Origin of the sequence: Zunongwangia sp. HRR-M8 (assembly GCF_027594405.1) — a bacterium.
Lineage (GTDB): Bacteria > Bacteroidota > Bacteroidia > Flavobacteriales > Flavobacteriaceae > Zunongwangia.
This window is the reverse complement of record NZ_CP115161.1, coordinates 1,384,111-1,441,781: the sequence shown is the minus strand read 5'-3', so window position 1 is coordinate 1,441,781 and position 57,671 is coordinate 1,384,111. Positions and strand designations below refer to the sequence as shown.

Sequence of the window (57,671 nt, the reverse complement as noted above, 5' to 3'; positions counted from 1 at the left end):
CTAAGAGCGCAATTTTCTTTTCATTTTTTTCGGTTTCGTAAGCCGTTTGTATTTTTGCTATTTTTTCTCGGTAACGATTGGCCGCAATACTATCTTTTACGGCGTTGTATTGCTGAGAAAACTCTAGAGATTCTTTATAATTTCCAGCTTCTTTATAAGCGTTCATCATATTTAGAAGCAAACGTTCTTTTTCTTGAAGAGAAGCACTTGGCAAAGCTTTTTTGTACGCAGTAATCCCTTCGTCTATTTGCCCTAATTGCACCAGGGCGTATCCATAATTATTATAGGAAATTACAGAATTTTGCATTTGTAGTTCTTCTCTAATTTCTAAACTTTCTTTAGCATTAGATCGAGCCAGATCCCAGCTTTTTTGCTCTATATAATAGTTGCTTAAATTATTTAAAACCACTGCCTGAATATCCTTTCGATTCAGTTTCTTAGCTAATTTTAAACTTTTTTGATAGGTGGATAAAGCTTCAGTATTATTAGTTTCTACATAAAGGCCGGCTAAATTGATATACACTTTTAGAGCGAAAATATTTTCTGAAGTAATTTGATTTAGCGCTTTTTTAAAGTAAACTTCCGCCTTTTCAAAGTTTTTAAGCTTAGAATGAACCACGCCTATCCCGGTGTATATTTCCTGTAAATTTTGTTGATTACGGTTATTAGTAAATTTTTCAGCATTAATATAATTCTTCAGCGCAAGATCAAATTTCGATCTTACTAATTCAGATTTTGCTAAACCAATATAGGCGGCTGCTAATAGTGCGCTATCTTTAGTTGAATTTATTTCTAATTCGTAGAATTTAGCTGCTTTTTCAAACTGACCAATACGTAATAAGCTATCGGCCTGGTTAATTTTTTTTGATTGCGCCTGAAGTTGAGAAAGGCAAAAAAATAAACTTATAATTGATAGTAAAAAAGATGAATTTAACGAATTCTGAAATTTTAAAATCATTGATTGAATTATGAATGATTACAAAATTATCATTTTTAATTGCAGTAATCATTCTTTTAATAAAATACTCAACATAAATTTTTATCCTTATATTTAGTTTAAATCGAATTTTATGGATTATACTAAAAAAATGTTGCGCGATGATGCTTTAAACGGCAAAACTATCGTAGTTACCGGTGGAGGCAGCGGGCTTGGCAAATCGATGACTAAATACTTCTTAGAGCTAGGCGCTAAGGTTGCTATTTCATCTAGAAATTTAGAGAAATTGCAAACCACCGCCCAAGAGCTGGAAAAAGAAACAGGAGGCATTTGTTTACCGGTGCAATGCGATGTAAGAAATTATGAAGAAGTTGAGCATATGCTAAACCTGGTGCTTGATGAATTTGGCGATGTGGATGTATTACTAAACAATGCTGCAGGTAATTTTATTTCTCCTACAGAGCGGCTTTCTGCCAATGCGTTTGATACCATAATCGATATTGTATTAAAAGGAAGTAAAAATTGTACACTGGCTTTTGGAAAACATTGGATCGATAAAAAAACTGAAAACAAAACCATCCTTAACATTGTAACCACTTATGCCTGGACAGGTTCGGCTTACGTAGTCCCTAGCGCCACAGCAAAAGCTGGTGTTTTGGCAATGACACGCTCTTTGGCCGTGGAATGGGCAAAATACGGAATTCGATGTAACGCAATAGCTCCCGGACCATTTCCTACGAAAGGTGCCTGGGATAGACTTTTACCAGGTGATTTAAAAGACAAATTCGATCTTGCGAAAAAAGTGCCACTAAAACGTGTAGGTGATCACCAGGAACTAGCAAATCTTGCTGCCTATTTAGTTTCAGATTTTGCTGCTTATGTAAATGGAGAAGTTATCACCATCGATGGTGGTGAATGGTTAAAAGGTGCGGGACAATTTAACCTTCTAGAAGCCATACCAGAGGAAATGTGGGATCAACTTGAAATGATGATTAAAAATAAAAAAAGAGGATAAGGAATTAGCAATTGTTAAAACTATTAATAAACCTGTTAACAAAATGATTTTATAAACCTATAATTAATTGTATTTTTACCTTCAAAAATCGATACACATTAATGGGTAAAATCATCGCTATTGCCAATCAAAAAGGTGGAGTAGGTAAAACAACAACTTCGGTTAATCTTGCTGCTTCTCTTGGTGTTTTAGAAAAAAAGGTATTATTAATAGATGCCGACCCTCAGGCAAATGCTACTTCGGGATTAGGTATAGACGTTGAAGAGGTTGAACTTGGTACGTACCAGCTATTGGAGCATTCTATTGCTGCTGAAAAAGCGATTATGGAAACCAGTTCTCCAAACCTCGATTTAATCCCCGCTCATATAGATCTGGTAGCAATTGAAATTGAGTTGGTAGATCAAGAGAGCAGAGAATCAATGCTTAAAAAGGTAATTACTCCGCTCAAAGAAAAATATGACTATATATTAATAGACTGCGCTCCTTCTCTTGGTCTTTTAACTTTAAATGCATTAACAGCATCAGATTCAGTTATCATTCCTATACAATGCGAATATTTTGCTTTAGAAGGCTTAGGTAAATTATTAAACACCATAAAAAGTGTTCAGAAAATTCACAATAATAAACTGGATATAGAAGGTTTATTATTAACAATGTATGATAGCCGTCTTAGATTATCCAATCAGGTGGTAGAAGAAGTACAAAAACATTTCAATGAAATGGTTTTTGAAACAATCATCCAACGAAATGTACGTTTAAGTGAAGCGCCTAGTTACGGTGAAAGCATAATAAATTACGATGCATCTAGTAAAGGGGCTACAAATTACTTAAGTTTGGCGCACGAAATTATCAAGAAAAATAGTTAGAGGATGGCGAAGGCTACAAAAAAACAAGCACTTGGTAGAGGTCTTTCTGCATTATTGAAAGATCCTCAAAATGATATACAATCAGCTGAAGATAAGAATGCCGATAAACTGGTAGGTAATATAGTAGAGTTGGAATTGTCTTCGATTGAAGTAAATCCATTTCAGCCACGAACCAGTTTTAACGAAGATGCCTTACGTGAACTGGGAAGTTCTATAAAAGAGCTTGGTGTAATCCAGCCAATTACGGTAAGAGAACTAGAATTTGATAAATACCAATTAGTTTCTGGTGAGCGTCGTTATCGCGCTTCAAAATTAATAGGGCTAGAAACTATCCCGGCTTACATTAGGATTGCAAACGACCAAGAAAGTCTAGAAATGGCTTTGGTGGAAAATATCCAAAGACAGGATTTAGATCCAATTGAAATTGCACTGTCTTATCAACGCCTAATCGATGAAATTAGTTTAACCCAAGAACAGCTAAGTGATCGTGTAGGTAAAAACCGATCGACCGTAGCCAATTACTTAAGATTATTAAAATTAGATCCTATAATCCAAACGGGGATGCGTGATGGTTTTTTAGGTATGGGGCATGGTCGTGCTTTAATTAATTTAGATGATCACCAAAAGCAACTGGATATTTACGAAAAAATTATTCAGAAGTCTTTATCTGTAAGAGATACTGAAAAATTGGTGAAAGAAGCCAAAAATGGCCCTCAAAGTAAAACTACGGCTAAAACCGCGGTACCGGTAGTCTATAAACGAAGTATCAAAGAATTTACAGAATATTTGGGCACAAAGGTAGATGTAAAAGTACAGAAAAACGGAAAAGGTAAACTTACTATTCCTTTCTCTTCGGAAGAAGAATTTAACCGAATTAAAAAACTAATTCAGAGTGAAGAGTAAGCAGCTATTTTTCATAATTTTCCTGCTATTGTTCACAGTTCAACTTAGTGCTCAGCAGGATTCACTTTCCGTAGAAAATTCCAGGACTATACAACCTATTTCAGAATCTAAAAATTTTGAAAAAGAAAAGGATTACAAACCATACAATGCCCTTGCTCCCGCAAAAGCGGCTTTCTATTCAGCAATACTACCAGGTTTAGGTCAAATTTATAATGGTCAAATCTGGAAAGTTCCTATAGCTTACGCTGCAATAGGAATTCCTGTTTATTTATACATAGATAATAACAAACAATATAATCGTTATAGGACAGCTTACAAACAACGATTAGCAGGAAAAGAAGACGAATTCGCTGGAAGAATTTCAGATGAGGGCCTAAGGAATGCACAAGAATTATATCAGAGAAACAAAGAACTCTCGCTTTTATTTGCTGTAGGGCTATATGCTCTTAATATTATTGATGCAAATGTAAGCGCACACTTACAGCAATTTAATGTAAATGAAGACTTAAGTTTTAAACCGAATTATAAACTCGATGAATTCACCGGAAAGTCTAATTATGGTTTTTCTTTGAATTATAAATTTTAAGCATGAAAATAGCACTATTAGGATACGGAAGAATGGGAAAGGCAATAGAAAGTATTGCTTTAGATCGCGGACATGAAATTGTAGTGAAAATCGATGAAGATATAGAAAATTATAGTCTGGCAGAAATGGATATCGATGTGGCTATCGATTTTAGCATTCCAGATGCCGCTTATAACAATATCACCAGTTGCTTTAAAGCAGGTATTCCTGTGGTATCCGGAACAACAGGCTGGTTAGATAACTATGATAAAGCTGTAGAAATTTGTAACGAACATAAATCGGGATTTATCTATGCTAGTAATTTTTCTTTAGGAGTTAATATTTTCTTTGAATTAAATAAGAAATTGGCCTCTTTAATGAAGAATTTAGATGAATATGGTGTCGAAATTGAAGAAATACATCATACTAAAAAATTAGACGCTCCAAGCGGAACCGCAATTAGTCTGGCCAATCACATTATTGAGACCAACGACAGAAAAGAAAATTGGAGTTTAGAGTCTGCTAAAGAATATGAAATTCCAATTCTCGCAAAACGAATTGATGATATCCCTGGAACTCATACCGTAAGTTATACTTCAAAAATTGACGATATTGAAATTATCCATACAGCACATTCACGTGAAGGATTTGCAAAGGGAGCGGTTATCGCAGCTGAATGGATTAAGGATAGAAAAGGTGAATACAGCATGAAAGATGTGCTCTCTACTTTACTATAATAAATAAATTAACAATTAGTCCTATACTATAAACTGGCTTTTATCGTAACAAATTACGTTAGAGCTAGACTAACAGGGAAATATTAAAATATGACATTTACAGAGTGGTTTATTTTCTTTTTGGTTGTACAGGTGATACATTTCGCCGGAACCTGGAAGTTGTATCAAAAAGCAGGAAGACAATCCTGGGAAGCATTAATACCAGTTTATAATGCTGTAATCCTAATGAAAATAATCAACCGTCCTTGGTGGTGGGTGATTTTGCTTTTTATACCTATCGTAAACCTTATTATGTTTCCCGTAATTTGGGTTGAAACGCTAAGAAGCTTCGGAAAAAACAGTGTAAGTGATACCTTTTTAGCCATATTTACACTTGGTTTCTATATTTATTATATTAACTATACACAAGATGTTACTTACATCCACGAAAGAGATTTAAAACCACGTACAACTATAGGAGAATGGGTGAGCTCTATTTTGTTCGCTGTCGTTGCAGCCACTATTGTACATGGCTATTTTATGCAGCCCTTTACTATTCCTACTTCTTCTCTAGAAAAAACGCTATTAGTTGGTGATTATCTTTTTGTAAGCAAATTTCATTACGGAGCAAGAGTTCCGCAAACGCCTATCGCCTTCCCTATGGTTCATGATACTATTCCTGTATTAGGAGTAAAATCGTACGCAACCGAGCCACAAATACCTTATCTAAGATTTCCAGGTTTCGAAGAGGTTAAGAAGAACGATATTGTAGTATTTAACTGGCCTGTAGATACTGTTAATGCTTTTCAGCAATATGGTGATGGTAAATATTATTACAAACCAATTGATAAAAAATCAAACTATGTAAAACGTTGTGTTGCTACCGCAGGTGATTCTTTAGAAATAATTGAAGGAAAAGTATTTATAAACGGAGAGCAACTCGAACTTTCAGAAAGGGCTAAGCCACAATATTCGTATACCGGAACAACAGATGGACATCAACTAACACCGCAGTACATGTACAAAATGTACGATGTAACCGATGGTTTTGGGTTTAATCCAAACACCAACGAATTTGGAATATCTGCTTTATCTGAAGAATCGGCCGAGCGATTAAGAAATAATCCCTATATAAAAACACTCGAAAGACGAGTATATCCTGAAGATCAAAAATCGGCGAGCCTTTTCCCGAACGATAAAAAAAGAAGATATAACCTGGATTATTTTGGCCCAATTTATATTCCAGAAAAAGGAAAAACCGTAGAAATAACCCCAGAGTCGTTACCGTTTTATCGCAGAATTATCGAAGTTTACGAAGGAACCGAAATGGGATTAATAAATACTATTACTCAAAATGGTACTCAAATTCTTTTAAACGGGCAGCCATTCGATTCGTATACTTTTAAGCAAGATTATTACTGGATGATGGGCGACAATCGTCACAATAGTGAAGATAGCCGTAGTTGGGGTTATGTTCCTTATAATCACGTAGTAGGTAAACCAGTATTTATTTGGTTTAGTAAAGACAAATATGCTTCTGGATTTTTAGATGGAATACGCTGGGATCGCATGTTTACAACCGTTAAAGGTAATGGTACCCCTATTTCCTATCTACCCTATTTCTTGATTTTAGTATTAATAATAGTGGCTTTTAATTACTTTAAAAAACGTAGAAACTCAGATTCTTAAAAAATGAGTACTGTTCTAATACATCCGGCCTATTTTGGGCCGGTTTCCCAATATGCCGTAATTTCTCAATACGAGAATATTATCTTTGAAAATGAAGATAATTATCAAAAGCAAACGTATCGTAATCGAATGTACATTTACGATGCCAATGGAAAATTGTTACTAAATATTCCAATAAAACATAGAACGCCTATCGAGAAGAATCAATCAAACGACCATCAGACTTATAAAAAGGTTTTAATTGATAATTCTTTCGAGTGGCAAAAGCAACACTGGCGTGCACTTAAAGCGTCATACCAAACCTCTCCTTTCTTCGAATTTTACGAAGATGAACTACTTCCATTATATGAAAATAGATATGATTATTTAATGGAGTTTAATTATCACTGTCAAAATTTTGCTTTTGATGCTTTAGGGATTGAACCTGAAATTATCAAAACTGAAGAATATTTTAGTAATCCGAAGGAAATGGATAACGGCAGACATCTCATCACAGCTAAGAAAAACTTTAATTTTGAATCGGAACGCTACGCCCAGGTATTTGAACCAAAACATGGTTTTATAAATAACCTCAGTATTCTAGATTTAATTTTCAATCTTGGTCCGCAGAGCTTGGAATTTCTTGAAAATCAGAATTTGCCCGACTTTAATTTTTGAAAGAAAATGTTGTTAATATTGGATAATGATCTGAATATGGCACTTTGATTCTTTCATAAGAGTTAATTTCAAAAACAGTATCCAAAAGATGAAAATCGATTCTTAATGGGAAGTAGTTTAAATTATAAGTACTACTAAACCCACCTCCTTTTTTCACATAAGAATCTTGAAAACGACCATTTCTCACATGAGCATATGTATGTGAAAAAGCAGTGTTATTGAAATCTCCACTAATGATTATAGGATAACGAACATCTTTAAAAGATCGTTCAACTCTTTCTGCCTGTCTTTGTTGACGAACAAATCCACCTGAAATGTTTTTGACTACTTTTTTAGATTCCTGTTTATGCTTCAAATTATTAACATCCTGAATATCTTCTGTTACTTTTAAACTCTGAAAATGAATATTATAAAGTCTTACAGTATCCTTATCAATTACGACATCAGAAAATATAGCATTATTATTTTCTCCTGTAAAATCGTCAACATTAAAATCTATAGATTCTTTAGAAAGTAAAGGAAATTTAGAAAATATAGCCTGACCAAATGAAGAATTATCAGTTCGATATTTTATAAATTGATAAGGATATTTTGCTTCTAAATATTCATTTTTGTAATACTCTTCGATAGTTAATATGTCAGGATTTTTTTCTTCAATTACGGCATTAATTTTTTCGGGAATATTTTCTTCATCTGTCCATTTAGACTTGTTAAACATGCGAACATTATAATTCATTATAGAGTAATCCCCCGTGGGGTTATTCTCTTTATAAGGCCATTGATAAAACTTAGAAGCAAAGCCAAAACCTACTATCATAATTATTAGTGATAGCAGCATTTGCCTTTTCATCCTTATTAACCAATATAAGAAGAAAACTAAATTAGCCATTATTAGAATAGGAACACCCAGCGTTAAAACCGAAATTAAAGGATAACTTTTAGGTGGAATATAGGGTAAAAAATAGGCTATAATGAGCCCAATAGCTAATAAAGAATTTAGAAAAAAAATAAACTTATCAAACCATGATAATTTCTTCATTTAATCATCTTTGCCGGCCTGAAAGAGAAAGTCTTTTTCGGCTTTTGTTAAACTTTCGTATCCGCTTTTACTTATCTTATCCAAAATAGCATCAATTTCCTGCTGCTTTTCAGACTTTGACATATTAGTTTTATTTCTAGAAGAATTTGAAGTTGCTGATTTTTTTTTGCTCACATTCTTATGAACAGTCTTCATCCGAGCTTTCTTCTCTTTCTTTTTAAACAAACTTGCTACTGCATCCATAATGTTCTCCCACCACGCACCAATATCATTTCCTTTATGCAACTGCGTGGTATAAAGATAACCTAATGCAGCTCCACCCAAATGAGCTAAATGTCCGCCAGCATTTCCCATAGGAATTTGTATCACATCCAGAGCGACAAGAAAAGCCGCTAACCACCAGAATTTAATATTTCCTAAAATCATCAATCTAATATACATATTGGGAGCTTGCGTAGCCACGCCAATAAGAACAGCCATTACTCCCGCAGAAGCGCCAACCAAATAAGATTTACCTCCTGCAAAAGCGGGAAACAAATTATAACTCAGCATAAAAACTAACGCTCCAATAAGCACTCCTAAAAAATAATAATTGAGCAATCTTTTAGGACTAAAAAAGTTTAAAAAATACATTCCTGAAAAATACAGGATCAACATATTGGATAACAAATGCCAAATACCACCATGCAGAAAAGAATAAGTTATAATAGTCCAAGGCTTTAGAATAAACTCAGCCGGATCTGATGGCAAAACAAACCAATTATAAAAAGATTGGAAGCCAGGAATATTAAATAATGTGAAGATGGTATTTAATAATCCAAATAATAAAAATGCAATCACATTTGCAGCAATAAGCTTTTCTGTGACCGAAGCTGTATTTATTTTATACCTTATCTTATCAGATGTTTTCATTTAATCCCATCGGTTTTGGTTGAACTGATTTTTCTTCCAGTACCACATTGTGATAAATCCAATGATTGCACCTCCTATATGAGCCCAATAAGCCGTATTAGAAGGACCAAACAAAGTTTGACCAGTAACTGCCGAGTAAACATTTAAAAGAAAATATCCACCAATTAAAAATTTTGCTTTTATGGGAACTGGGATGAACATAATGTATAAAGGCAAATTGGGAAAAATAACTGCAAAAGCTGCCATAACACCAAAAATTGCTCCCGATGCACCAACCATAGGAACCATAAAAGAACTCGCCAAATCGTTTACCAACGCATTGCCCCCGTTATACATCATTCCATAGGCTTTCCCATCAAATTGATTAAGTAAATCGTTAATCTGAGCTACGGTAGCACCATTTTCAATTAGCGCATTGTAGGCCGAATTAAAGTCGAGATAGGCAAATAAAATCTGAAGTCCTGCAGCTCCTAATCCTGCTGAAAAATAAAGGAATAAAAATCGATTTTGACCGATGCTTTGCTCCAAGAAACTCCCAAAGATATAAAGACCAAACATATTGAAAAATATGTGAGATATCCCGCCATGCATAAACATATGCGTTATAATTTGCCAAAAATGAAAATTTTGATTTTCAGGAAACCATAGGGCAAATAACCCGTAAGCTTTTTCACCAATAAGCTGGCTGCCTATAAAAAACAAAATATTAGCAACTAAGATTACTTTTACAGATTCTGAAATTCTTCCCATTTAGGTAAACTTTTTATCCAATTCATCAACAGTTAACGTAACAAACACAGATCTGTTAAAAGGACTAACATCTGGTTCTTTACACGCAAACAATCGATTTACAATATGCTGTTGTTCCGTACTATTCAATAACGTACCCGATTTAACCGCCATACCTTTTGCTAAGGATTTTGCCAGCAAATCGGTTTGTGAAAATCCATTATCGGGCACTTCATTTTCAAAGTCAGACAATAACTGTTCTAATAACATCCCCACTTCGCTTTCACTTATTAAGGTGGGTATGCCTGTAATCTCTACGATTTCGCTGTCAATATTAGAAAAAATAAAACCAGTTTGTTCTAAAGATTCCTTAATTTCTTTAAGCATTTCAATTTCATGCGTATTAAATTGCAATTCTAAAGGAAACAGTAGCTGTTGACTTACAGCAGCAGCGATCGTAATATTTTTTAAAAGTTCTTCGTAAAGTATTCTAGTATGAGCGCGGTTTTGATCGATAACTAAAATTCCGCTTTTTAAAGTAGAAACTATATATTTCTTCTGAAGTTGAAAAGTACCTGCTTCCGGTTCTGAATGATTTTCGTCGAACAGTTTTCCAGTGACTTCTTCGCTTTCAAATTCAACCTGATTAAAATGATTTTGATCAGTTTCTGTACCTGTATCTAATCCTGAATATAAGCTTTCCCAGGATTGTCTAGACTCTCTTTTGAAACTAGTATTTTTTCCTGATCGTATTGAAGCCGTATTAAATTCATTCTCGAAAGGATTGAAATTGCGATCTACTTCAATCTTAGGAACTTCAGCTTGTTTGTTTTTATAATCATAGGGGGTGTCTAAGTTTGCATCGCGATCAAAATCCAACACCGGAGCTACGCTAAACTGTCCCAAACTATGTTTTATAGCACTTCTTAGCATCGCATAAAGCGCATGCTCATCATCAAACTTAATTTCAGTCTTTGTTGGATGTATATTTATATCAATACTTTTAGGATTTACATCCAAATAGAGAAAATAGCTGGGATAGGTTTTTTCTTTCAGTAAACCTTCAAATGCCGCAGAAACTGCATGGTTAAGATATGGGCTCTTTATAAATCGATTATTAACAAAGAAGAACTGTTCACCCCTACTCCGCTTAGCAAATTCCGGTTTACCTACAAAACCTGAAATTTTTACAATTTCAGTATCCTCCTCTACCGGGACCAATTTTTCATTGGTCTTAGCGCCAAATATATTTGTTATTCGCTGCCTGTGATTAGTTGATGGCAACTGAAAAAGTTCCGCTCCATTATGAAAAAGAGAAAATGAAATAGAAGGATGTGCCATTGCAACACGTTGAAATTCGTCAATAATATGGCGTAATTCTACTGCATCAGATTTTAAAAAATTTCTTCGTGCAGGAATATTATAAAAAAGATTCTTTACACATAGCGAAGTCCCCTTAGGTGTCACATAAGGTTCTTGAGAAGTTACTTTACTTCCTTCAATTTTAATGCAAGTTCCAACTTCTTCGTCTTCAGGTTTGGTTTTAAGTTCTACGTGTGCAATTGCTGCAATCGAGGCTAAAGCTTCACCCCTAAATCCTTTAGTATTTAAACTAAAAAGATCTTCAGCAGATTTAATTTTGGAAGTTGCATGTCTCTCAAAACACATACGAGCATCGGTAAGGCTCATTCCACCACCATCATCCACTACCTGAATTAGGGTTTTACCTGCGTCTTTTATTACAACCTGAATATTTTGCGCATGAGCATCTATAGCGTTCTCCAGCAATTCTTTAATAACAGAAGCTGGGCGCTGTACTACCTCTCCCGCTGCTATTTGATTGGCAACGTGATCTGGTAAAAGTTGTATTATATCACTCATTTAACGAGGATTCGAGAAGATAGACAAATCAAAATCTATAATCCATAAAAAAATAAATATGAGAATTAAAGCAACGTAAATTACACGTCGGTTAATTTCACGATTCCCTCGATGTCGGCTAGATTCTCGGTCTCTAGACCATTGTGCGCCAAAATCGATATCATTTGTGATCTCTCTATATTTATTAAATTTCGAATCAAAATCGTAAATATTCCCCACTTTTTTACCTTGATAGTAACGAGGTGTGTAGTTGTAGCGGGTATTTTTTTTCGTTTTTAAAAAATTGACTCTCAAAATTATTGCTTTAAACTGTGGTACATCAAATTTAATCAAAAGCTTTCTAAAATAGAAGAGCTCTTTTGTGAAATATAGAAAAGCAATAATAATGCCGCTTTAAAGCGGCATTTAGATTATAATTTTGCGCTACCTAAGATTATTAAAATCTGGCTTCTTTTCTTAATTGTGCCATTTTTATGGCCGCTATGGCAGCTTCGGTTCCTTTGTTACCATGCTTTCCACCAGAACGATCTAGCGCTTGTTGCATATTATTATCTGTAAGTACACAGAAAATTACCGGCGTATCACTATTCACATTTAACTGGGTAATACCGTTTGAAACGCCTTGGCACACAAAATCGAAATGCTTTGTTTCTCCCTGGATCACGCTACCAATTGCAATAATACCATCCAGCATATCATAAGTTTCCTGCATTTTCTTACAGCCATAAGTTAATTCGAAACTTCCTGGTACATTCCAGCGAACTATTTTCTTTTCTAGTACACCATGTTCTTTTAATGTTTCAAAAGCTCCCTGAAATAAACCTTCAGTTACTTTCTCATTCCATTCTGAAACAACAATCCCAAACCGAAATTCTTTCGCGTTTGGGATTGTAGATTTATCGTATTCCGATAGATTATTTCCTTCGGTTGCCATATATGTATTTACTTCGTTGCCTGAGCCTGACCTTTAAAGACCGGAGCTTGCTCTGCCTCTGTAGACTCTGGATATTCATTTTCCAATTTATTCAGATATTCTAAAGCATCTTCAGCATTTCCTAATTCTAATGCCGTAACAGCTGCTTTCAATAAAAATTTAGGTGTCGTAAAGCTATTAGATCTCATATTAGCAGCTTTCACGTAATAATCCAAAGCTTCTTCTGGCTGATCTAATTGCATAAATGCATCACCAATACCACCAGTTGCAAGTGGAGCAAGAACTTCGTCGTCACTACTAAAATCTTCTAGATGCTCTATAGCTTCCTGATATTTACCTGTATAAAGATAGGCGAAACCAGCATTATAAGAAGCGATATTAGCACTTGGCGTACCACCGTAGTTATCGATAATATCAAGAAAACCGTATTTACCTTCACCACCGTTTAAAGCAAGGTTATAAAGCGAATCACTTTCAGAAGCTCCTGCACTCATAGCTGCCTGCATATAATTTTGTGCCTGCGCCATCTCGTTAGCGGCTTCAGCTTTCTTAGGCTCTTGTATCCATTGCTCGTAACCAAGGTAACCAAGAACAGCTACGATAACAACCCCTAAAACTATATAAATATACTTTTGGTTTTCAGCTACCCATGTTTCTGTACGGCTAGCGCCTTCATCTAAAGTGTTAAAAACTTCTTCGGTAGTAGATTCTCCATCTACATACTCGTTTTCATTTCCTTCTTCTACGTCCTGGATTTTCTCCTTTGGTGATTTATATCCTCTTTTCTTATAAGTTGCCATAAGATATTTTTAATGCGTGGCAAAAATATAATATTTTGTGAAAATTAAAAGGGAATTTATTTGTATTTTTTCAATATTTTCAGCTCTTTCGCTTTGGATACGCAACCCAAAACCCAAAAGCTCAAAAACACTGAACTCCAACACTTTATGCATTTAAAACACCTATCTCTTTTAAATTACAAGAATCTGGAATCTACTTCTTTTGATTTTGACCCTAAAATTAACTGCATGGTGGGACATAACGGTGTGGGCAAAACGAATGTTTTAGATAGTATTTATCATCTTGCTTTTGGGAAAAGTTATTTTAATCCAATTACAAGTCAGAATATTAATCACGATGCCGATTTTTTTGTAGTCGATGGAACTTTTGAAAAAAACAATCAAGACGAACAAATATTGGTGAGCGCAAAACGCGGACAAAAAAAAGTTATAAAAAGAAACCAAAAGCCTTACGAAAAAGTAAGTGAGCATATTGGTTTTATACCGGCAGTGATTATTTCTCCGGCAGATCGCGACCTTATAATAGAAGGTAGTGAAACGCGCAGAAAGTTTATGGATGGTGTGATCTCGCAAAGTGACAATATCTATCTTAACAACTTGATAAATTACAGCAAAGTTGTATCGCAGCGAAATTCACTCTTAAAATATTTTGCAGCTAACCATACTTTTGATCGGGAAACCTTAGAAGTTTATAATCTGCAGCTTAATGATCTGGGCACAAAATTGCATAAAAAACGTTTAGAATTTTTAGATGAATTTGTGCCCATCTTCAATAAAAGATATGCAGACATTACCAATAATCAAGAACCGGTAAGCATTCAGTATAAAAGTCAGCTTTCCGAGAAATCACTTTCTCAACTTCTGGAAGATCAACTTCAAAAAGATATGGTATTGCAATATACCAGCGTAGGAACGCATAAAGATGATCTAAGCTTTGAAATTGCAGGTCATCCTATTAAAAAATTTGGTTCGCAAGGACAGCAAAAATCGTTTTTAGTCGCTCTAAAGTTGGCACAATTCGATTTTATAAAAAAAATAAGCGGGGTTAATCCAATCTTATTACTAGATGATATCTTTGACAAATTAGACGAACAACGTGTAGCTCATATTGTGGCTTTGGTGGCAACCAATCAATTAGGACAAATTTTTATAAGCGATACCCACGCCGATAGAACCGAGAAAGTCGTAAAAGAAAGTAATCAAACCTATAAAATCTTCAAATTGTGAAAAATAGAGGACTCATCTTTTTTGTATTCAGTTTATTTCTTTTAAGTTGTAGTAGGCAAGATCCTAAGGAACAAATACAATATCTAGAAGGCTATTGGGAAATTGACAAAGTGAAAGTTAGTGAAGATTCTACGATCACCTATAAGGTAAATCAAAATGTAGATTACTTAGAAATTGAAGGTAGAACAGGACAACGCACAAAGGTTCGACCTCAAATGGATGGTTCGTTTAAGACCAGTAATTCCGCAGAAAAATTAGAGTTAAAAATTGAAGAAGATAGTCTTAGAATTTATTATAAAACACCTTACGATAGCTGGAAAGAAACAGTGCTAAATGCTTCTAACGATCAATTGGTAATAAAAAACGACCAGGATAAAATCTATCACTATAAAAAATACACCCCAATAAGTATCGAAACCAATGAAAAGAAATAACGAAAATCTAAGTATAGGCGACGTTCTAAAAGATTTTGTAGAAAAAAACAATCTGGAAAAAGGATTGGACAAAGTTCATGTTCGCGATGCATGGAATAAACAAATGGGACCGGCAATCCAGAAATATACCACGGCGATCAAACTCCAAGGCACTACATTATTTGTACAGCTAAGCTCTTCGGTATTGCGAGAAGAATTAAGCTACGGAAAAGAAAAAATCGTAAAAATGCTTAATGAAGAGCTGGGGAAAAAATTAATCGAAAAGTTGGTGCTTCGGTAATAGTACTTTCAAAAAGAAACATAAAAAAAGCTATCCAAATTGGATAGCTTTTTTTATGTATAGTCAAAAAGTTCTTAGAACATTTCTCTTCCTGCAAAATGAAAAGACCCCTCGATAGCAGCGTTCTCGTCGCTATCACTACCGTGAACTGCATTTTCTCCTACAGAAGAAGCATATTTTTTTCTAATAGTTCCTTCAGCAGCATCCTCAGGATTTGTAGCACCAATTAAAGTTCTAAAATCTTCTACTGCATTTTCTTTTTCTAGGATTGCAGCAACTATTGGTCCTCTTGTCATAAATTCTACCAATTCTCCAAAGAACGGACGTTCTTTATGAACCGCGTAAAAAGTCTCTGCATCTGCTTTCGTCATTTGCGTTAACTTCATGGCTACGATTCTAAAACCTGAAGCATTGATCTGATCTAAAATTGCACCAATATGCCCTTTTTCTACAGCATCAGGCTTAAGCATGGTGAAAGTTCTGTTTCCTGCCATTTTCTTTTATTTAAATTTTCAGCAAAAGTAACCAATTCTCCTGCAAATACAAGGTTATTAAAACTTTATATCAACTTTCTAAAATTAGAGTTGAAATTTTGTTGAAAATGAAATTTCAGCATTCAACCATCAACAAACAAATAACTGATTTTCAGTAAAAAATCAATTAATTATAATGTAAGAGTTAGTAATCGACGAAGCAACCATCAATCAATAAATTGAAAATCACAAAAATTCCTCTTTCAAAAATTTTGAAATCGATAAAAAATTGAACTGTTCAAATTATATGAATTGATACTGAAAACAAACGGGTGATTTTCCTTCGATACAATTAATCAATTGAAAATCGCAAAATTTTAAGCATTTTTGTTCTTTCACTTGCAAAAAGCTTCATACTTAAATTGTATAGCAAAAAAGAGTATTGCAATTGGAACAGGAAGAATGAAAATTCTTAAAGAGGATTAAATTGTATATTTACAATTCTTATGATAGAACAAAATATTTTAGAGATTACGGCGGAGTTGTCCAGAGCTAATAATATAGTTATTGTTCCGCACAAAGGACCCGATGGTGATGCTATGGGAAGCACCCTGGCTTTAATGCATTTCTTAAAAGAAAAGGGGCATAATGCTAAAGTTATCGCTCCTAACGAGTATCCAAATTTTTTAAAATGGTTACCGGGCAATGATGAGGTTATAATCTACGAAGAAAATACAGCTGATGCCAACAGCATTATCGAGGACGCTGAAATTATTTTCACGTTGGATTTTAATGACCTTTCCCGTTGTGGTGATATGCAACAAGCATTAGAGGCCAGTAAGGCAACTTTTATAATGATCGATCACCACCAGGAACCAGCAGAATATGCCGATTATACCTATAGTGATCCTAAAATGAGTTCTACCTGCGAGATGGTCTATCATTTTATAGATAAATTGCGCGCTAAAAATAAGATTACTCCACAGATTGCCAGTTGTTTGTACACCGGTATTATGACAGATACAGGATCTTTTAGATTTAGCAGTACCAGTGCAATCACTCATCGCGTAATAGCCGATCTTATTGATAAGGGCGCAAAAAACAGTGATATTCATCAAGATGTATTTGATACAAATTCTGAAAGCCGCCTGCAATTATTAGGTGTCGCACTTAATAATTTAAAAGTTAACCGACAGTACAGAACGGCCTATATCACCATGAGCCAAGAAGAGTTAGATGCCAATAATTTTAGAAAAGGTGATACAGAAGGCTTTGTAAATTACGGTTTATCTTTAGATGGAATTATTTTTGCAGCTATTTTTATAGAAAATAAGCAGGAAGGAATTATTAAAATATCATTCAGATCTAAAGGTGATTTTTCGGTAAATACATTTGCCAGAACTCATTTTAATGGTGGTGGACATAACAACGCGGCCGGCGGCAGAAGCGACGAAAATATGAATGACACCATCGTTAAATTTAATAGTTTGCTTCCAGATTATAAAGAACAACTTCAGGCATGAAAAAATTATTCTTTATTTTTTTAATTATTTCCGCAGTGATTTCCTGTAAATCTCCAGAAGCACGTTATCCTGTGAGTCAGAATTCAGGGAGCTATATAAACGAATCTGTTGCGTACAACAAAAAATTGTTGGCAGAAGAAGAATCTAAAATTAAAAAAATAATCGCTCAAGATAGCACCAAAAACTATATCGCAAGCACCAGCGGATTCTGGTATTTTTATAATGAAAAGGTAATGGATTCCGTTTCCTCTATTCGACCTGAATTTGGGGACGTAGTGAATTTTGATTATTACATAAGTACGCTGGATAACCAGATGATTTATGAAAAAGGAGAAAAACCTACCAAGGAGTACGCAGTAGATCAGGAAAAATTATTTAGTGGCTTAAGAGATGGTATCAAATTAATGAAAGCAGGCGAAACGGTCACCTTTTTATTCCCGTCTTACAAAGCTTTTGGATACTATGGCGATAAAAATAAAATAGGCACCAATATACCTATTAAAACTACTGTAACATTACATTCTATTATAGATCAAGACTCTATAAATTAAAAATCTTAATTACATTTACCTCTAAAATTAAAATTATTAAAATGAAGAAATTTAGCCTTTTATTTTTAAGCGCTATTGTACTGGTTTTTACAGCCTGTAAGGAAGATTACCCAGATTTAGAAGATGGTATGTATGCCAAATTCGACACCTCAATGGGGCCAATTGTAGCCGAATTATATTATGACCAAACTCCAATTACAGTTGCTAGTTTTGTTTCTCTAGCCGAAGGAAATAGCACGATGGTAGATAGTACCTACAAAGATAAAAACTTTTACGACGGACTTATTTTCCATAGAATTATTGATGGTTTTATGATTCAGGGAGGCGATCCTACCGGCACAGGACGTGGCGGCCCGGGTTATCGTTTTCCAGACGAAACTATCGATAGCTTAAGCCACGATTCTAAAGGAATACTTTCTATGGCCAACGCTGGCCCAGGAACTAATGGCAGCCAGTTTTTTATTACGCTTGTACCTACTCCAAATTTAGATGGAAGACATACTGTTTTCGGGAAGGTAGTTAAAGGGCAAGATGTAGTAGATGCAATAGGAAAAGTAGAGACAGATCCAAGAGACCGCCCGGTAAAAGATGTCACTATTAATACTGTTGAAATTATAAGAAAAGGAAAAGCTGCCAGAAAGTTTGATGCACCTGAAGTTTTTAAAGAAGAGCTTGAAAAAATAAAAAAAGCTGAAGAAGAAGAAGCAAGAAAACTTGAAGAAACTAAAAAGGAAAATAAAGCGATGTTCGATAAATATCGCGATGAAGCTAAAACACTAGAAAGTGGCTTAGGAATTTATATTTTGAAAGAAGGGAACGGTCCAAAACCTAAAATAGGACAACAAGTAGGTGTAGATTATGAAGGTTACTTTTTGGATGGTGGTATTTTTGACACTAGCAAAGAAGATATAGCAAAAAAGTTTGATATTTTCAACGAAATGCGAAGTATGCAGGGTGGTTACGCGCCTTTAAGCCTTAAGTATGGCCCAGATTCCCCAATGATTGCAGGATTTAAAGAAGGCATTATGGAAATGAAAGTTGGCGATAAAGCAATATTGTACATTCCTAGTCATCTTGCTTACGGTGAGCGCGGTAAACGACCAATTGAACCTAACACCGATCTAATTTTTGTTGTAGAACTAGTTGAGATTAAAGACTAATAATTCAACTGATAAAACAAAAAATCCTGCCAATTGGCAGGATTTTTTTGTTTTAAAATATTATTTAATAATTTTAAGCTTATCGAAATACTTACCAATGAAAAAGCTACTGATACCGAGTGCTGTATTTTTACTAATATCTTGCAATCTACTTAATGTTCACAATGTAAGTAATGAGTTTCGTTGGAAAAATAGAGCCTTCGATTCACCACAGGAAGTAAGCTTAGATTTTGATCCAGAAATCATTGAATCCTATAATGATGAGTCTTATTTTTTAGCAGAATTATTTCAATCCGATAAAGAAAAGATTAAGATAAACTTGAAAAACGAATTAAAGCGAAAACTGAAGGATCGAAATTTCAAATTAAAACCTCTAAATTCTGAACACCACATATCTATAGATTCGTTAATTTTTAAAGAGTTTGTAAAAAATGAAAATGTATATACCTATAAGGACAATAAGTTTCTTGGTATATATGAAAGTTATGAAGTGAAATTTGAAATTATCGGAAGTGTCAAAACCAAAGACACCATGGCTCAAATCAAATCTAAATATTCTTTTAAAGCACAGCCTAGAGAAGGAATGATTATAAAAAAATATGTTGCTTATGATAATAAAAATACTAATCTAAATAAAGTTTGGGAAAACCTCCTGAACAAATTTGGATATCGTTGCTATGAATTTGTTCAGGAAGAGATCTAAACTATTTATTTCTTCGGAATATTCTTTAAAACTTCTAAGGTAAAATCCCAGAATTTTTGAGTCGAAGAAATACTTGCTCTTTCATCTGGTGAGTGCGCTCCTCTAATGGTTGGTCCAAAAGAGATCATATCCATCTCCGGATAATGATTACCAATAATTCCGCACTCTAATCCTGCATGGCAAGCAGCAATATCGGCTTTCTCACCGTTCTGCTTTTGATATATTTCATCTAAAACTTTAAGAATGGCAGAATCAGAGTTTGGTGCCCAACCTGGATATTCACCAGATTGCTTCACCTTGAATTTTGCTAATTCAAAACTGGCCTGAAGACTATGAGCCAGATCGCTTTTCACAGATTCTACAGAAGATCTTGTAAGACATTTTACTTTCGCTTTCCCATTAGCTACAACAACATTGGCGATATTGTTAGAGGCTTCAACTAAACCTTCAATATCAGGACTCATTCTATAAACACCATTATGTGCGGAAGCTACAGCTTTAATAATTTCCATTTGACCTTCCACCTTCATTACATCACCGCTAACCTCAGCTTCAGAAATACTAATATCCATATTAGGTTCAAGACTGGCATATTCTTTTTTAATTTCTCCAATCCATACTAACATTTGTTGTACAAACACGTTAGTATCTTCTTTATCGACCACTACAAGAGCTTCACTTTCCCGAGGAATTGCATTTCTTAAACCACCACCTTGTAATTTAGAAATTCTTAGTCCAAAATCACGATAAGCAGTATATAACAACCTTGCCATTAATTTATTGGCATTGGCCAAACCTTTTATGATATCCATACCAGAATGACCACCTTGCAATCCTTTAACAACTATTTTATATCCTACAGAGTTTTCTGGATTGTTTTCTTGTTCATATTCACGCAAGGCAGTAATATCTACCCCTCCGGCACATCCTATACCAATTTCATTATCCTCTTCAGTATCCAGGTTCAGTAAAATATCTCCTTTCAGCAACTCTGGTGATAAACCTTTAGCACCTGTCATTCCGGTTTCTTCGTCTATAGTAAAAAGTGCTTCAATAGCTGGATGGGCTATATCTTCACTTTCCAAAATAGCCATGATCGTAGCTACACCCAAACCATTATCAGCTCCTAGGGTTGTACCATCGGCCTTTACCCAATCACCATCAACATGCATTTTGATTCCCTGCGTATCAAAATCAAAATTTGTATCATTATTTTTTTGATGCACCATATCTAAATGAGACTGTAACACCACCATCTTGCGATCTTCAAAACCTTGAGTAGCAGCTTTACGAATCACTACATTTCCGGTTTCATCGACCAGCGTTTCTAAGCCTAAATTTTCGCCGAAATCTTTAATAAATTCTATTACCTTTTCTTCTTTTTTTGAAGCTCTTGGAACTGCATTTAAATCTGCAAAATTACTCCATAGCGCTTTGGGTTGTAAATCCCTTATCTCATCATTCATTGTTCTATTTTTTGATGTATTTTCAAAATTAACGCTATTTAATTGAGAATTAAAGAGAAGAACTATAATTCTATCTTAATTTGAAGGGAAAAATAAATAAGCTATTCTCAAAAGCCATTTTTAGCTATTTTATGCTGAAAAATAGTTATTTCAAAATTCTATAATCTTGACTAAGAATCATAATTCCGCATAGCATATACCGGCAATAGATAATATCCTATTTATGAGATTAAAATTTTACAATTAAAATCCTATTTTTGGGAGTGTGAAAAATAAGCCTCAAATACTACTCGCCATCTTATTGCCTTTTCAGATTATAATAATCAATCTTTTAAAAGGTCACGAACTTTTTGTAGAAAGTTGGTATAGTCGCGTAATTTATCCATTTCTATCCAAAATTATTAGATGGTCGTTGGGAATACTTCCTTTTTCTTTTGGAGACCTGGTATATGCTATTTTAGTCATATTTCTTATCAGATGGTTGATAAAACGAATACAAACGCGCTTCCAAAAACCTAAAAGATGGATTACAGAGGCATTAGCCACACTTTCTATTATTTATTTTTGTTTCCATTTGTTTTGGGGATTCAATTATTATCGACTTCCGCTGCACGCATCTTTAGATATCGATAATGAATATTCTACGGAAGAATTAGTTCTTCTTACTGAAAAATTGATTGAAGAATCGAATAAAATTCATCTTGAAATTACCGAAGATGACTCCGCGAAAGTTGATATTCCTTATTCTAAAGCTGAAATTTTTGATATAACCGTTGAAGGCTATGATCATATTGAAAATGATTTTCCTGAACTTTCCTACACCGGAAGAAGCTTAAAGCGCTCTATATTCAGCCTACCTTTAACTTATATGGGTTTTAATGGGTACTTAAACCCATTTACCGGTGAATCTCAGGTAAATACAACCATTGTTCCCTTTAAAATACCAACCACCGCCAGCCACGAAATTGGTCACCAACTAGGATTCGCTAAAGAAAACGAAGCCAATTTTATTGCCTGTTTGGTCACCATAAATCATCCAGATACATACTTTAGATATTGTGGTTTTACCTTTGCATTGCGCTATTGTCTTGCTGAACTTTTTAGAAGAGATCAAGAACGCTGTGAAGAAATGATAAAATTATTGAATCCAGGAATTTTAAAAAATTACCAGGAAGTAGAAAATTTTTGGCTGGAACATGAAAATCCTTTAGAACCATTATTCCAAGCATTTTACAATCGTTTTCTAATTGTGAATAATCAACAAGACGGCTTAAGAAGCTATAGTTATGTAGTGGCTTTACTTGTAAATTATTATGACAATGTAGAAAATGCTTTCTAATAAGTTAAGGGTTTGTTTATTTTTTCTTAATTTTCTGCTTTTTAAAAAATCAACCTAAATTTTAACCAAACCCCTAACATTTATGAAATACAAATTTCTACTATGTTTCCTGTTTTTGGGCTTTACAAGTCTATTTGCCCAAGAATATTTCCCCACAAATTCGGGAGTCAAAACTACCAATACCAACTACACTGTTTTTAAAAATGCAAATATTCATGTAGACCCCACCTCTACTATCAAAAACGGAATGTTTGCTATCCAAAACGGAAAAATCACCGCTGTAGGCAAATCGATCAATACTCCTAAAAATAGTGTGGTTATCGATTTAAAAGGAAAAGATGTTTATGCATCTTTTATAGATCTTTATAGTGAATTTGGAATTGAAAAACCTAAAGGAGAATCTGGTCGTCGATCAGGACAATACGAACCAACAAGAGAAGGTTATTATTGGAACGACCATATTAGACCTGAACAAAATGCTGCTAAAAGTTTTAGCTACGATGCCAAAGAAGCTACAAAATATCATAACGGCGGTTTTGGTGTTGTGAACACACATATCCCAGACGGAATAATTCGAGGTAATGGTATTCTTGTTGCTTTAAATCCAAAAGGAACTGAAGGTGACCGTATTCTCGAGGATCGCTCTGCACAGTATTTTTCTTTTGAAAAAAGTGTAAAATCCAATCAATCTTACCCATCTTCAGTTATGGGCGTAATGGCATTAATCAGACAAGCTTATTATGATGCTGAATGGTACGCCAATGGACAAGCTAATAATAAAGATCTAGCTCTCGAAGCTTTAAACAGAAATAAAAATCTGACGCAAATATTCGCTACAGACAATCTTTTAAACGAATTAAGAGCCGATAAGGTTGGTGATGAATTCGGAGTTCAGTTTGTCATTCTTGGTAGCGGTTATGAGTACGAGAAATTAGAGGAAATAAAGCAAACAGGTGCAACTTATTTGGTTCCTTTAACTTTTCCGGCAGCATACGATGTAGAAGATCTAAACATGGCAGAATATGTAAGCCTTGCAGATATGAAACGCTGGAACCAAGCACCGGCCAACTTAAAAATGCTAGCCGATGCTAAAGTACCATTTACCATCACAACCAAAGGTTTAGATCCAGCAAAAGAATTTAAAGAAAATCTCCTTAAAGCTATAGAATATGGACTTCCCAAGGAAGATGCATTAGCTGCGCTTACTACTACTCCTGCTAAAGTTATTGGACAATCTGGCAAATTAGGTGAGATTAAAGAAGGCGCATTAGCTAACTTTATTATTACTTCTGGTGACTTTTTTGAAAAAGATTCCAAAATCTTCGAAAATTGGATTCAGGGAGAAAAGACAGTCATCAACACAATGAATACTACAGATATTACCGGAAAGTATGAATTGGATTTAGACGGAAAAGAATATATCCTTAGCATAAGCGGTTCTTCAGATAAGCCAAATGCCACAATAGAGACTAATAATTTGAAGCTGGGCAGTAAACTTAGTTTTGAAGATAACTGGATGAATGTATTAATATCTTCACCAGATACTACAAAAACTGAATTTATTAGATTAACTGCAAAAGTAGATTCTAATTCAGAAAATATTAAAGGAAAGGCAGTTCTGGCTAACGGAGACACAACTTCGTTTACAGCTACAAAGCAAGCAGCTAAAGAAGAAGAAAGCGAGAAAAAGAAAAAAGAAAAAGATACTGAAAACCCAGAAGTTTTACCCGTAAGTTTTCCAAATCAAGCATATGGTTTTGCGCAGATGCCAGAAGCAGAAAAAATCCTTTTCAAAAATGCGACTGTTTGGACCAATGAAGAACAGGGAATTATGGAAAATGCCGATGTTCTTGTAAAAAAAGGCAAAATTGCTGAAGTAGGAAAAGATTTAAAAGCCGGTGGCGCTACGGTTATCGATGCTACAGGAAAACATCTAACTTCAGGCATTGTAGACGAGCACTCCCATATCGCAGCTTCTTCAATTAACGAAGGAGGACATAATTCTTCTGCCGAAGTAAGTATGGAAGATGTGATCGATCCTTCAGATATTGCAATTTATCGTGATTTGGCCGGTGGTGTAACAACGGTACAACTTCTCCATGGCTCTGCAAACCCTATTGGTGGTCGTTCAGCCATTTTACGACTGAAATGGGGCGCTTCTGCAGAAGAAATGATTTTCGATAACTCGCCAAAGTTTATAAAATTTGCCTTAGGAGAAAATGTAAAACAATCGAATTGGGGAAGCGGAAACAGATTTCCAGTAACCAGAATGGGAGTTGAACAAGTTTACAAAGATTACTTTGGTCGCGCTAAAGATTACATGGATAACAAAGCTAAAAATCCAGATTCTTACCGAAAAGATTTGGAAATGGAAACCCTTGCTGAAATTCTAAGAGATGAGCGTTTTATTTCTTGCCACTCTTATGTGCAAAGCGAAATAAATATGCTAATAAGCGTAGCCGACAGTATGGATTTTAGAATAAACACCTTTACACATATTCTTGAGGGTTACAAGCTTGCCGATAAAATGGCCGAGCGTAATATTGGGGGATCAACGTTCTCAGATTGGTGGGCTTACAAATATGAAGTTGAAGACGCTATTCCTTATAATGCTGCTATTATGCATAGCCAGGGCGTAACTGTCGCTATAAATAGTGATGATGCTGAAATGAGCCGTCGTTTAAATCAGGAAGCTGCAAAGACCATGAAGTATGGCGGAGTTTCTGAAGAAGAAGCCTGGAAATTTGTAACACTTAATCCTGCAAAACTGCTTCATTTAGATGACCAGATTGGAAGTATTAAAGAAGGAAAAGATGCCGATTTGGTGCTTTGGAATAATCACCCGCTTTCTGTTTACGCTAAACCTGAAAAAACAATGATTCAAGGTGTGGTGTATTTTGATATTGAGCGTGATAAGGAAATGCGTAAAGAAATTCAGAAACAAAAAAGTGAATTAATTACGCAAATGCTTCAGGCGAAAAACAATGGCATGAAAACACAGCCAGTTGTTAAGAAAGATAAAGTTGAAGCGCATTGTGACACTATGGGAACAATCCAATAAAAAATTCAGAAAATGAAATTATTTAATATAACATTTATACTAGCATTTATTTCTGTCTTAGGATTAAATGCGCAACAAATGCCCGCCAAAAAGCAATCTGAAGCAGTTAGCATAGTAGGCGCTACAGCTCATATTGGAAATGGAAAAGTGATTGAAAAAAGTTTGATCATTTTTGAAGATGGAAAAATAACTAAAATTGGCGATGCATCTACGGCAGCTTCCCAAGCAAAAGGCATGATTATTAATGCTGAAGGAAAACATGTATACCCAGGTTTCATAGCACCAAATGCAAGTTTGGGTTTAGTTGAAATTGATGCAGTTAAAGCTACAGACGATGAAGACGAAATTGGAGAAATGTTGCCGCATATTCGAAGTTTGATTGCTTACAACGCAGAAAGTCAGGTAACCGAAACCATGCGTCCTAATGGAGTTCTTATGGGACAAATTGCGCCTAGAGGAGGATTTATTTCGGGAACATCATCAATTGTACAATTTGATGCCTGGAATTGGGAAGATGCTGCAATAAAGACAGATGATGGTTTGCATATTAACTGGCCTAACACTGTTCGTCGTGGTCGCTGGTGGATGGGTGAAGATCCCGGAGTGAAACCTAGCAAAGAATATCAAGACGATATTAACAAATTAAAAAGTTTTTTTGCTGAAGCTAAAGCGTACCTAGCCGGTGACCAGAAAGAAAACAATCTTCCTTATTTAGCTATGGAAACTGTTTTTACCGGCGATAAAAATATGTATGTACATGTAAATGGTGAAAAGGAAATGTTGGATGTTATCGCTTTTAAAAAAGATGAAGGACTTGATAATCTTGTAATCGTTGGTGCCTATGATGCACTAAATATTGCAGAAGAGCTAAAAGAAAATAACATCCCGGTATTAACCGGAAGACCACACAGTCTGCCAAATCAAGATGGTGACGATTATGATTTACCTTATAAACTGGCAGCCGAACTAACTAAAAAAGGTGTGCTTGTAGGCATAGAAGGTAGCGGTGATATGGAACGTATGAATTCTAGAAACCTACCTTTCTACGCTGGTACAGCCGTAGCTTTTGGTTTAGATAAAGAAGAAGCGCTAAAGCTAATTACCAGCAATACTGCAAAAATATTAGGAATAGACGGTTTTGCAGGAACTTTAGAAGAAGGTAAAGACGCGACACTTTTTATAAGTGAAGGTGATGCTTTAGATATGAGAACAAATAAGCTTACCGATGCTTTTATTCAGGGTAGAAAAATTAGCCTGGAAACACGCCAAACAAAGCTTTGGAAACGATATATGCAAAAATACGAAAGACAGGAAGCTAGTAAATAAACTTTCTAATTTCGAGAATTAAACTAAAAAGCTGCCTTCAAAAAGGGCAGCTTTTTTTAGTATTTTCGCATTATGAATACAGAAATTTCGAGCACTCAAAATAAAAGAATTAAAAACCTTATACAGCTTCAGGAAAAATCCAGAAATCGTAGAAAGGAAGGGAAATTTGTGGTTGAAGGTTTACGGGAAACCGGACTCGCCATTCAGGGAGATTTTAACCTTTTGGAAGTCTATTTTTGTCCCGATTTCTTTTCTGAAAATGAATTTAAATCTATACCGAATTTCGAGAATTCTAATGCCAAGATTATAGAAATTTCTACTGAAGTTTATGAAAAATTAGCTTACCGCTCTAGTACAGAAGGTTTAATTGCAGTATTTGCTTCAAAAGAAAACAGTCTAAAAACACTTAATTTCAGCAAAAATAATCCGCTTATTTTAGTTGCTGAAGCTCCAGAAAAACCTGGAAATATAGGTGCTATTCTAAGGACTGCCGATGCTGCGAATATCGATGCAGTATTAATCGCTAATCCAAAAACCGATCTTTACAATCCTAATATCATAAGATCTAGCGTTGGTTGCGTGTTCACTAACACTATAGCTACGGGAACTACAGCTGAAATTATCGATTTTCTTCAGAAAAAAAATATCGCTATTTACGCGGCGGCATTGCAGGCTTCAGAAATTTATACTAAAATGGATTTCACCCAAGCTTCTGCCATTGTCGTTGGCACTGAAGCAACCGGACTAAACCAAGAATGGCGCGATGCGGCAAAGCAAAACATCATTATCCCAATGAGTGGCGCGATCGATAGCATGAATGTTTCAGTGGCTGCGGGAATTCTTATTTTCGAGGCTAAAAGACAACGATCATTTTTGTAGATTCGGCATTTAATTTGCTTTTCAATTTTTAAAATTCTCAATTTGAATCCTGAAACTTTATTTTACATTATTGTCGCTATAATTTTAGCCGATTTTATTTTTGATAAGATCCTGGATACCTTAAATGCAAAGCATTTTAACGATTCAATTCCGCCAGAATTAGCTGATGTTTACGACAAGGAAGAATACGAAAAATCGCAGCGTTATAAAAAAGAGCGCTATAAATTCGGAATATTGACTTCAGGATTTTCGTTAATCCTAACTTTAGGCTTTCTTTTTTGGGATGGCTTTGAATATGTAGATAATATTGCTCGTGCATTTTCTAATAATGAAATCCTAATTGCGCTTATTTTCTTCGGAATTATTATGATTGGGAGCGATATACTTATCACGCCGTTCTCCTACTACTCTACTTTTGTAATCGAAGAAAAATATGGCTTTAATAAAACTTCAAAATCGACATTTTTTGTAGATAAAATTAAAGGTTGGCTTTTAATGGCAATTCTAGGTGGCGGAATTTTAGCAGTTATTGTTTGGTTTTATCAATTTTCAGGTTCAGATTTTTGGTGGTACGCCTGGATTTTGATAGCTGTATTTTCCATATTTCTGAATATGTTTTATGCCAAACTTGTTGTGCCTTTATTCAATAAGCAAAGTCCGCTTGAAGATGGATCGTTAAGAACCAAAATTGAAAACTACGCTAAAAGTGTAGGTTTTAAATTAGATAATATTTTTATTATCGATGGCTCTAAGCGAAGCACTAAAGCTAACGCCTATTTTTCTGGTTTTGGAAGTGAGAAACGAATTACGCTTTTTGACACTTTAGTAAACGATTTAGAAGAAGAAGAAATTGTTGCGGTATTGGCGCATGAAGTTGGTCACTATAAAAAGAAACATATCATTTTTAATTTAATTGCTTCGGTTTTAACCACTGGTTTCACGCTTTGGCTACTAAGTTTGTTTGTTGATAATCCACTTTTATCACAAGCTTTAGGCGTAGAAACACCAAGTTTTCATATTGGATTAATCGCCTTCGGAATTTTATACAGTCCAATTTCAGAAATCACCGGACTTTTAATGAATCTGATTTCCAGAAAATTTGAATATCAAGCCGATAATTACGCAAAGCATACTTATAATTCAGAAAATCTTATTAGCAGTTTAAAGAAACTCAGTAAAAATAGTTTAAGCAATTTAACTCCGCATAGAACTTATGTGTTTTGGCATTATTCACATCCTAGTCTTTTACAACGCTACAAAAATTTGATGAATTAGTTTTGGTTGCCAAGAGAAAAGAGATTAGAGAATTTGAAAAATTTAATAAGCTTGAAATAATTGAGAAAAAGGCTGAGTTAAATGCTGAAAATCAATATTTGATATTTTAGTTAATTTTAATTGATTACTGTTTATTGCTAATTGATTATTGTTTACGTATTTTTATTTTATGACAGAGGCATTTATAGAAAAAGAGAATAAAGAAATTGCTCAGCAGTATAAAGAATTGCTGAGAATAAGCTACCAAACGCTTACCGACGAGGACAAAAAACTTATACGGGCAGCGTTTGATACGGCTGTAGATGCACATAAAGATCAGCGTAGAAAATCTGGTGAAGCTTATATTTTTCACCCTATAAGTGTAGCTAAAATTGTAGCTTCAGAAATTGGGTTGGATGCCACCTCTATTGCCGCTGCCCTATTGCACGATGTTGTAGAAGATACCTCGTACACATTAGACGATCTGGAAAGAATGTTTGGCGAAACGGTAGCTAAAATTGTAGACGGCTTAACTAAAATTTCCAGTCTTAAGAAGGATAAAGACGTATCGCTACAGGCAGAGAATTTTAGGAAAATGCTGCTTACCCTTAATGATGATATTCGTGTAATTATCATCAAAATTGCAGACCGCTTGCACAATATGCAGACGATGGATGCAATGCGCAGGGATAAGCAAATTAAAATTGCTTCTGAAACCTTATATATTTATGCACCACTTGCACATAGAATCGGACTTTATAATGTAAAAACAGAACTTGAAGATCTAGGTTTAAAATACACAGAACCTGAAGTTTATCAAGACATTTTCACAAAAATAAAGGAAAGTAAGGAAGAGCAGGACGCATATATTAATGAATTTACCAGAGTAATACAAGATTCCTTAGATAAGGAAAATATGGATTATGATATTAAGGGAAGACCAAAATCTATCTTTTCCATCCGTCGTAAAATGAGCAAACAAAACATCAGTTTTGATGAAGTTTACGACAAATTTGCGATCCGAATTATTTATAGAAGTGATAAAGAAAATGAGAAGTTTTTAGCTTGGAAAATATATTCGGTAGTTACAGATCATTTTCGCCCCAACCCTACCCGCTTAAGAGATTGGATTTCGTCACCAAAATCTACCGGTTACGAAGCTTTGCATATTACAGTAATGGGTCCAAAAGGACGCTGGGTAGAGGTGCAGATTCGTAGTGAACGTATGCATGAAATTGCTGAAAAAGGCTATGCTGCACATTATAAATATAAGAATGCAGACGAAAAAGAAGAACAGGGAATTGAAGAGTGGTTAAACCGCCTTCAGGAAGTATTGGAAAATCAAACCGTTAATGCGGTAGATTTTGTAGAGCAATTCAAATTAAATCTTTATTCTAAAGAAATTTTTGTCTTTACACCACAGGGAGATTTAAAATCTTTACCTAAAGGCTCAACCCCTTTAGACTTTGCTTTTAGCATCCATACCGAGGTTGGTACTCATACTCGAGGAGCAAGAGTTAATAATAAACTTGTACCATTAAGCCACGTTTTAAAAAGTGGTGATCAGGTAGAAATAATTACTTCAGAAAACGCAAAACCTAATGTAAACTGGTTAGACTACGCCACTACGGCCAGAGCCAGAGCGAAAATAAAATCTTCCTTAAAGGATGAAAAAAAGGTTATTGCCGAAGATGGAAAAGCGATTTTAACGAGAAAATTAAAAGCTCAAAAAATACCGTTTAATGAAAATACAGTAAACGAACTTGTTGCTCATTTTCATCTTAAAACAAGCTTGGATTTATTTTATCGTGTAGGTATTGGAAAAATCGACAACCAGTCACTTAAAGAATTTGCCTCTTCCCGAAGCAATGCTTTAGTAAGTTACATAAAAAGGAAAATAAGTAAGAAACCTGAAGTTAATCAAGACCTTAATAAAGATGAAATTACCGCTAATTACGATCAGCTTGTATTTGGAAAAGAAGAAGATGAATTAGAATATAAACTGGCGAATTGTTGTAATCCTATACCGGGTGATGATGTTTTTGGTTTTGTAACGGTAAATGAAGGGATTAAGGTGCACAAAATGGATTGCCCAAATGCTATTCAGCTACAAAGCAATTATGCTTATCGCATAATTCAGGCTAAATGGGTAGATTCCTCACAACAAGATTTTAAAGCGGTAATTAAACTTAACGGTATAGATAATATTGGTTTAGTAAGCGATGTGACCAGGGAAATCTCCAGTAACATGCATGTTAATATGAAGAATATTAATTTTGAAAGTGATGATGGGATTTTTAACGGTCGTATCACAGTAGTTGTTAAGAACAATGCTACATTAATCAAAATTATAGACCGACTGAAAAAAATTAACGGGATAGATAAGGTTACCCGTGAATAATCGCATACCTTTGTGCGGCAGCAAAAAATTATGAGTAAAAAAGTTGTAAATAAAAACGATCAGGCAGTAGTTAAAAACGTATTCACCAAGTATTTGGAGGAAAAAGGGCATAGAAAAACCCCAGAACGTTTTGCCATTCTGCAAGAAATCTACGATAGTGATGAGCATTTTGATATTGAATCTTTATATATCAAAATGAAAAATAAAAAATATCGTGTTAGTAGAGCTACACTATACAACACAATCGAACTTTTACTAGGATGTGGCTTGGTGCGTAAACATCAATTTGGGCAAAACCAGGCACAATACGAAAAATCTTATTTTGATAGACAACACGATCATATTATTCTTACCGATACCGGTGAGGTGATCGAATTTTGCGATCCTCGCATCCAATCTATTAAGCAAACAATAGAAGAAGTGTTTGATATAGAAATAAACAAACATTCTTTATATTTTTACGGCAATAAAAAAACAACCAATTAAGTATAATTTTCATGGCGGTAGATTTACTACTCGGGCTTCAATGGGGCGACGAAGGCAAGGGAAAAATTGTTGACGTTTTCACCTCTAAATATGATATTATTGCACGCTTTCAAGGTGGGCCAAATGCTGGGCACACTTTAGAATTCGACGGGCAAAAACATGTTTTACATACTATCCCATCAGGAATTTTTCACGACAATACCATCAACCTTGTTGGTAACGGAGTGGTAATTGATCCTGTAATTTTTAAAAAAGAACTGGACAACCTGGCTAAACATAATGTAGATTACAAATCTAAATTAGTAATTTCCAGAAAAGCCCATCTTATTTTACCAACCCACCGTTTACTAGATGCAGCTTCTGAAGCTTCCAAAGGTAAAGCCAAGATTGGTTCTACTTTAAAAGGTATTGGTCCAACTTACATGGATAAAACCGGAAGAAATGGTATACGTGTTGGTGATTTAGAATTAGATGATTTTAAAGATCGTTATCAAGCACTTGTAGATAAGCATGTAAAAATGATTGATTTTTATGATGCCGATGTGCAATTTGATCTTGCTGAATTAGAAAAAGAATTCTTTGAGGCTATCAAAACATTAAAATCACTTCAGTTTATCGATAGCGAAGAATTTTTACAACAAGCACAGGCTGAAGGTAAAACTGTTCTTGCCGAAGGTGCTCAAGGTTCTCTTTTAGATATCGATTTTGGAACTTATCCTTACGTAACTTCATCTAATACTACTGCTGCGGGTGCCTGTACAGGACTTGGAGTATCTCCAAGACAAATAGGCGAAGCATTCGGTATTTTTAAGGCATACACTACTCGTGTTGGAAGTGGACCATTCCCAACTGAACTTTTTGATGAAGACGGTGAAACAATGGGACGTGTAGGTAACGAATTTGGAGCAACTACCGGTAGAAGAAGGCGTTGTGGATGGTTAGATCTTGTTGCATTAAAATATGCGGTACAAGTAAACGGGATCACCCAACTTATTATGATGAAAGGTGATGTTTTAAGCGGATTTGAAACTTTAAAAGTATGTACTGCTTATAATTATCGTGGAGAAGAAATTAAACATCTTCCTTATAACATAGAAGAGCAAAATATTTCTCCTATATATACTGAACTAAAAGGTTGGGAAGCCGATTTAACAGGAATGACGGAAGCGTCGCAACTTCCAAAAGAATTTAACGATTATGTTGACTTCTTAGAAAAAGAACTAAATGTTCCAATTTCTGTAGTTTCAGTAGGACCTGATAGAACACAGACTATACAAAGAAAATAAGTAATCGAAATTATCGATTTTTGGATATAAAAAAAGGCTGTTATAAAACAGCCTTTTTTTTATAGCTTCTAAGATTCTTTAATTTTCTTCTTGAGGTGCTACTATAAATAAACTTGCAATCGCTGTAGCAGTTTCACCGGTCATTGGCTCATCAAAAGCTTGGCTTACTGCCGCTGCCTTATCTCCCACAAGTGGTGAGTCTCCATAATCATAGCCTACAAGGTCAATCCCTGCTTGTGAAGTTACCTCTTCACCATCATAAACGTCTTGAGTTGCCGCTGGCATTCCTGCTCCTCTTTCACTACCAGTAATCCAGCCTTTAAGACCTCTAATTCTTCTAATTTCTGAAGCATGTTTCGCTTCTACAGAATGAATTTGAAGTGCTGGCTCCAAAAATGCTGTCCCCATCAAATTAGCTGCCTGCCCTTTATATGCTCTAACTCCTGTATCTTCAAAAGCCTGAGCTAAAGCTAATAATTGCGCATATGCATCTTCAGAATCTGGATTAAAAGGATCGAATGCACCATCCGCAGTAAAATCGAAAGTTGGTTTTGCTACTGGATCTGCTCCTGCTCCTTCTAATCCGGCAATTAAGAAATCTACGTGGGCATCTTCGTGCTTCGAAATTTGCATATATACTTTTTCTGCATGAGATCCTCCTTCAATAACTCCAGATTCCAGAGCTAACATATAAAATTCAGACTCTAAATATTCCAAAGTTAGAGCTAGTTGCAATGCATCCACAGCAGAGTTTCCACTATCCTGAAATGCGGCAGCTTTAGTACTTGCTAAACCAAAAGGTACTGCTGCGATTGCAGCTTTTTTCCCAAAAGAACTCAAAGTTCCAAACATGTTCCTTCTAGAAGACTTCTTATTCATTAAATTCTCAGATGAAAATTCATCTAACATCTTTATAATACTCATAATTTTTTCGTTTTAAGTTAGTAGTTTACGATTCTTGCTGTGGTGCTGGTAAATTATTTGCTGTAAATGGCGTTGCTACCACATCTAAGCCTACTACGGCAGAATAAATATCTGCAGGATCTGCAGCTGGATCTAATCCATTTTCATCAATTACGTCGTCCCCAGCAAAATCTGTAGAATCTGGATTAATTAGTGATCTAATTGCTGATGCATGTCTTGCCTCTACAGACACAATCTTTCCTGCGATTACTAAATATGTAGAATCCGCAATACGATCTCCGGCACCATTATAAGCACTTACGCCTGTATCTTCTAACAACTTAGCAGTTGCAAGAACACTATCTCTACTATTAATATCAATATTAGCTCCTTCTAAATCAAACTCAAGATCTGGTAACATAGCTTCTGGAGAATCTGCAGTTGCCGCTGCTATTGCAGTTCTAAAAAACTCACGATGTATTACCTCATGATTATATAAATCATCAAATAATTCCTTTTCTTCATCTGGAGCACCAGCATAATAATCTCCTGTTCTTACCGCAGTATAAAAAGCAGCTTCAAGTTGTTCTAAGGCATATGCATAATTTAATATACCTAAATCTCCACTTCCTAAATCAAAAACTTCTGGATCTGGATCTGGTGTAGGTTCTGGCTCCATTTCTCCTCCAGGATTAAAATCATCATCTTCGCTACATGCATATAACAATGTTGATCCCGCAAAGGCTAAACCACTCATCTTAATAAATCTTCTTCTCGAATTCCCAGGTCCCTTATTGTCCTGAAAATCCACTTTTACAACTGGTTTTTTCATAATTTAATTTTATTAGTTATGCTAAACTTACGGAGGAGTTTGGCTTAAGGTTTTTCTAAAAGAGTTAATATTTTATTAAACTGAAAAGTTAAAACTTAAATTTTCCCAATTTTTAGAATATTTCACTACTCATTAAGAAATAATTTAGCAATGTTTAGCGTTGAAAATTATCAAATTATCAGTTTCAAACCTTGTAATTATCAATCCAAGTCTTTTAAAACTATCTCATGAATTTCGCTATTTTTGCATAAATTTTTAATGTTGAAAAATTTCCTTCTTACAATATTTTTTCTTTTTAGCCTTATCCCATTCTACGCTCAGGAAACTGGCCGTAAAATTGATTATGAAAACGATAGGCAATATCGCGATGAAGAAAAATACCCTGGTGCCTTAGTAATGAGCAAAGTAACCAATCAGGTACATTTCACTCATCAGGGGATCGAAGTATGGTGTAACAATGCTGTTTTCTACGAAAGCGATAACTTTTTTAAGGCATACGGTGAAGTCCGTATGAAACAGGGAGACACCGTTAATATGAATAGTGATTATGCTGAATATAATGGCAACACTCAATTTGCTTTTGCCAGTGGCCAAGTAAAAATGAAGAGACCGCAGACTACTTTAGAAACAGACACTCTATTTTTTGACCGTTTAAAGCAAGAGGCTTACTATCGCAGTGGAGGAAAAGTAACCGATACCGCAAGTGTTCTTACCAGTACTATAGGAAGATATTATTTTGAAGAAGATAAATATACTTTCTTATCAGATGTTAAAATTACAAATCCAGATTATATTGTAAATTCAGATCATATTGATTTTTATTCTGATAGTGGTCACGCTTACCTCTACGGGCCTTCTACGATCGAGGGTGAAGAAAGCACCGTATATTGCGAACGTGGCTTCTACGACACCCGCGGTGACACTGGATACTTTGTAAAGAACTCAAAAATAGATTATGATAATCGAACGGTATTAGGTGATAGCTTGTATTTTGATAGGAATACCAGTTTTGCTTCAGCAACAAATAATATCGAAGTTATCGATACGACTAATAATAGCAAAGTCACCGGTCATTACGCCGAGGTCTATAGAGAAAAAGATTCTGTAATAATAACCAAATGGCCAGTTGCTGCCTCACTTCAGGATCAGGATTCGGTATTTATACACAGCGACACTTTACTAGTTACCGGCAAACCTGAGGATAGAATTATTCGAGGATTTTATGATGTTCGTTTATATAAAACTGACATGAGTGGTAAAAGTGATTCTATTTATGTAAATCAAAAACAAGGACTAACCAGACTTATTAATATCAATCCCGGAGAAAATAGCGCCACTAGTGTAAAAAGAAATCCTGTATTATGGTCGGGCTTAAGTCAGATGACGGGAGATACTATTGAAATTTTAAGCAATAAAGAAACAGAGCAATTAGATAGTCTTAAAGTTTTTAAAAATGCTTTTCTAATTAACAAAGATAGCATAGAAGGCTATAATCAAATTAAGGGGCAAGAATTAATTGGTTTGTTCGAAAATAACGAACTATATCGTGTAGATATCGATAAAAACACGGAAACGCTTTACTATAGTCGATCAGAAAACAAAGATCTTATTGGTATTAACAAAACACTTTCTAGCCGTATTGAAGTCTTTTTTAAAGAACAGCAAATCCAAGATGTTTATTATTATAAAACTGTAGAAGGTACTTTAAAACCTGAAGAAAAAGTTCCCCAAAATACCAGAGAATTGCAAGGTTTTAATTGGCGAGGCGACGAAAGACTATTGAAAAAGCAGGATCTTTTTAAAGGAAAAGAATTACCAGAATTAGTTAGAATTCAGGGGATACCATTGCCTTCTCAGGCAGAAGACTTTTTTGATGAACGTGAAGATGGCGATATGCTACTCAATGAAAACTCTAGACTAAAACCTGAGGATCTTAAAGATAGAGCACAGGATTCTGTTCCATCCCTTAAAACTTTGATTCCTCAAGGTGTTCAAATCAAAACTGAAGAATCAAAAGATAAAAAAGCAGATAGCTTAAAAACAAAAAAATTGCCTACTAAAATTGAATAAAGACTTTTTAAAATATCAGGCACAAACTACGCCACACCCTTTAGGATTAGAAGTTGTAAAAGCTGAAGGCTCTTACATTTTCACCTCAGACGGACAGAAACATTTGGATTTTGTCGCGGGTGTTTCCGCTACAAGTTTGGGGCACTGCCATCCTGAGGTTATTAAAGCGATAAAAGAACAAGCCGATAAATATTTGCACGTAATGGTTTACGGCGAATATTCACAAGCTCCTGCGGTAGCATTCTCAAAATTACTTGCCGATAATCTTCCGCAGCCATTAAAAAAAGTTTATTTAGTAAATTCTGGCACCGAAGCTATCGAAGGTTCTTTAAAACTTGCACGAAGAGCAACAGGAAGAACTCAATTAATTGCAGCCAAGAGCGCTTACCACGGTAACACCATGGGATCGCTGAGTTTAATGAATTTTGAAGAACGCCAGAAACCATTTAGACCTTTAATTGGAGATATCGACTTCATTGAATTCAATAATGAGCAAGATTTAAACGAAATTACAGAAAATACAGCCGCAGTTATTTTAGAAACCATTCAGGGAGGCGGCGGATTTATTCAGCCAAAAGATCAATATCTAAAAAAAGTAAAATCACGTTGCGAAGAAGTTGGCGCCTTATTGATTTTGGATGAAATTCAGCCTGGTTTTGGCAGGACGGGAAAATTATTCGGCTTTCAAAATTACGACGTCGTTCCAGATATCATGGCAATTGGCAAGGGAATGGGCGGTGGTTTACCGGTAGGAGCTTTTGTAGCTTCAGAAAAATTGATGGATTTACTTTCAAACAATCCAAAAATGGGGCATATTACCACATTTGGTGGCAATCCACTGATTGCAGCGGCCTGTCATGCCACGCTAAAAACGATTCTGGAAACTGAATTAATGGCAGCAACATTAGAAAAAGAAAAACGCTTTAGAGAATTATTAGTTCATCCATTAATTTCAGAAATAAGAGGAAAGGGATTAATGCTCGCGGCCATTGTAAAATCTGAAGAAATTGCCAATAAGATCATCCTAGATTGCAAAGAAAAAGGACTTATTTTATTCTGGCTGTTATTCGAGAAAAAAGCGGTAAGAATCACTCCGCCACTCACAATTTCTATGGAAGAAATTGAAGAAGGATGTGGCATTATAATTGAAGCTCTAAATAAAATAGAAACTAAAGCTTAAGTTGTTGATTACTTTGTTAACAACAATTGAAGCATCTATACTCGCTGGGTTAAATCCTTTTTTAACTTTAGTAATGTAGGAACCACGTAACAACTTGCTTATGCAGTTAAGTCATAACGAAGACAACAATTTCTCACTTTCACGTTTCGAATCGATGCTAAAGACTAATGATGTGCTTTTTTTCGATTCCAACGAATTCGAAAATATAATTCATCATTATTTAGAAATCGGAAAAATTAATCTGGCGAAGAAAGCAGTGAAACTGGGACTTTCTCAACATCCTTCATCTATAAATTTAAAACTTCTTAAAGTTGAAATTCTGGTTTTTGAAGATAAATTAGATTTAGCAGATGGGCTCTTAGCCGAAGTTCAGGATTTAGAGGCGAATAACGAGGAGGTTTATATTCAGAAAGCGCAAATCTTTTCTAAGCGAGATGAGCATCAGCAAGCAATTAAAGTGCTGGAACTTGCTCTTGAAGTTACCGAAGACTTGGCAGAAATCTACTCTATGATTGGAATGGAATATTTGTTCCTTGAAGATTTCCAAAATGCGAAGATTAACTTCATGAATTGTTTAGAAGCAGATGAAGAAGACTATTCTGCACTATACAATGTGATGTATTGTTTTGATTTTCTGGGAGAAAGCGAAGAAGCGATCGAATACCTTAATATGTATTTAGATAAAAATCCATACTGTGAGGTAGCTTGGCATCAGGTTGGTAAACAATATTTCGATTTAAAAGATTATAAAAAAGCACTGGCAGCCTTTGATTTTGCCATTATAAGTGATGAATTTTTTATAGGTGCGTACTTAGAAAAGGGAAAAGTTTTAGAAAAGCTTAAACGCTATCCTGAAGCCATTGAGAGTTATAATGTAACCCTCGAGCTAGACGACCCCACTTCTTTCGCTTATCTGAGAATAGGAAAGTGTTTTGAACAACTTGGTAATGATAAACTTGCCATTGTTAATTACGAAAAAACGGTTCACGAAGATCCTCTTTTAGATAAAGGATGGATTGCGATTACCGATTTTTATATCAAGAAGAAGAACTTTAAAAAAGCATTGTATTACATCAATAAGGCAATAAATATTGATGAAGAAAATGTATTGTACTGGAAACGCTATGCCAGAATCAATAACCGATTAAACCTGAACAGAGAAGCTGAAAGAGGTTATCGCAAAAGCTTAGATTTAGGAAATTATGAACTTGAAACCTGGATAAGAAGATGTGATATTCTTATTAATCTGGGAGAATGGGAATCGGCTGTGCAAAACCTTTTACAAGCAAACGAATTCTATCCCGGAATTGCGGAGATTGAGTATCGTTTAAGCGGTTTATATTTTATGCTGAATAATGCCGAGTTGGCTTATAAACATTTAGAAAATGGATTAAAGGCCGACGCTGAATATTATATTATAATAGAAGAACTTTTTCCAGAAATTTTTAAACGCAAAAGCGTTAAACAATTAATAGATTCTTACCAAAAGCCTTCATAGTAATTTCCTAACTTTGGCCAAATCTAATTTTTAGTACATGCAAAGAAGCTTTAAAGAATATTTAAGCGTTACACTAAAAGGTATGGCCATGGGTGCCGCAGATGTTGTGCCCGGAGTTTCTGGTGGAACCATCGCTTTTATCTCTGGGATTTACGAAGAATTGATCTCTACCATAAGCGGAGTTGATCTTTCTCTTTTAAAAACCTGGAAAAACGAAGGTTTTAAAGCGATGTGGAATCAGCTTAATGGTGGGTTTATCGTTTCTTTATTTCTGGGAATCTTAATTAGCGTTTTTACTTTAATGCGTTTGGCTAATTACTTATTAGACAATCATCCTGTACTAATTTGGTCCTTCTTCTTTGGTCTTGTTTTGGCTAGCATTTGGTATGTGGGTAAGCAAATTCCTAATTGGAATTATAAAATCGTGCTAGCCGTTATCATTGGTGCTGCGGTAGCCCTATATGTCACTTCGCTACCTCCTATGGGAAGTTCAGAAAGCACTTTTTTCATGTTTATTGCTGGAGCAATCGCTGTTTGTGCCATGATTTTACCAGGAATATCCGGTGCCTTTATATTAGTATTACTAGGCGCGTATCGCCCGGTAACCGATGCTGCACACAACTTCGATATTAAAACATTAGCAATAGTTGGCGTAGGTGCCATTTTTGGTTTGCTTAGCTTTTCTAAAATATTAAAATGGTTATTTACTAATTATACTAGTCTAACCTTAGCTGTATTAACCGGTTTTATAGCGGGATCTCTCAATAAGATATGGCCGTGGAAAAAAGTTCTGGAAGTAGCCCGATTTAATGATAAAGAAATTCCCGTAAGTGAAACTTCAGTACTGCCATGGAATTTTGAGGGGGATCCACAACTACTTTTCTCAATGATCCTCATGTTAGCAGGATTCGGACTCATTTTTCTTTTGGAAAGTTTAGCAGGCAATAGCAATAAACCTGAAGAGGCTAATGCAACAAACTAGAACCTTAACAGATAAAATTTTCCTTATTTTAAAAGGATTGGCCATGGGTGCCGCTAACAAGGTTCCCGGGGTATCTGGTGGTGTTGTAGCTTTTGTAGCAGGATTCTACGAAGAGTTTATTTATTCCCTTCAAAAGATTAATCTTAAAGCTGGTAAGCTTTTAATTGCTGGTAGATTCCGCAGTTTTTATCATTACATAAATGGTAAGTTTTTAGCTTTGCTTATTTTGGGTATGCTCATTAGCTATTTTAGCGTGTCCAAATTATTAGATTACCTCATTGTTCATTACGAACTTTATGTATGGTCGGCATTTTTTGGAATGATTATCGGTTCTATTTATTACATCAGTAAAGATTTTGACGAATGGAGCCGTCGAAGCCTATTATTCGTTATGCTGGGAATTTTTTTTGGCATAGCTATTAGTATGCTAGAACCCGCAAAACAAAACGATAATTTATGGTTCGTGTTTTTTTGCGGAATGATTGGCGTTTCGGGAATGACGCTTCCCGGGTTATCTGGCTCCTTCATACTTATTTTGTTAGGTAATTATGTGTTGTTACTGGTCGATTCAGTCAACGCACTTTATGATACACTAGCAGATATCATTAGCTTAGACTTCAGCTTTGTTTCAAATGAAGCTCGCATGCACCTTTTACAGGTAATGATCACCTTCGCTGCAGGCTCATTAGCAGGACTGGTATCCCTTTCCCATCTTTTAGGATATGTTTTAAAAAAATATAAAAAAGATACTTTTGCCACTATTATCGGCTTTATTACCGGATCGTTAGGCGTAGTATGGCCGTGGAAAGATAAAATATACAAAGTAAATAAAAGCGGTGATTTTCTAAGAGATAGCCACGGTGACAAAATTGTAGATAACTACAACCGTTACTTGCCCGATTTTGAACATTTAGATACTTATATCGCTATGTTCTTTATTCTGGTAGGAATTTTTATAGTATTGGGACTGGCTCTTTATGAGAAAAGAGCGCAAGCAAAAAAATAGTGAAACATGAGAAAATTCGGACTTTTAGGTAAAAATATAGATTATTCATTCTCAAAGAAATACTTCAACGATAAATTTGAAAATGAAAAAATTGATGCTGAATATGTAAATTTTGATATTCCTAAAATTGAAGACTTCTCATTGATCATCACCAAAAATCCTCGTTTATCAGGTATGAATGTTACTATTCCTTATAAAATGGAAGTAGTAAAATATCTAGATGAACTTTCTGAAGATGCAAAAGAAATTAAAGCTGTAAATGTCATTAAGTTTGAAGAAGCTAGTAAATTGGTAGGGCATAATACCGATTTTATAGGTTTTAGAGATGCTTTATCCCCGCATTTAAGACCTCAACATACGCATGCTTTAATTCTTGGAACCGGTGGTGCTTCCAAAGCAGTAGCTTACGCCTTAAAAACATTGGGAATTTCGTATAATTTTGTCTCCAGAAATCCAGATGAAGATCAATTCTCGTATAATAATTTAACTGAAGCTATTATTCAAAAATATTCCCTAATTATAAATACCACGCCACTCGGCACGTTCCCTAATACCGATAAATATCCAGGAATCCCTTATCACTTTATCGGTAAAAACCATCTGGTATTCGATTTGATTTATAACCCGGCAGAAACCAGTTTTATGAAAAAGAGTAAGGAACATGGTGCCGAAGCAATAAATGGTAAAAAAATGCTCGAACTTCAGGCTGAAGCTGCCTGGTCTATATGGAATTCCTAAGTATTTCATCAAAATTGCGCATATTTTCTCATAAAAAATTTCGTTTTCTTGCCCAAGTTTAGTGTAGTTGTTATCTTTCAGCTTTAATAACTATAGCCGAACTTTAACATTGAAATATATGTCTCAATCAGATAACGAAAACAAGAAAGAAAAACTTTCTAACAAAGAAAATCCTGAGAACCTTGAATTAACTCAGAATCAGGAATCTTCAGAAGAAAGTAAGAAAGAAGAAAAGAAGGTAGATGAATCTTTTTCGGAAGAGGTTGAGAATCCAGAGGCTGCAAATGAAGAGCTGGAAGAAGCTATGGTAGCCGAATCTACTTTTGTTCAGGATACTGAAAATAATAAAGTCACAAATGCGCAAGATAAGGACGAGGATGACGATGAGCATGAAGATGCCATTATCGAAGAGCATAAAAAAGGAGTAGACGATTCTCTTGCTGAGGATAGCGAAGATGAAAGTGCCACCGAACGTCACACGATCCCCAAGAAAGATTACCACTCGATGAGTAATGAGCAACTGGCCGATGAGCTGGAGCGATTACTTAAAAACGAGAAGGTACAGGCCATCAAAAATCATGTTATCGAAATTAGAGCAGAATTCAATGCTAAGTTTGATGAAGAGTTTGAAGAGAAAAAAGAAAATTTTCTTTCAGAAGGTGGAAATATTATAGACTTCCACTACTCTACACCGCTTAAAAATCGTTTCAACTCACTTTATTTCGATTACCGCGAAAAAAGAAATAAATACTACCAACAACTTAAGCAGGATCTTAACGCCAATCTTAACAAACGTCTTGAAATAATTGAAGAGTTAAAAGGTATTATTAATATTGAAGAAAATATCAATACCACCTACAATCATTTTAAAGATATTCAGGATAAATGGCGCACAGCAGGGCCAATCCCTAGAGATAAGTATAATAATGTTTGGAATACTTATCATCATCATGTAGAAAATTTTTATGACTTCCTTCACCTAAATCGCGAATTTAGGGATATGGATTTTAAGCATAATCTAGATCAAAAACTTAAGGTTATTGATCGTGCTGAAGAATTAGCCCAAGAACAGGATATTAATCGTGCATTTAGGGAATTGCAGATGCTCCACAAAATGTGGAAAGAAGAACTTGGCCCAGTAGCCAAAGAATATCGAGAAGAAATATGGGAAAGATTTAGCAATGCTACCAAAATAATCCATGATCGCCGTCAGGAATATTTCGAAAATTTAGATAAAGAATTCGATAAAAACTGGGAAAAGAAACAGCAAATTATAGAAAATATTCGCGAAATCGCCAATCAGGATATTAGCAGCCATAGTAAATGGCAACAAAAGATTAAAGAAATTGAAGCTTTACGGGAAGATTTCTTTAAGGCAGGAAAAGTACCACGTAGCAAAAATGAAGAGACGTGGAAAGAATTTAAAGAAACTGTTAGAAGCTTTAACCGAAAGAAAAATTCTTTTTATAAGAATTTGAAGAAAGAGCAGTACGAGAATCTCGAGAAGAAAAAAGAATTAATCCAGATCGCAGAAGATAATAAGGATAGTGACGATTTTAAAACGGTTACTCCTTTAATGAAAAAGATTCAGACCGATTGGAAAAAAATAGGTCACGTTCCAAGAAAAGACAGCGACAAGATCTGGAAGCAATTTAAAGCCGCCTGCAACTATTACTTTGATCGTTTACATGAGAATCGTAGCGAAGAAAATAAAGAGGAAATGGAAGCTTTTGCCAACAAAAAAGATCTTTTGGAAAAAGTTCGATCATACGAATTTGCAGGCAATAAAGAAGAAGATTTAGAGCAGATAAAAGCTTTTATTGCGGAATGGAAAACTTTAGGTCGCGTTCCTTATAATAAGCGTTTTATTGAAGGGAAGTTTAATAAATCTTTAGATCAGTTATTTAATAAATTGGATATAAATCGTACAAAAGCTGAAATGCTGAAGTATGAAAATAAAATTCAATCGCTTAATGACGCTGATGATGAAAAGAAAATTAGAAATGAGCATTTCTTCTTAACTAAGAAAATTGAAGAAACTCAAGCCGAAATTCGACAATTAGAGAATAATTTACAATTTTTCTCTAACGTAGATGACGACAATCCTTTGGTACAAGATGTTCATAAGAATATTAATGATCATAAAGCACAACTTAAGGTTTGGAGAGAAAAACTTAAAAAAGTAAAATCTCTTTATTAATTAAGAGTAAGTATCAACAGAAAAGCCGGCAATTTGCCGGCTTTTCTGTTGATATTCAGTATAGTTAATTTTGACTTCAACTTACATTGATTAAGATTCTAAATTAAATACTATAATTTTTTTGCTTCATTCCAAAACACATCCATTTCAGCTAAAGTCATATCTTTTAGCTTCTTTTTGTTTTCTTCAGCTTTACTTTCAAGATATTGAAAACGCTTAATAAATTTTTTATTGGTGCGTTCTAAGGCATTTTCAGGATTAATATTTAGGAACCTGGCATAATTAATCATTGAGAACAATACATCTCCAAATTCGGCTTCCATTTTATCCTTATCATCAATGTTTACCTCATCCTGAAACTCTTCTAACTCTTCCTGTACTTTCGCAAATACCTGCTCTGGATTTTCCCAATCAAAACCAACACCAGAGACTTTATCCTGAACTCTAGTGGCTTTTACCAAAGCTGGTAAAGATCTGGGAACTCCTTCCAAAACACTTTTCTTGCCCTCTTTGAGTTTTAAATTTTCCCAATTTTTCTTTACATCATCTTCGTTTTCCACTTTTACATCTCCATAAATATGAGGATGTCTTGATATGAGTTTCTCACAAATTCCATTCGCTACATCTGCAATATCAAAATCCTTAGTTTCGCTTCCTATTTTGGCGTAAAAAACAAGATGTAAAAGAACATCACCTAATTCTTTTCGAACTTCTTCCAGATCGTTATCCAGTATCGCATCTCCCAATTCGTAAGTTTCCTCTATCGTAAGATGCCGTAAACTTTCCATGGTTTGCTTGCGATCCCAAGGACATTTTTCCCTAAGATCGTCCATGATGGTTAATAATCTATCAAATGCTTTTAGTTGTTCTTCTCTGGAATTCATTGTAACTTTTTAAATCTAAAGTACAATTTTAAGAAGATTTAGATAGATACAACGACTTACTGTCTTTTTAATTTATAAATACAGCCTTCAGTACACTTTGGTGATTTATAAGTTGGATAGTAAACGATATAATCTGTATTTATATTCTCTAGAGCCTGATAGGACACATTCTCTGGAGATATATTTTCATTAATCGCGCAATCGTAATTTAAAACCAGCATCTTTATATCGCTATGATCAGGATGCTTAACGAGACTGTAATTACCAGTATTGCAGTTGGCAAAACCACCTTCAAAAGTACCATTTTCAAAAAATGCTATAGTGTATCCATCACTAACTGAAGTCCAAGATGCTTCATCTCCTGTACTAACTTTTTCTTCTACAAGTTTCCATTTACCAACAATATGGATTTGGTCGATTGCTGAAACCGGTAATTCTTCCAACTTTTCTTCTTCCTCACTACTGCAGGAGAAAAGACATATAACAATAACAAACAGGCTAAGTAAATAAGTTTTCATAATATAAGAGTTTCTATGTAGATCCTAAATAAGCTAAAAGGTTGCGTAATATATAGTTGAGACATTGAGGTTATTAGTGATTATGCTAATCTTTCAATTGATTTATAGAAAAATATAAAGTGAAAATCTATAAAAATTCCAAAAATTAGGATAACCAGCCATCGTCTATAATTATTATTTGGTGCTGTCCTTACAGCAAGTTTAACTCATTTATAATTTTAATGATTCCTAATTAATTATGCCAAATAACATTAAAAATTGATTTTCTGTGTATTGAAAACAAATTTCTTATTGTTGTTAAATCTGAATGTTGTCCTGAAAATATATGAGTTTGTTTCCATTTCTTTATCGTCATAAGCTAAAACAAAATACTCTGGAAATGAGTTCTTACATCTAGTGATAAATTCTTCTATTGTGAATTCGTATTTTGCAAACGTATGTTGACTTTCAATCTCTGGAGTAGGAATTAATTTTACGGCATTTGAATCATCGTTTATTTTAAAAAATTCACCATTATTCTTTTTAACTTCTATAGAAATACTTTCTAATCTATCATTATACTTTAATGCGTAATCAACTACAATCCCCTTTTCGTAGTTTTCTTCATCTATTTTGGAATAATAGTTTAATAAAGAATCACGACTACTGGATATAAAATCAAAATAAACTAAAATTTCATTCTTATCTACAAATTGATTTATAGGGTTTGGTTTAATTATGGGAAAGTTGTCACTACTTTGATAAATTGTTGCATATTTTAATGCAATTGTATCAATAGTAATTCCTTTATCCATTATAGCCTGGATATCTGCGGAAGGTTCAGTTTCTGTATTTGCATCATCTTTATCGCATGCTGCAAACAATAAAACACAGATAGAAAATAATAACTTTCTCATAGCTTCAATTTTAATGTTTATTATAGAGATGCTATAACAGCGACATGGTTGCGTTGCATAGACAATTTTCGCTATGATAAATTTATTCAATTAACAAGAAAGCTCGATAGCGCTTTGCTTTGGAAAGATTATTTCAGTCGCTAATTCAATGGCGATTTATTTAGCGTAGAGATTCAATTTTGGGTAGGCAGAGACTGAATAATTCCTGGAATTACAAATCTCTTCATATTCTTCTTCAGTAATTAAATCAAAATCCTGAAAATAACTGGAGAAAAGTTCAAGCTCTGCATAAGAATTCAAAATAATTACAAGACTCTCATATTTTGGTAAGGGAAAAGAAAATTCAAGTTTTGCCTCAACGTTGTTGTGAGTTTCTAAAAATTCTTCAATTCTTTTTATTTTATTCCTAGTTACCATTTAGCGGGGTTAAGTAAACTAAAATACGATGCAAAAATAAAAATTTTATACGAATGATGTATAAGTTTGAAGAAATAAAAAAACCCTACTTAAAAAAGTAGGGTTTCACAAATAAGGGTGGAAGACCGGTTTCGAACCGGCGACCTCTGGAACCACAATCCAGCGCTCTAACCAGCTGAGCTACAACCACCATTTCAAATTGCGGTTGCAAATATATGTTATTTTATCGCTCCTGCAAAGAAAAAAATCGATTAAATAAGATCAAAAATGGAATCTACTGCTACATAGCGTTCTACAGTAAAACCTTCGGCGTATTCTGTATTAATTATTCTTCCTAAATCGCGTGCTCTATAGTTTACACTGTCTAAAAAGTTATTACTAGATATAGGAGTATTGGGTTCTTTACTATTTGGATCGTAGAACTGGGTTGTATAAGCTTTTACTGCATCCATTTTCTTATCCATATACCCCGTAACATCTACAAGCACATCTGGATCGATTGGTTTCCACTGTATATAATGAAAAACCTGTTTAGGCCGCCAGGCTTTCTGCTTATCGCCATCATTAGTAGTTTCTATCTTCATCAAACCGCTTAAAAAACAGGCATCACTAACTAGTTTTGAACCTCTACCATGATCGATATGACGATCGTCTATAGCATTACAGAAAACAATCTCTGGCTGATATTTTCTAATAATCTCTATAATTTTTAGTTGATGCGCTTTATCATTAATAAAAAATCCATCAGCAAAACTTAAATTTTCGCGCACATGAACACCTAAAATTTCAGCAGCTTTAGCCGCTTCTTTATCTCTGGTTTCCGCAGTACCACGTGTACCAAGTTCTCCTCTCGTTAAATCTAAAATACCAACTTTTTTACCACGATCTATTTCTTTAGCCAAGGTAGCAGCACAACTTAATTCTACATCGTCTGGGTGCGCTCCTATGGCAAGAATATCTAATTTCATAAACTTTTATTTGTTTTTAATCTAGGCTAATGCCTGTTCTATATCATCAATTAATTCTTCTGCTTCTTCTATGCCTACCGAAAAACGAAGCAAACCATCTTTAATCCCCTGCTCTGCCCTTTCTTCTGGACTAAGTAAACCATGCGAAGTTTTAGCAGGTGAAAGAATAGTGCTTTCAACTCCGGCTAAACTCATCGATGATTTAATAAGCTTCAGTTTTTTCTGGAATTGGTCGGGATTAATTCCTTCAACTAACTCAAAAGACAACATTCCTCCAAATCCGCTCATTTGTTTTTTTGCTATTTCGTGATCGGGATGAGAAACCAAACCAGGATAATATACTTTCGCTACCTTTTTATGATTGTATAAATATTCGGCTAAAATCATTGCATTATTATTCTGAGCCTTTACTCGAAGTCCCATGGTTTTAAGACTTCGCTCTAAAAGCCACACCGTATAATCACTTAAATTTCCTCCTAAGTTTTTAGCCATCTGAAAGATCGTATCAATATGTGCTTCCGAAGAAATTACCGTTCCGGCGAGAATATCACTATGACCTCCCATATATTTTGTGGCCGAGTGAATTACCACATCAATACCCATATCAAGAGGATTTTGATTTACGGGTGAGGCAAATGTATTATCGATCATGCTCACTACACCTTTGCTTTCCGCTAATTTTGCTATGGCCTCAACGTCGGTAATAGTTAATAATGGATTTGAAGGCGTTTCGATATAAATAACTTTGGTATTCTCTTTAATTTCAGCTTCAAAAGAGGACAATTTTACATCCTTGGTAAAACTATATTCTATACCGAATTTATCGAATTCCTCCGTAATTAAATTACTAGTTCCGCCATACAAGGTATTCTGAAAAACCACGTGATCACCCTGGTGTAAAAATGCTAAAAGCGCGGTGCTTACTGCAGCCATTCCGCTACCAAATATTAGCGATGCTTCCCCATGTTCTAGCGCTGCCATTTTCTTTGCCAAAGCTACCTGATTGGGTGTATTAAAATATCTAGGATATCTTTTAACTGCAACATCTTCAAAAGCATAAGATGTAGACATATAAAGCGGACTTACCGCTCCTTTAAATTCTGTATCCTCGAGTTCTCCGGCATGCGTACAAATAGTATTTATGCCCTTATATTTTTGATCCATGATTTATAATTTTAGGGATCTAATTTAAGAAGTTAGGCTTGCAATTGCTACAGTTAATTTAGGTTTCTTAATCTGCACTTTAACATCTCTTTAAAACGAAAACGTAATAAAAAATTTTGGGCCGATTAATTTACCTTTTTGTTGTGAAATTAATTTATCGCTTTACCACTGGTTTAACAGCACTAATAGGATATTTACAATAACTTAGATCCATAAAAAAAGTTATCATGGGAAAAAATGTTTCAGACCTATTGGTCAATATGCTTGTTGAAGCCGGCGTTAAGCGCGTCTATGCAGTTACAGGAGATAGCCTAAATCCTGTTAATGATGCCGTGCGCAGGGATGGTAGATTGCAATGGATTCATGTTCGCCATGAAGAAGCAGGTGCCTATGCAGCTTCAATGGATGCCGAATTAGACGGTATTGGTTGCTGCATGGGTAGTAGCGGTCCTGGCCATGTACACTTAGTTAATGGTCTTTACGATGCTAACCGAGCTGGTAACCCGGTAATCGCAATTGCTTCTACAGTTCCTACTAATAAATTGGGAACCGAAAATTTTCAGGAAACGAATGTCACAAAATTGTTTGATGACTGTAGTAAATATTGTTTTATGGCAAACACGCCAGAACAGGCTGCGCATGGTTTCCAAAGTGCTATCCAATCTGCTATCCACCAAAAGGGAGTTGGAGTGGTAGGATTGCCCGGTGATATCGCCTCGGCTGACGCTGCCCATATAACAACATCTGAACAGAATTATTTCACAAATTCTAAACTCTTACCTAGTAACGAAGAACTAAAAACATTAGCTAAAGTAATCAACGAGAATAAAAAGGTGATGGTTTATTGCGGGTATGGCTGTAAGGATGCCCAAGATGAAGTAATGCAACTTGCCAAAAAACTTAATGCTCCTATGGGATTAAGCTTTAGAGGAAAAATATTCTTCGATAAAGAAAGTAATCCATATGTAGTAGGATTAAACGGACTTTTAGGTACAAAGTCTGGATTTAAGTCTATGCACGAAGCCGATGCACTAATACTTTTAGGAACAGATTTTCCTTATACAGATTTTCTTCCTGAAAAAAATACAATTATTCAAATCGATGAAAAGCCCGAGCGTATAGGACGAAGAGCGAAAGTAAACTTTGGCTATCATGGTAAAATTAAAGATACTTTAGAAGCTCTAATCCCGCTATTAGAGGCTAAAAAAGACACGTCTTTTCTTGATGATATGAGAAAAATTCACTTGGATATCGAAGAAAAATATCACAGCTACGTAAAAGAAAAAGGAGAAGATGAAAAAATTCATCCTGAGTATGTAGCTTCAGTTATCGATGAAATCGCTAATGATGATGCAATATTCACTGTAGATACAGGCATGAGTGCCGTTTGGGCAGCGCGTTATCTAAAGGGAAAGAAAAATAGATATTTAACGGGTTCTTTTAATCATGGATCGATGGCAAATGCTATGCCTATGGCTATTGGCGCTGGTTTGGGACATCCAGATCGTCAGGTTATTGCTTTTTGCGGGGACGGAGGGATTTCTATGCTATTGGGTGATTTAATGACTATTAGTCAATATAAAATTCCGGCTAAAATTATCATTTTTAATAATTCCTCATTAGGAATGGTAAAATTAGAAATGCAGGTAGAAGGTTATCCCGAATGGCAGACAGATATGGTAAATCCAGATTTCGCCATGATAGCTAAAGCTATGAATATAGAAAGTTGGGTGGTAAAAAATCCATCTAATGTTAGACAAGCATTGGCTGAAGCTTTTGCGTATGACGGACCTGCAGTGGTTAACATTTTTACCGATCCTGACGCTTTAGCGATGCCCCCTGAAATTAAGTTTGAACAAATAAAAGGTTTTGCGAAAACCATGGGTAAAATGATGATAAATGGAAAATCTGCAGATGTAATTGATACCGCTAAATCTGATGCTAAATATTTGAAAGAGCTATTTTAACCTCAAAAATTGATCTAGGTTAATAGTTCTGGTTAAATATGAGTTAAAGACAAAACTGCAAAATTACAGCTATTTGATTTCAATTAGTTTTGCCAAAAATAGTTAGAATGAATACTACAGAAATAAAAGCATTTGGTGCTAAATCTAAAACAGCATCTTTAGAAGAATTAAACATTGAAAGAAGAGAAACCTTAGCCGACGATGTAGAAATCGATATTCTATATTGCGGCGTATGTCATAGCGATATACATACCGTACGAAACGATTGGGGAGGTTCTAAATATCCAGTAGTGCCAGGTCACGAAATTGTTGGTAGAGTAATTAGTGTTGGAGATAAGGTTTCTAAATTTAAGGAAGGTCAGCTTGTTGGTGTTGGCTGTATGGTAGATTCTTGCCAGCATTGCGATTCTTGCAAAGACGGATTAGAACAATACTGTGAGAATGGTATGGTGGGAACTTATAACGGAAAAGATAAACATCTTGGCGGTCATACGTACGGTGGATATTCAGAAAAAATTATTGTAGATCAAAAATTTGTTTTGGATGTACCAGAAAGTTTAGATGCTAAAGCAGTTGCGCCATTACTTTGCGCAGGGATAACCACATGGTCACCTTTAAGAAACTGGAATGTAAAAAAAGGTGATAAAGTTGGTGTTATTGGTTTAGGAGGATTGGGCCATATGGGTATAAAATTCGCCCACGCTCTTGGCGCTAAAGTTGTAATGATTACAACCTCTCCTGGCAAAAGTGAAGATGCTAAGAGATTAGGAGCAGATGAAGTTCTTATTTCTAAAGACGCGGAACAAATGGCTGAGCATAAAGCTAGTTTTGATTTTCTACTGAATACCGTTCCTGTAAAGCACGATATCAATCCATATATAGGTCTGCTTAAAAGAGATGCTACTATGGTTTTAGTTGGCGCAATTGAACCATTAGAATTCCATGGTGGCGGAGTGATTGCCGGAAGAAAAAGTATTGCAGGATCCTTGATCGGAGGAATTAAAGAAACTCAAGAAATGTTAGATTTCTGTGGAGAACACGACATCGTTTCGGATATAGAAATGATCGATATGCAAAATATCAATGAAGCCTATGATCGTGTAACCAGTAACGATGTTAAATATCGTTTTGTTATTGACATGCAGTCATTAAAAAACTAATTAAGCTGAAATTATTTTTTCAATATTAGAGAAAAAATATAACATTTTTTTATCTAAACTGCCTTTGAGTTATAATCCGCGGATTTGTAATTTGAAGGCAGTTTTAATTTTAATCAAAAAACAGAATCATGAGCATATTTTCATCGCTATTGGGGAACGCCGGGGCTATTAGTAAAGAGAAACTGGAAGAGAAATATCATAAGTTATTAATCCCTTCAGAGAATATAGAAGCTGGATTTAAATTAATTAGAGATACTTTTATATTCACCAATAAAAGATTAATTCTGGTAGATATTCAGGGTTTAACTGGAAAGAAAACCGAATATTTTTCAGTGACTTATAAAAGTATAAGTCGGTTTAGCGTAGAAACCGCCGGAAGTTTTGATTTGGATGCTGAGCTAAAAATTTGGATTTCTGGGGAACAAAATCCTTCTATAAGTAAAAGATTCAATACAAGTGTCGATATTTATGAAGTACAGAAAATACTGGCCTCTTTTGTTCTTTAATTGTCTCTCTAAGAATCGCAAAATTAAATTTAACCGAATAGATATCCATATTTTCAGTAATAGATCCCTGACTTATCTGGCATACAATTTTTCACTTCAGTCACAAAGCGAACATTGCGACTGACCGACAAGTTTTCCTTCAGTATTTGTTTCGTATTTACAGCATTCTTTAAAGCGATTTTTCATTATCGTTTTTGATCGTCGAATAAGCGCTTTAGCATTTGCCAGTGAAAGACTTGCTAATTCTGCAGCTTCCTTTTGTGGTTTTCCATCAACATAAACGAGCTTCATAAGGCTGCGATTTTTTTCTGGCAACTCGTTCAAAAATTTATCAAAACAACAAACTTGAGTAAAAGGACTAGAATCCTCTTCTGAATTCTGGAAAATTATGTCCCTTACACAATATACCGAGTCTTTAAAGTAATCGTTAATCTCGTTTCTAATAATCTGAAAGATCCAGGATTTCAATTTACCTGGATTTTTCAGTTTATCTAAGTTCTTATGAATTTTTATAAATGAATTTTGTAGAATATCATTAGCATGCTCTTCATTCTTTACTCTTTTCAGAATAAAGAAATAAAACTCAATATGATATTTTTCCCAAATTTCTCTGGTATTCATAGACTTATAATTCTTTGCCGCAGCAAGAACATTTATCACAATTGCATTCTTTACACGGGCAATTAGCAGCGGCGCAATTTATACAATTACATTTATCGCATTCGCACTGGGTACAATTACATTTACTCATATCTACAGGTTTTTATATGTAGACTGAAAATGCTATAAAAAGATACAATTTTATATACAAAATTTATCCATTGCCATTAAAACCAGGATAGCATGTCATTCCGCCATCCACAAAAATTGTTGTACCGTTAATGTATTCAGATTCATCAGATGCCAGCCAGGATGCTACACTGCCAATGTCTTCAGGTTCTCCAATTTCGTCATAAGGAATTACCTTTTTCATTTTTTTACGGCCTTCTTCAGTACTCCAAACATCTTTATTAATTTCAGTTTTAATAGCGCCCGGGGCAATGCTATTACAGCGTATTTTTCTAGACGCATATTCCTGGCAGATACTTTTCATTAACATTTCAATTCCTCCCTTAGATGCTGCATAATTTGCATGCCCGGCCCAAGGAATAATCTCGTGTACCGAACTCATAGTTATAATTTTCCCAAGAGATTTAGAAACTTTTGGGCGCATACCTCGATTCAGAAATTCGATAATCGCTTCTTTACAGCAAAGAAATTGTCCCGTAAGATTTAGAGCTATTACCTGGTTCCATTGATCTAAGGTCATTTTATGCAATTCAGCATCTTGTTGCATTCCTGCATTAGGAACGCAAATATCTATAGTCCCAAATTTGTCTATTCCTTTTTTAAAAAGTGATTTTACTTCTTTTTCTTTACTTACATCTGCTTTTACTACTATGGTCTCCCCACCTGCTTTACACTCGCTTATTTCGTTAGCGACATCTTCAGCTTCTTCTTTACTAGAATGATAATTTATAACAATATTTGCGCCTTCTTTGCCCATGGCCAATGCTACGGCTTTACCTATGCCAGAACTGGATCCTGTGATAATAGCAGTCTGTCCTTCTAGTCTTTTATTGGGTGTATGCATAACTTTTTTATTTAAAGTTAGCCGAATTAAAAACTAAACTATGTTATTCAGACGTTAATTTCTTGTATACGCCATTGCTCCATCCGAATCCGTCTAGGGTTGGATACTCCCCGCCTCCACTTTCTTTAGATAAATCTTCCACATTATATTTTTCGGTCATTTTGTAGGTATTTTTATATACCTTTTCATTTAGATTAATCCAACGATCTTTTATTGTATCGGCTAAATCTAAAATTTGATAACTCTGAAGTGCTTTATAGGATATCCATTGCAAAGGCGCCCATCCATTGGGCGCGTCCCATTGCTGGCCACTATGATTTGTTGTGCTCACTATTCCTCCTTTTTTCAATAATTCAGTTTTTAAAGTTTCAGCAGCTTTTTGGGCTGTATCTTCCGTAGGAATTTCAAAAAACAAAGGGTAAATACCGGCAGCAGAGATTACGGATGTTTGCTCTTGCTTTACAAAATCGTAATCTTTATAAAATGCGCTTGAAGCATCCCAAAAATACTTATCGATAGCTTTTTTTCTAATTTCGGCTAGCTCTTTAAATTCCTTTGATAGATCTGGCTGGCCGCTAATAAGATAAGCTTTAGCCAAGGTTTTCTCTAAGTGATACAAAAGGCTATTTAGGTCTACTGGTAAAATAGCTGTGGTATGAATATCTTTCAGGTCAAATTTGCCATTTTCATCAGGTTTTATCCATCGGCTAGAAAAATCCCAACCCGATTCGGCTGCTGCTCTTAAATCTCTGTAAACTTGTTCTTTCGTTAAATTATCGGTTTCTTTTACGGCAGCTTCAGCTGTTTTTACATCTTCTCGATAACTTTCAGGTCTAGGTGTATTTTTATTATCGTAATAGCGATTTAAGATACTTCCATTCGGCATCCGAACAACTCTTTTGTAAACCGAATCATTTTCAGAAAGTTGATTCTCACCTTCCATCCAAAATCGATATTCTTTTTCCAATTCAGATAAATAAGAAGTGTAAATAGAATCTCCTTTTTCTTCAGCTAATAAATCGACCATTAACGCATAAAATGGAGGTTGCGAACGGCTAAGATAATAGGTGCGGTTTCCGTTGGGAATAAAGCCATATTCGTTAATTAGATAAGAAAAATTGTCTACCATTTGCTGGATCATTTCTATTTCTCCATCTACCTGCAAACCAAGCATCGTAAAATAACTATCCCAATAATATATTTCTCTAAAACGACCACCGGGAACAATGTAGGGATGTGGTAAAGGAATTAGTGTACCCGAAACTTTAAGATCTGCGGGGCGCTTTAAAACCGACCATAACTTTGTAATATGCGCATCGATAGCTGAAGAATCTGTTTTATATTCTTGACGCTTTTCTTCCCCAGGAATGTAAAAATTTTGTTTTAAAAACTGAAGAATATAAGTGTTTGAAGAATCTTTGATATTGCTGTATTCAGATTTAATCGAATCTAAAGAACGCTTGGGTATAGCATCAACAAAAGTTTTACTATCAGAAAATAAGTGCTCATTTTGCTGAATGTCATAAAAAAGATCCCCATAAAGCTGCTCGGGCGGAAGAATGCTAATTTCTTGGGCTAAAACTTTTTCTTCTTTGCTTTTATCTTTACAGGAAATTGATATAAAAGCAATTACAAAAAATAAGATACTATATAGTTGAAATCTTCGCATATTAAAAAATTCAATTAGAAGTTTTATAAATATAACCAAGATCGGCAAATTCTAAGAATTTAAGTTTGCTTATCTGAATGCTGTCTTCTCTTGATACGATGCATTCCTTCGTAAAAAAAACGACTACTGTCGATTTTTTTAACTTGAACATCCTCAGCATTTCCTGTATCCAAATCACGAGTTTCAGGGATTCCACTACAAGAAACTAGAAAAACGCTTACTAATAAAATTGAAAATAAAGTGAATTTCATCGAATTATTTCATGAATAACTTATACAATAATACGCTGCAGCAACGCACGAGAGAATACCCAGGTAAGGGGATATTCAATACAAAAGCATGGTAAAATTTAGAAAAGAACATTCATTGAAGCTGAATTAGAAGAATTCAGTTTTATCATCAATAAACATCTCTGGACATAATCTGCTACAGGCTCTTCAAAAGTATTTTCATATGCAAAATTAGATTTGCGACTTTTAAAAAAGTGGGTACTAATGAATCTTGAAGAGCGCAGCAGAAAAATAATTGACTAATACAAATCGCTTAAATGGGCTAATCGCCCTCTAAGCAACATCTAAAATACTGATTTTCAACATTAAACAAAAATACCCAATTATAGGTATTTTTTATCGTTGGGGTAGCCATAATCCATCCATCATTTATATATAAAGATGCCTAAAAATGATTATAAATTGGTGTTTAAAATCATATTTTAGCAGAAAAAAGTATGGAGATTATCAGTTTTGAGCCTCAGTATAGCAAGGATTTTAAAAGGCTTAATATAGAGTGGTTAGAAAAATATTTTTATGTAGAACCACATGATGAAGAGGTGCTTGGCAAACCTGAAGAATACATTATTAAATCTGGTGGACAAATTTTCTTTGTTAAGCAAAATGAGGAAATTGTGGGATGCGTAGCTTTAATGAAAATAGAAGAAAATATTTTCGAATTAACGAAGATGGCCGTTTCGCCAAAATTTCATGGAAAG

The 57,671-nt window shown here is 34.8% G+C and carries 55 protein-coding genes and 1 tRNA gene (2 of these 56 only partly in view); 33 read left to right on the top strand and 23 right to left on the bottom strand.

Features of this window, described 5'->3' with window-relative positions:
* Positions 1–958: the 5' portion of a tetratricopeptide repeat-containing sensor histidine kinase gene (locus tag PBT89_RS06050; RefSeq protein ID WP_270063855.1), read on the bottom strand. The gene continues 767 nt to the left of window position 1, outside the view; 958 of the gene's 1,725 nt are visible here — the first part of the coding sequence; it begins with the start codon at positions 956–958; its stop codon lies off the left edge, out of view.
* A gap of 112 nt (positions 959–1,070) precedes the next feature.
* Between PBT89_RS06050 and PBT89_RS06045 the strand changes: the two genes are divergently transcribed.
* From PBT89_RS06045 to PBT89_RS06015, 7 genes are all read left to right on the top strand, one after another.
* Positions 1,071–1,952 (top strand): SDR family oxidoreductase, encoded by an 882-nt coding sequence (locus tag PBT89_RS06045; RefSeq protein ID WP_270063854.1) that lies wholly within the window; start codon positions 1,071–1,073, stop codon positions 1,950–1,952.
* A gap of 101 nt (positions 1,953–2,053) precedes the next feature.
* Entirely contained in the window at positions 2,054–2,818 is a 765-nt protein-coding gene (locus tag PBT89_RS06040) for a ParA family protein (protein WP_270063853.1), read from the top strand.
* A 3-nt stretch (positions 2,819–2,821) separates the two neighbouring features.
* The gene (locus PBT89_RS06035) at positions 2,822–3,721 is read left to right on the top strand and encodes a ParB/RepB/Spo0J family partition protein (RefSeq protein ID WP_270063852.1); all 900 of its coding nucleotides are present in this window, start codon (positions 2,822–2,824) and stop codon (positions 3,719–3,721) included.
* Positions 3,711–4,307, top strand: coding sequence for a DUF5683 domain-containing protein (locus PBT89_RS06030; RefSeq protein ID WP_443089611.1), 597 nt, complete (start codon positions 3,711–3,713; stop codon positions 4,305–4,307). Before PBT89_RS06035 ends, PBT89_RS06030 begins: the two co-directional genes overlap by 11 nt.
* Positions 4,308–4,309: 2 nt before the next feature.
* Positions 4,310–5,023: a 4-hydroxy-tetrahydrodipicolinate reductase gene (dapB, locus tag PBT89_RS06025; protein WP_270063850.1), complete on the top strand. Its 714-nt coding sequence runs from the start codon at positions 4,310–4,312 to the stop codon at positions 5,021–5,023.
* 90 nt (positions 5,024–5,113) lie between these two features.
* Positions 5,114–6,691: a signal peptidase I gene (gene lepB / locus PBT89_RS06020; RefSeq protein WP_270063849.1), complete on the top strand. Its 1,578-nt coding sequence runs from the start codon at positions 5,114–5,116 to the stop codon at positions 6,689–6,691.
* A gap of 3 nt (positions 6,692–6,694) precedes the next feature.
* Complete coding sequence (locus PBT89_RS06015) at positions 6,695–7,348, top strand: WbqC family protein (protein WP_270063848.1); 654 nt, start codon at positions 6,695–6,697, stop codon at positions 7,346–7,348.
* On the opposite strand, the gene PBT89_RS06010 is transcribed toward PBT89_RS06015, so the two are convergent.
* From PBT89_RS06010 to PBT89_RS05980, 7 genes are all read right to left on the bottom strand, one after another.
* Positions 7,338–8,387, bottom strand: a complete 1,050-nt coding sequence (locus tag PBT89_RS06010) for an endonuclease/exonuclease/phosphatase family protein (RefSeq protein ID WP_270063847.1) — start codon at positions 8,385–8,387, stop codon at positions 7,338–7,340. The two genes, PBT89_RS06015 and PBT89_RS06010, sit on opposite strands and share 11 nt — an antisense overlap.
* Positions 8,388–9,299: a rhomboid family intramembrane serine protease gene (locus PBT89_RS06005; RefSeq protein ID WP_270063846.1), complete on the bottom strand. Its 912-nt coding sequence runs from the start codon at positions 9,297–9,299 to the stop codon at positions 8,388–8,390.
* Complete coding sequence (locus PBT89_RS06000; RefSeq protein ID WP_270063845.1) at positions 9,300–10,049, bottom strand: rhomboid family intramembrane serine protease; 750 nt, start codon at positions 10,047–10,049, stop codon at positions 9,300–9,302. It abuts the gene before it with no gap.
* Positions 10,050–11,909 (bottom strand): DNA mismatch repair endonuclease MutL, encoded by a 1,860-nt coding sequence (gene mutL / locus PBT89_RS05995; RefSeq protein WP_270063844.1) that lies wholly within the window; start codon positions 11,907–11,909, stop codon positions 10,050–10,052.
* Positions 11,910–12,203, bottom strand: a complete 294-nt coding sequence (locus PBT89_RS05990; protein WP_270063843.1) for a hypothetical protein — start codon at positions 12,201–12,203, stop codon at positions 11,910–11,912.
* Positions 12,204–12,345: 142 nt separating this feature from the next.
* Positions 12,346–12,843: a 6,7-dimethyl-8-ribityllumazine synthase gene (ribH, locus tag PBT89_RS05985; protein WP_270058626.1), complete on the bottom strand. Its 498-nt coding sequence runs from the start codon at positions 12,841–12,843 to the stop codon at positions 12,346–12,348.
* A gap of 8 nt (positions 12,844–12,851) precedes the next feature.
* Positions 12,852–13,643 carry a tetratricopeptide repeat protein gene (locus tag PBT89_RS05980; RefSeq protein WP_270058627.1) on the bottom strand — a complete coding sequence of 264 codons (792 nt, stop codon included), beginning with the start codon at positions 13,641–13,643 and terminating at the stop codon, positions 12,852–12,854.
* 147 nt (positions 13,644–13,790) lie between these two features.
* Between PBT89_RS05980 and recF the strand changes: the two genes are divergently transcribed.
* The 3 genes from recF to PBT89_RS05965 are packed head-to-tail and all read left to right on the top strand — an operon-like array spanning position 13,791 to position 15,584.
* Positions 13,791–14,870 carry a DNA replication/repair protein RecF gene (gene recF / locus PBT89_RS05975; RefSeq protein WP_270063842.1) on the top strand — a complete coding sequence of 360 codons (1,080 nt, stop codon included), beginning with the start codon at positions 13,791–13,793 and terminating at the stop codon, positions 14,868–14,870.
* Positions 14,867–15,304, top strand: coding sequence for a lipocalin family protein (locus PBT89_RS05970; RefSeq protein WP_270063841.1), 438 nt, complete (start codon positions 14,867–14,869; stop codon positions 15,302–15,304). The genes recF and PBT89_RS05970 overlap by 4 nt, the downstream gene beginning before the upstream one ends.
* The gene (locus PBT89_RS05965) at positions 15,291–15,584 is read left to right on the top strand and encodes a DUF721 domain-containing protein (RefSeq protein ID WP_270063840.1); all 294 of its coding nucleotides are present in this window, start codon (positions 15,291–15,293) and stop codon (positions 15,582–15,584) included. Before PBT89_RS05970 ends, PBT89_RS05965 begins: the two co-directional genes overlap by 14 nt.
* Positions 15,585–15,658: 74 nt before the next feature.
* On the opposite strand, the gene PBT89_RS05960 is transcribed toward PBT89_RS05965, so the two are convergent.
* Positions 15,659–16,078, bottom strand: a complete 420-nt coding sequence (locus PBT89_RS05960; RefSeq protein WP_270058631.1) for a nucleoside-diphosphate kinase — start codon at positions 16,076–16,078, stop codon at positions 15,659–15,661.
* 485 nt (positions 16,079–16,563) lie between these two features.
* On the opposite strand from PBT89_RS05960, the gene PBT89_RS05955 reads away from it, so the two are divergent.
* From PBT89_RS05955 to PBT89_RS05940, 4 genes are all read left to right on the top strand, one after another.
* Positions 16,564–17,580, top strand: a complete 1,017-nt coding sequence (locus tag PBT89_RS05955) for a DHH family phosphoesterase (protein ID WP_270063839.1) — start codon at positions 16,564–16,566, stop codon at positions 17,578–17,580.
* On the top strand, positions 17,577–18,131 hold the full coding sequence (gene gldI, locus PBT89_RS05950; protein WP_270063838.1) for a gliding motility-associated peptidyl-prolyl isomerase GldI: 555 nt from the start codon (positions 17,577–17,579) through the stop codon (positions 18,129–18,131). Before PBT89_RS05955 ends, gldI begins: the two co-directional genes overlap by 4 nt.
* Before the next feature lie 41 nt (positions 18,132–18,172).
* Positions 18,173–19,291 carry a peptidylprolyl isomerase gene (locus tag PBT89_RS05945; protein ID WP_270063837.1) on the top strand — a complete coding sequence of 373 codons (1,119 nt, stop codon included), beginning with the start codon at positions 18,173–18,175 and terminating at the stop codon, positions 19,289–19,291.
* A 97-nt stretch (positions 19,292–19,388) separates the two neighbouring features.
* Complete coding sequence (locus PBT89_RS05940) at positions 19,389–19,994, top strand: hypothetical protein (protein WP_270063836.1); 606 nt, start codon at positions 19,389–19,391, stop codon at positions 19,992–19,994.
* A gap of 5 nt (positions 19,995–19,999) precedes the next feature.
* Here the strand turns inward: PBT89_RS05940 and PBT89_RS05935 are convergent, their stop codons facing one another.
* Positions 20,000–21,460, bottom strand: coding sequence for an aminoacyl-histidine dipeptidase (locus tag PBT89_RS05935; protein ID WP_270063835.1), 1,461 nt, complete (start codon positions 21,458–21,460; stop codon positions 20,000–20,002).
* Positions 21,461–21,725: 265 nt separating this feature from the next.
* On the opposite strand from PBT89_RS05935, the gene PBT89_RS05930 reads away from it, so the two are divergent.
* The 8 genes from PBT89_RS05930 (at position 21,726) to PBT89_RS05895 (ending at position 33,492) form a co-directional block, all read left to right on the top strand.
* Positions 21,726–22,799, top strand: coding sequence for a DUF3810 domain-containing protein (locus PBT89_RS05930; protein ID WP_270063834.1), 1,074 nt, complete (start codon positions 21,726–21,728; stop codon positions 22,797–22,799).
* Positions 22,800–22,881: 82 nt separating this feature from the next.
* On the top strand, positions 22,882–25,860 hold the full coding sequence (locus PBT89_RS05925) for an amidohydrolase family protein (RefSeq protein WP_270063833.1): 2,979 nt from the start codon (positions 22,882–22,884) through the stop codon (positions 25,858–25,860).
* Between the two features lie 12 nt (positions 25,861–25,872).
* Entirely contained in the window at positions 25,873–27,186 is a 1,314-nt protein-coding gene (locus PBT89_RS05920) for an amidohydrolase family protein (protein ID WP_270063832.1), read from the top strand.
* A gap of 72 nt (positions 27,187–27,258) precedes the next feature.
* Positions 27,259–28,065 (top strand): TrmH family RNA methyltransferase, encoded by an 807-nt coding sequence (locus PBT89_RS05915; RefSeq protein WP_270063831.1) that lies wholly within the window; start codon positions 27,259–27,261, stop codon positions 28,063–28,065.
* Positions 28,066–28,107: 42 nt separating this feature from the next.
* Positions 28,108–29,340, top strand: a complete 1,233-nt coding sequence (locus tag PBT89_RS05910; RefSeq protein WP_270063830.1) for a M48 family metallopeptidase — start codon at positions 28,108–28,110, stop codon at positions 29,338–29,340.
* A 169-nt stretch (positions 29,341–29,509) separates the two neighbouring features.
* Positions 29,510–31,720: a RelA/SpoT family protein gene (locus PBT89_RS05905; protein WP_270063829.1), complete on the top strand. Its 2,211-nt coding sequence runs from the start codon at positions 29,510–29,512 to the stop codon at positions 31,718–31,720.
* Between the two features lie 30 nt (positions 31,721–31,750).
* Positions 31,751–32,206 (top strand): Fur family transcriptional regulator, encoded by a 456-nt coding sequence (locus PBT89_RS05900; RefSeq protein ID WP_270058642.1) that lies wholly within the window; start codon positions 31,751–31,753, stop codon positions 32,204–32,206.
* An 11-nt stretch (positions 32,207–32,217) separates the two neighbouring features.
* The gene (locus PBT89_RS05895) at positions 32,218–33,492 is read left to right on the top strand and encodes an adenylosuccinate synthase (RefSeq protein WP_270063828.1); all 1,275 of its coding nucleotides are present in this window, start codon (positions 32,218–32,220) and stop codon (positions 33,490–33,492) included.
* Positions 33,493–33,570: 78 nt separating this feature from the next.
* On the opposite strand, the gene PBT89_RS05890 is transcribed toward PBT89_RS05895, so the two are convergent.
* Positions 33,571–34,416, bottom strand: coding sequence for a ferritin-like domain-containing protein (locus tag PBT89_RS05890; RefSeq protein ID WP_270063827.1), 846 nt, complete (start codon positions 34,414–34,416; stop codon positions 33,571–33,573).
* A 25-nt stretch (positions 34,417–34,441) separates the two neighbouring features.
* Complete coding sequence (locus tag PBT89_RS05885) at positions 34,442–35,227, bottom strand: ferritin-like domain-containing protein (RefSeq protein ID WP_270063826.1); 786 nt, start codon at positions 35,225–35,227, stop codon at positions 34,442–34,444.
* A gap of 258 nt (positions 35,228–35,485) precedes the next feature.
* Here PBT89_RS05885 and PBT89_RS05880 point away from each other — a divergent pair, with 258 nt between their 5' ends.
* The 7 genes from PBT89_RS05880 (at position 35,486) to PBT89_RS05850 (ending at position 44,901) form a co-directional block, all read left to right on the top strand.
* A complete protein-coding gene (locus tag PBT89_RS05880; RefSeq protein WP_270063825.1) occupies positions 35,486–37,297 on the top strand; it encodes an OstA-like protein in 1,812 nt (603 codons plus the stop codon).
* Complete coding sequence (locus PBT89_RS05875) at positions 37,290–38,477, top strand: aspartate aminotransferase family protein (protein WP_270063824.1); 1,188 nt, start codon at positions 37,290–37,292, stop codon at positions 38,475–38,477. Before PBT89_RS05880 ends, PBT89_RS05875 begins: the two co-directional genes overlap by 8 nt.
* Before the next feature lie 100 nt (positions 38,478–38,577).
* Complete coding sequence (locus tag PBT89_RS05870; RefSeq protein ID WP_270063823.1) at positions 38,578–39,975, top strand: tetratricopeptide repeat protein; 1,398 nt, start codon at positions 38,578–38,580, stop codon at positions 39,973–39,975.
* Positions 39,976–40,012: 37 nt separating this feature from the next.
* A complete protein-coding gene (locus PBT89_RS05865; protein ID WP_270063822.1) occupies positions 40,013–40,957 on the top strand; it encodes a DUF368 domain-containing protein in 945 nt (314 codons plus the stop codon).
* Complete coding sequence (locus tag PBT89_RS05860) at positions 40,944–41,963, top strand: DUF368 domain-containing protein (RefSeq protein ID WP_270058650.1); 1,020 nt, start codon at positions 40,944–40,946, stop codon at positions 41,961–41,963. The genes PBT89_RS05865 and PBT89_RS05860 overlap by 14 nt, the downstream gene beginning before the upstream one ends.
* A gap of 6 nt (positions 41,964–41,969) precedes the next feature.
* Positions 41,970–42,701, top strand: a complete 732-nt coding sequence (locus PBT89_RS05855; protein ID WP_270063821.1) for a shikimate dehydrogenase family protein — start codon at positions 41,970–41,972, stop codon at positions 42,699–42,701.
* Positions 42,702–42,819: 118 nt separating this feature from the next.
* A complete protein-coding gene (locus tag PBT89_RS05850) occupies positions 42,820–44,901 on the top strand; it encodes a DUF349 domain-containing protein (protein ID WP_270063820.1) in 2,082 nt (693 codons plus the stop codon).
* A 110-nt stretch (positions 44,902–45,011) separates the two neighbouring features.
* Here the strand turns inward: PBT89_RS05850 and mazG are convergent, their stop codons facing one another.
* The 7 genes from mazG to PBT89_RS05815 all read right to left on the bottom strand — a co-directional run bounded on the left by mazG (position 45,012) and on the right by PBT89_RS05815 (position 49,748).
* Positions 45,012–45,785 carry a nucleoside triphosphate pyrophosphohydrolase gene (mazG, locus tag PBT89_RS05845; RefSeq protein WP_270063819.1) on the bottom strand — a complete coding sequence of 258 codons (774 nt, stop codon included), beginning with the start codon at positions 45,783–45,785 and terminating at the stop codon, positions 45,012–45,014.
* A gap of 56 nt (positions 45,786–45,841) precedes the next feature.
* Positions 45,842–46,303 carry a hypothetical protein gene (locus PBT89_RS05840; protein WP_270063818.1) on the bottom strand — a complete coding sequence of 154 codons (462 nt, stop codon included), beginning with the start codon at positions 46,301–46,303 and terminating at the stop codon, positions 45,842–45,844.
* 251 nt (positions 46,304–46,554) lie between these two features.
* Positions 46,555–47,199, bottom strand: a complete 645-nt coding sequence (locus tag PBT89_RS05835) for a hypothetical protein (RefSeq protein ID WP_270063817.1) — start codon at positions 47,197–47,199, stop codon at positions 46,555–46,557.
* A 156-nt stretch (positions 47,200–47,355) separates the two neighbouring features.
* Complete coding sequence (locus PBT89_RS05830) at positions 47,356–47,616, bottom strand: hypothetical protein (protein ID WP_270063816.1); 261 nt, start codon at positions 47,614–47,616, stop codon at positions 47,356–47,358.
* 115 nt (positions 47,617–47,731) lie between these two features.
* Positions 47,732–47,807: transfer RNA gene (locus tag PBT89_RS05825), tRNA-His, on the bottom strand.
* 60 nt (positions 47,808–47,867) lie between these two features.
* On the bottom strand, positions 47,868–48,584 hold the full coding sequence (gene bshB1 / locus PBT89_RS05820) for a bacillithiol biosynthesis deacetylase BshB1 (RefSeq protein WP_270063815.1): 717 nt from the start codon (positions 48,582–48,584) through the stop codon (positions 47,868–47,870).
* 21 nt (positions 48,585–48,605) lie between these two features.
* A complete protein-coding gene (locus PBT89_RS05815) occupies positions 48,606–49,748 on the bottom strand; it encodes a trans-sulfuration enzyme family protein (RefSeq protein WP_270063814.1) in 1,143 nt (380 codons plus the stop codon).
* A 227-nt stretch (positions 49,749–49,975) separates the two neighbouring features.
* Between PBT89_RS05815 and PBT89_RS05810 the strand changes: the two genes are divergently transcribed.
* The 3 genes from PBT89_RS05810 (at position 49,976) to PBT89_RS05800 (ending at position 53,381) form a co-directional block, all read left to right on the top strand.
* Positions 49,976–51,715: a thiamine pyrophosphate-dependent enzyme gene (locus tag PBT89_RS05810; RefSeq protein WP_270063813.1), complete on the top strand. Its 1,740-nt coding sequence runs from the start codon at positions 49,976–49,978 to the stop codon at positions 51,713–51,715.
* A 107-nt stretch (positions 51,716–51,822) separates the two neighbouring features.
* On the top strand, positions 51,823–52,875 hold the full coding sequence (locus PBT89_RS05805; protein ID WP_270063812.1) for an NAD(P)-dependent alcohol dehydrogenase: 1,053 nt from the start codon (positions 51,823–51,825) through the stop codon (positions 52,873–52,875).
* A 128-nt stretch (positions 52,876–53,003) separates the two neighbouring features.
* Complete coding sequence (locus PBT89_RS05800; protein WP_270058661.1) at positions 53,004–53,381, top strand: PH domain-containing protein; 378 nt, start codon at positions 53,004–53,006, stop codon at positions 53,379–53,381.
* A gap of 96 nt (positions 53,382–53,477) precedes the next feature.
* Here PBT89_RS05800 and PBT89_RS05795 read toward each other — a convergent pair whose 3' ends face one another.
* The 4 genes from PBT89_RS05795 to PBT89_RS05780 all read right to left on the bottom strand — a co-directional run bounded on the left by PBT89_RS05795 (position 53,478) and on the right by PBT89_RS05780 (position 56,934).
* A complete protein-coding gene (locus PBT89_RS05795) occupies positions 53,478–54,002 on the bottom strand; it encodes a sigma-70 family RNA polymerase sigma factor (RefSeq protein WP_270063811.1) in 525 nt (174 codons plus the stop codon).
* A 193-nt stretch (positions 54,003–54,195) separates the two neighbouring features.
* Entirely contained in the window at positions 54,196–55,014 is an 819-nt protein-coding gene (locus PBT89_RS05790) for a glucose 1-dehydrogenase (RefSeq protein ID WP_270063810.1), read from the bottom strand.
* A gap of 43 nt (positions 55,015–55,057) precedes the next feature.
* Positions 55,058–56,683: an alpha,alpha-trehalase TreF gene (gene treF, locus PBT89_RS05785; protein WP_270063809.1), complete on the bottom strand. Its 1,626-nt coding sequence runs from the start codon at positions 56,681–56,683 to the stop codon at positions 55,058–55,060.
* A gap of 59 nt (positions 56,684–56,742) precedes the next feature.
* On the bottom strand, positions 56,743–56,934 hold the full coding sequence (locus PBT89_RS05780; RefSeq protein WP_270063808.1) for a hypothetical protein: 192 nt from the start codon (positions 56,932–56,934) through the stop codon (positions 56,743–56,745).
* A 476-nt stretch (positions 56,935–57,410) separates the two neighbouring features.
* On the opposite strand from PBT89_RS05780, the gene PBT89_RS05775 reads away from it, so the two are divergent.
* A protein-coding gene (locus PBT89_RS05775) for a GNAT family N-acetyltransferase (RefSeq protein WP_270063807.1) crosses the window boundary here: on the top strand, positions 57,411–57,671 show its 5' portion. 198 nt of this gene lie beyond the right edge of the window; the window shows 261 of its 459 coding nt (coding positions 1–261); its start codon is at positions 57,411–57,413; the stop codon falls past the right edge of the window.

Bases quoted from the DNA above. Each gene is read 5' to 3' on its own strand.
- PBT89_RS05885 (WP_270063826.1), bottom strand. From the start codon at position 35,227: ATGAAAAAACCAGTTGTAAAAGTGGATTTTCAGGACAATAAGGGACCT.
- PBT89_RS06035 (WP_270063852.1), top strand. From the start codon at position 2,822: ATGGCGAAGGCTACAAAAAAACAAGCACTTGGTAGAGGTCTTTCTGCA.
- PBT89_RS05830 (WP_270063816.1), bottom strand. From the start codon at position 47,616: ATGGTAACTAGGAATAAAATAAAAAGAATTGAAGAATTTTTAGAAACT.
- mazG (WP_270063819.1), bottom strand. From the start codon at position 45,785: ATGAATTCCAGAGAAGAACAACTAAAAGCATTTGATAGATTATTAACC.
- recF (WP_270063842.1), top strand. From the start codon at position 13,791: ATGCATTTAAAACACCTATCTCTTTTAAATTACAAGAATCTGGAATCT.
- PBT89_RS06040 (WP_270063853.1), top strand. From the start codon at position 2,054: ATGGGTAAAATCATCGCTATTGCCAATCAAAAAGGTGGAGTAGGTAAA.
- PBT89_RS05960 (WP_270058631.1), bottom strand. From the start codon at position 16,078: ATGGCAGGAAACAGAACTTTCACCATGCTTAAGCCTGATGCTGTAGAA.
- PBT89_RS05955 (WP_270063839.1), top strand. From the start codon at position 16,564: ATGATAGAACAAAATATTTTAGAGATTACGGCGGAGTTGTCCAGAGCT.
- PBT89_RS05905 (WP_270063829.1), top strand. From the start codon at position 29,510: ATGACAGAGGCATTTATAGAAAAAGAGAATAAAGAAATTGCTCAGCAG.
- PBT89_RS05855 (WP_270063821.1), top strand. From the start codon at position 41,970: ATGAGAAAATTCGGACTTTTAGGTAAAAATATAGATTATTCATTCTCA.
- PBT89_RS05800 (WP_270058661.1), top strand. From the start codon at position 53,004: ATGAGCATATTTTCATCGCTATTGGGGAACGCCGGGGCTATTAGTAAA.
- PBT89_RS06000 (WP_270063845.1), bottom strand. From the start codon at position 10,049: ATGGGAAGAATTTCAGAATCTGTAAAAGTAATCTTAGTTGCTAATATT.
- PBT89_RS05925 (WP_270063833.1), top strand. From the start codon at position 22,882: ATGAAATACAAATTTCTACTATGTTTCCTGTTTTTGGGCTTTACAAGT.
- PBT89_RS05815 (WP_270063814.1), bottom strand. From the start codon at position 49,748: ATGGATCAAAAATATAAGGGCATAAATACTATTTGTACGCATGCCGGA.
- PBT89_RS05895 (WP_270063828.1), top strand. From the start codon at position 32,218: ATGGCGGTAGATTTACTACTCGGGCTTCAATGGGGCGACGAAGGCAAG.
- PBT89_RS05805 (WP_270063812.1), top strand. From the start codon at position 51,823: ATGAATACTACAGAAATAAAAGCATTTGGTGCTAAATCTAAAACAGCA.
- mutL (WP_270063844.1), bottom strand. From the start codon at position 11,909: ATGAGTGATATAATACAACTTTTACCAGATCACGTTGCCAATCAAATA.
- PBT89_RS05935 (WP_270063835.1), bottom strand. From the start codon at position 21,460: ATGAATGATGAGATAAGGGATTTACAACCCAAAGCGCTATGGAGTAAT.
- PBT89_RS05890 (WP_270063827.1), bottom strand. From the start codon at position 34,416: ATGAGTATTATAAAGATGTTAGATGAATTTTCATCTGAGAATTTAATG.
- PBT89_RS05900 (WP_270058642.1), top strand. From the start codon at position 31,751: ATGAGTAAAAAAGTTGTAAATAAAAACGATCAGGCAGTAGTTAAAAAC.
- PBT89_RS05870 (WP_270063823.1), top strand. From the start codon at position 38,578: ATGCAGTTAAGTCATAACGAAGACAACAATTTCTCACTTTCACGTTTC.
- PBT89_RS05920 (WP_270063832.1), top strand. From the start codon at position 25,873: ATGAAATTATTTAATATAACATTTATACTAGCATTTATTTCTGTCTTA.
- PBT89_RS05810 (WP_270063813.1), top strand. From the start codon at position 49,976: ATGGGAAAAAATGTTTCAGACCTATTGGTCAATATGCTTGTTGAAGCC.
- gldI (WP_270063838.1), top strand. From the start codon at position 17,577: ATGAAAAAATTATTCTTTATTTTTTTAATTATTTCCGCAGTGATTTCC.
- lepB (WP_270063849.1), top strand. From the start codon at position 5,114: ATGACATTTACAGAGTGGTTTATTTTCTTTTTGGTTGTACAGGTGATA.
- PBT89_RS05880 (WP_270063825.1), top strand. From the start codon at position 35,486: ATGTTGAAAAATTTCCTTCTTACAATATTTTTTCTTTTTAGCCTTATC.
- PBT89_RS05840 (WP_270063818.1), bottom strand. From the start codon at position 46,303: ATGAAAACTTATTTACTTAGCCTGTTTGTTATTGTTATATGTCTTTTC.
- PBT89_RS06005 (WP_270063846.1), bottom strand. From the start codon at position 9,299: ATGAAAACATCTGATAAGATAAGGTATAAAATAAATACAGCTTCGGTC.
- PBT89_RS05945 (WP_270063837.1), top strand. From the start codon at position 18,173: ATGAAGAAATTTAGCCTTTTATTTTTAAGCGCTATTGTACTGGTTTTT.
- PBT89_RS05850 (WP_270063820.1), top strand. From the start codon at position 42,820: ATGTCTCAATCAGATAACGAAAACAAGAAAGAAAAACTTTCTAACAAA.
- PBT89_RS05980 (WP_270058627.1), bottom strand. From the start codon at position 13,643: ATGGCAACTTATAAGAAAAGAGGATATAAATCACCAAAGGAGAAAATC.
- PBT89_RS05780 (WP_270063808.1), bottom strand. From the start codon at position 56,934: ATGAAATTCACTTTATTTTCAATTTTATTAGTAAGCGTTTTTCTAGTT.
- PBT89_RS06015 (WP_270063848.1), top strand. From the start codon at position 6,695: ATGAGTACTGTTCTAATACATCCGGCCTATTTTGGGCCGGTTTCCCAA.
- ribH (WP_270058626.1), bottom strand. From the start codon at position 12,843: ATGGCAACCGAAGGAAATAATCTATCGGAATACGATAAATCTACAATC.
- PBT89_RS05795 (WP_270063811.1), bottom strand. From the start codon at position 54,002: ATGAATACCAGAGAAATTTGGGAAAAATATCATATTGAGTTTTATTTC.
- treF (WP_270063809.1), bottom strand. From the start codon at position 56,683: ATGCGAAGATTTCAACTATATAGTATCTTATTTTTTGTAATTGCTTTT.
- PBT89_RS05790 (WP_270063810.1), bottom strand. From the start codon at position 55,014: ATGCATACACCCAATAAAAGACTAGAAGGACAGACTGCTATTATCACA.
- PBT89_RS06045 (WP_270063854.1), top strand. From the start codon at position 1,071: ATGGATTATACTAAAAAAATGTTGCGCGATGATGCTTTAAACGGCAAA.
- PBT89_RS05865 (WP_270063822.1), top strand. From the start codon at position 40,013: ATGCAAAGAAGCTTTAAAGAATATTTAAGCGTTACACTAAAAGGTATG.
- PBT89_RS05965 (WP_270063840.1), top strand. From the start codon at position 15,291: ATGAAAAGAAATAACGAAAATCTAAGTATAGGCGACGTTCTAAAAGAT.
- PBT89_RS06010 (WP_270063847.1), bottom strand. From the start codon at position 8,387: ATGAAGAAATTATCATGGTTTGATAAGTTTATTTTTTTTCTAAATTCT.
- PBT89_RS05860 (WP_270058650.1), top strand. From the start codon at position 40,944: ATGCAACAAACTAGAACCTTAACAGATAAAATTTTCCTTATTTTAAAA.
- bshB1 (WP_270063815.1), bottom strand. From the start codon at position 48,584: ATGAAATTAGATATTCTTGCCATAGGAGCGCACCCAGACGATGTAGAA.
- PBT89_RS05835 (WP_270063817.1), bottom strand. From the start codon at position 47,199: ATGAGAAAGTTATTATTTTCTATCTGTGTTTTATTGTTTGCAGCATGC.
- PBT89_RS05940 (WP_270063836.1), top strand. From the start codon at position 19,389: ATGAAAAAGCTACTGATACCGAGTGCTGTATTTTTACTAATATCTTGC.
- dapB (WP_270063850.1), top strand. From the start codon at position 4,310: ATGAAAATAGCACTATTAGGATACGGAAGAATGGGAAAGGCAATAGAA.
- PBT89_RS05915 (WP_270063831.1), top strand. From the start codon at position 27,259: ATGAATACAGAAATTTCGAGCACTCAAAATAAAAGAATTAAAAACCTT.